This window comes from Actinacidiphila bryophytorum (assembly GCF_016916835.1).
GTDB lineage: Bacteria > Actinomycetota > Actinomycetes > Streptomycetales > Streptomycetaceae > Actinacidiphila > Actinacidiphila bryophytorum.
Genome location: NZ_JAFFIX010000005.1, coordinates 228,606 through 286,276, shown reverse-complemented (window position 1 = coordinate 286,276; position 57,671 = coordinate 228,606). Strand labels below are relative to the sequence as shown.

Sequence of the window (57,671 nt, the reverse complement as noted above, 5' to 3'; positions counted from 1 at the left end):
CGGTGCCCCGGTAGGGCGTCGGCTCGAAACGGGTCCAGCCGATGCCCTCGAAGTACAGCTCGGGCCAGGCGTGGGCGTCCTTGAGGCCGACCGACATGGTGCCGCTTGTGGTCAGCGAGCCGGGGGTGAAGCCGACCGCGACCCGGGCGGGGATGTGCAGGGTGCGGGCCATCGTCGCCATGGTGAAGGCGAAGTGCACGCAGAAGCCCCGCTTGGTCTGCAGGAAGCGGGCGATGGCGTCCACGCCCGTACCGGACTTGGCCTGGGTGTCGTAGACGAACTGGCCCGAGGTGAAGTACTGCTGGAGGTCCAGGGCGCGCTGGTAGTCGTTGGTCGCGGACTGGGTGACCTGGTGGGCGGTGGCGGCAACGACGGCGGGCAGCGAGTCGGGCACCTTCTCGTACCGGTCGGCGATCTCCCCGGTGGCGGGCGGTGCCGCCGCGAGCTGGGCGGCGGTCGGCTCCAGCTGCATGCTGGTGACCTGGTAGTGCATGTCCGAGGTGGTCTGCCCGTGGTCGCCGATGATCATCCGGCCCTCGGGCTCGTAGCGCCAGTCGCCGTCGGCCTGCACCCGGATCGCCGGGTACGGCATGGGGAGCCAGCCCTGCACGTAGTTGCGGTCGACCGCGACGGAGGTGTCGACCTCGGTGTACTTGACCTCTCCCGACTGGCCCTGCGGCTGCGGCAGCACTTCGGGGATGTCCAGCTTGTCGTCCTTGGAGGCCGACCACTGGGTCCCGTCGAACTGGTCGAGCGACACGATCCGCATGTACATCCCGCTGGCGTCGGGGGAGTCGGTCTTGTAGGTCATCACCTCGCGGTTGTCGGGCTGGTTCAGGTAGTCCTGCAGGGCGACCTCGGGGCGTACCGACGTGGCATTGCCGACACCGCCGCCCAGGCCGTCGCCGCCGCCGCTGCCCGTGGAGTCCAGCAGGCCGCCGCTCAGCGACGGCAGGACCGCGGGCAGCACCAGGGCGATGCCCAGGGCCATCGCGCCGATCCGCCGCCCGGTGCGCACCGGGGCCATCGGCGCCCCGCCGCCCGCGGTTCCCGCCGGTCCTGCCCAGCTGCCCTGCCGCGGTGCGCCGCCGAAGACCCGTCCCCAGCGGGAGAGCCGGTCGCGGCCCTCGGCGAGCAGCAGCAGCAGGTAGCCGGCGGCGGCGATCAGGAAGTACAGCCACTGGCTGCCGCCGTCCTCAAGACCGGCGGCGACCGCGTAGAGCGCGAGCAGCGGGAGCCCGGCGGGGGCCGCGCTGTTGTACGTCACGGCTATCGCGTCGACCGCGAGCGCGATCACCAGCACCCCGCCGACCAGCAGGAACCTGATGCCCGGGCTGACGGGCGCCGGGATCGCGAAGTTGGTGACGTCGGTCATGCCGTCCTGGACGAGCTGCCCGAGCTGCCGCATCGCCTCGGGTCCCGGCAGCACACCGGCGACGGCCTGGTGCGGGGCGAACATCGCGGTCACCACCAGCAGCGAGACCAGCAGCTGGGCGAGGACCGTCAGCGGCCTGGGCAGCGGCACCCGGCGGGCGGCGGCGCCCACCCCGGACTGCAGGACCACGCACAGCAGCGCCTTCACGTACCAGCCGCGCGGGCTGGCCAGCGGCAGCAGGGCGGCCGCGGCCATCAGGGAGGCCAGCGCCGCGAACACCGTCAGCCGCGCACGTCCGCTCATGTCGTCGCCCCCGCATCGTGCCGTCCCTGGGCCGCGTCCTGGGACTCCTCCCTGGTCCGGTAACGGTCCGCCTGCTGCCACAGTTCCGGCAGCGTGTCGCCCGCGGCGACCTCGACGACCGTCCAGCCCGCCTCGCGCAGCATCTGCACGGCGTGCCGTGTGCCGTCGGCGTCCTCCTCGGCGGGCACCGCGTCCGCGTCGCCCGCCGGGACCAGTCGGCCGCCGGCGTCCTTGGCGACCCAGTCGTCGCTGTCCAGCACGAACGCGACGGCACCGCCGGCGCGCTGCCTGATCCTGGCGACGCTCGCCGCCTGCTCCTCGTCCAGGTCGCCGAGGAAGGCGACGATCAGCCCCTCGGTCGCCGACCGCAGCGCCTCGTACGCGGGCGCCAGCGTCTCGCCGTCGGAGTGCGCGACCACCGCGAGGGTGTCCAGCAGGACACCGGCCATGTCGGAGGAATCCCCGCCGAAGCCCGCGGTGCCCTCGGGTCCCGGCACACTGCTGCCGGTGTCGGTCAGCAGCCGGACCGCGTAGCCGCGCTCCAGCATGTGGGTGGACACCGAGGCGGCGCCGGAGACCGCCCATTCGAAGGCCGAGTCGGGTCCCGAGCCGAAGTAGGCCCAGGCGCGCGTGTCGAGCAGCACCGTGCAGCGCGCCCGGTGCGGCTGCTCCTCGCGGCGCACCATCAGCTCGCCGTACTTGGCGGTGGAGCGCCAGTGCACCCGGCGCAGGTCGTCGCCGTGCCGGTAGCCGCGCGGGATGACGTCGTCCTCGCCGGCGAAGGCGAGCGCCCTGGTGCGGCTCTCGCCGTAGCCGTTGGCCTCGCCCGCCAGGCGCACCGGCGGCAGCGGCTCGACCTTGGGGACGACGGTGAGGGTGTCGAAGGTGCTGAAGGAGCGGGTCAGCTCGCACATCCCGAACGGGTCGGTGAGCCGCAGCTGCAGCGGTCCGAGCGGGTAGCGGCCGCGCAGGTCGGAGCGCACCCGGTAGGACACCTCGCGGTGCCCGCCGGGCTCGACCCGGTCCAGCACGAAGCGCGGGCGCGGACCGAGGACGTACGGCACCCGGTCCTGCAGCATCAGCAGGCCGGTGGGGATGCGCGAGACGTTGTCGACCCGCAGATGCACGCGGGCCTCCGACATCGCGGGCACCCGGGAGGGGGAGAGACGGCGGCTGCCCGCGACGCGGTAGCGGGTGCGGTAGAGCACCGCGACGCACACCAGCGGCAGGATCGCCAGCAGCAGTCCGACCCGCAGCAGGTCGGACTGCCCGAGGACGTACGCGCATATCGCCGCGGCGACGCCGGCCGCCACGAAGGAGCGGCCGCGGGTGGTGAGCCCGCCGAGCGCGGTGCGGAAGCCGCCGGCGCTCTGGCGCGGGTCGCCGCCCTCGCCGGGGCCGGGCGGCTGCGGCTGGTGGCCCGCGGGCTGCGGGTGCTGCCGCGGCGGGTGGGGTGGCGGGGGCGGAGGGGGCGGTCCGCCGGCGGCGGGGGTCGCCATCACAGGCCCCGGGCGCCCGGCATGCCAGGACGGCGGCCGGCCGAGGGGTCGGGGACCGGGACGCGCTGCAGGATCTCGGCCACGACCTGCTCGGGGGTGCGCCGGTTGAGCTGGGCCTGTGCGGTGGGCAGCAGCCGGTGTGCCAGGACCGCGGACGCCAGCGCCTGCACGTCGTCCGGCAGGACGAAGTCCCGGCCGTCCAGTGCGGCGGAGGCCCTGGCCGCCCTGATCAGGTGCAGGGTCGCCCGCGGGGAGGCGCCGAGCCGCAGGTCCGGGTGGTCGCGGGTGGCGCCCACCAGGGTCACCGCGTAGCGCCGCACCGGGTCGGCGACATGGACCTGCCGGACCGCCTCGATGAGCTTGACGATGTCGTGGGCGTGCGCGACCGGCTGCAGGTCGTCGAGCGGCGAGACACCGCCGTGCACGTCCAGCATCTTCAACTCGGCGTCGGGGCTGGGGTAGCCGATGGAGACCCGGGCGGTGAAACGGTCCCGCTGCGCCTCCGGCAGCGGGTAGGTGCCCTCCATCTCCACCGGGTTCTGGGTGGCGATCACCATGAAGGGGCTGGGCAGTTCGTACGTGGTCCCGTCGACGGTGACCTGGCGCTCCTCCATCGACTCCAGCAGCGCCGACTGCGTCTTGGGCGAGGCGCGGTTGATCTCGTCGCCCACCACGATCTGGGCGAAGATCGCACCCGGCTTGAACTCGAAGTCCCGCTGCTGCTGGTCGAAGACGCTCACCCCGGTGATGTCGGAGGGCAGCAGGTCGGGGGTGAACTGGATGCGCCGCACCGAGCAGTCGATCGAACGTGCCAGCGCCTTGGACAGCATCGTCTTTCCGACGCCCGGCACGTCCTCGATCAGCAGGTGCCCCTCCGCCAGCAGGACGGTCAGCGCGACCCGTACGACCTCGGGCTTGCCCTCGATCACGTTCTCCACACTGCGGCGCACCCGGTCCGCGGTCGTGGTGAGATCGCTCAGGCTGGCGCGTGCATCAAAGGTCGTCACCCGGTACTCCTAGGCCATGTTCCGCGGGACTCGGTCATCCCTGGACCGGCCCTCCCCGAAAATGCGTGCCGCCCGCTGTGAGCGGGGCGGTGCCGCACTGTGCATTCTTCCCTTACGCGGCACTCCCCGTCACTCGCCTGCCGTTACTTGTTCGTGATTTCGCGCAGCAGGCCGGTGTGGACGTCGAAGACGAAGCCCCTGACGTCCTCGGTGTGGGCGAGGAAAGGCGAGGTCCTGACCCTGGCCATGGACTGCCTGACGTCCTGGTCGCTGTCGGTGAAGGACTCCACCGACCAGGTCGGCCGCTGCCCGACCTCCGCCTCCAGTTCGGTGCGGAAGTCCTCGGTGATGCTCTCCATGCCGCAGTTGGTGTGGTGGATGAGCACGATCGACCGGGTGCCCAGCGCGCGCTGGCTGATCGCGAGGGAGCGGATCGTGTCGTCGGTGACCACCCCGCCGGCGTTGCGGATGGTGTGGCAGTCGCCCAGGGCGAGGCCGAGTGCCTTGTGCAGGTCGAGGCGGGCGTCCATGCATGCCACGACGGCGACCTGGAGCACCGGCCTGGCGTCCATGCCCGGGTCGTGGAATTCGGCGGCGTACCGCGCGTTGGCCTCGACCAGCCGGTCGGTGACCGATGCGGTGGCTGTGGGGGCCGAGTGCTCGGCGGAGCCGTCTGCTGGAGATATCGACATGACACCGACGGTAAGGCCCGGACAGGCCGGTCACCTGTTGTGAGTTCCGACGAAACAGCAAAATAACCGGTCAATACCCATGGGTGTGACGTAACCCACAGGGGTCTTGGCGGCCGGTGCGGGGTCCCCCGGCAGGGTGACGCGCCCGTACCGGCCAACGTTGACCGTGGGGCATGGTGGAGTAAAGTGGCGCGAAGTGGTGCGTGGAAAGCGGCGTCTGCGGGAGGTGCGATGTTCCTCGGGACATACACTCCGCGGCTGGACGACAAGCACCGCCTGGTGCTGCCCGCCCGCTTCCGCGAGCCGCTGGCCGACGGCCTGGTGATCACCCGCGGGCAGGAGCGATGCCTGTGCGTGTGGCCGGTCGAGGGGTTCAGGACGGCCACCCAGCAGCTGTCCGCAGCCCCGCTGACCTCGAAGTCCGCCCGCGACTACCTGCGGGTGCTGTTCGCCGGGGCGCACGACGAGATCCCCGACAAGCAGGGCCGGGTCACCGTGCCGCAGCCGCTGCGGGACTACGCGGGACTGGAGCGCGACTGCGCCGTGATCGGTGCCAACACCCGGGTGGAGATCTGGTCGGCGACCGCGTGGGCCGATTATCTGGCGGCGCAGGAGGACACCTTTTCGGCCCTGTCACAGGAGGTTCCGCCCGGATTACTGTGAGCGCGGCCCCGCACCCGCGCGCATCCCCCCAGCGATCCACCCGCGCGGACGTACGGCTCGGCCTCCTCCCGCTCCACGTTCGGCTGGCACCACTTCCCCGGTGCCAGGGGAACGTTTCTGCCGAGCGGGCGGGGACCAGGTTCTACGTCCATCCGCAGGGCGCGCCCCCAGGGCCGGCCCTCGCCAGCACCGTCCGAGAAGGGCCGGCCCCATGAGCGACACCTCAGCGCAGCCACCGGAGCCGCGGCATGTCCCGGTGATGCTGAGGCGCTGCCTCGACATGCTGGCGCCCGCGCTCGCCCAGCCGGGAGCCGTCGTCGTGGACGCCACCCTGGGCCTGGGCGGGCACAGCGAGGCCCTGTTGAGCACCTTCCCCGCCGTCCGGCTCGTCGCGCTCGACCGCGACCCCGAGGCGCTGCGGCTCTCCGGCCGCCGCCTCGCCCCCTTCGGCGACCGCGCCACCCTCGTGCACGCGGTGTACGACGAACTGCCCGACGTCCTCGACAAGCTGTCCGTGCCGCGCGTCCAGGGTGTGCTGTTCGACCTCGGCGTCTCCTCCATGCAGCTGGACGAGGCCGACCGCGGCTTCGCCTACGCGCAGGACGCCCCGCTGGACATGCGGATGGACCAGACCACCGGGATCAGCGCGGCCGAGGTGCTCAACACCTACCCGCCCGGCGAACTCGTCCGCATCCTGCGCACCTACGGCGAGGAGAAGTTCGCCCGCAAGATCGTCGACGCGGTCGTACGGGAACGCGACGCGGAACCCTTCCGCAACAGCGCCCGGCTGGTCGAACTCATCAGGAACGCCCTTCCGCAGGCCGCCAAGCGCACCGGCGGCAACCCCGCCAAACGCACCTTCCAGGCACTGCGGATCGAGGTCAACGGCGAGCTGTCGGTCCTGGAGCGGGCGATCCCCGCGGCGGTCGCCGCACTCGCCGTCGGCGGCAGGATCGCGGTCCTCGCCTACCACTCGCTGGAGGACCGGCTGGTCAAGCAGGTCCTCGCGGCCGGCGCCGCCACCACCGCGCCGCCGGGGCTGCCCGTCGTGCCCGAGCAGTACCAGCCGCGGCTGCGGCTGCTGACCCGCGGCGCGGAACTGCCCACCGAGGAAGAGGTCGCCGAGAACCGGCGGGCCGCACCCGCGCGGCTGCGCGGCGCCGAGCGGATCCGCGAGGACGCCAGGTGAGCCCGGTCCGCGGCCGGACCGCAACCGCGGCCCGTGCGCCCTTCGTCATCCTCGTCGTGACCCTGCTCGCCGGCGGCCTGATCTCGCTCCTGCTGCTCAATGCCGCGGTCAACCAGGACTCCTTCCAGCTGAACAAGCTGGAGAAGGAGACCACGGGGTACACGGACGAGCAGCAGCAGCTGCAGCAGGAGGTCGACCAGTACGGGGCGCCGGGGACGCTGGAGCGCAAGGCCCGAGACCTCGGGATGGTCCCGGGCGGCAACCCGGCCTTCCTCGGACCTGACGGGTCGGTCCTCGGTACGCCCGAGCGGGCCACCGCGCCGCCCCCGCCACCACGGCCGACGGCGCCTTCGCCCTCGCCGGGCAAGCCGACGGGGACGACGGCGCCTCCGTCGTCCCCGCCCGCCTCCACCCCGCCGCCCACGCCGACGCCCCCGACGTCCACCCCTGGCAGGTGACCCGCGATGCCACGCCGCTTCCCCGCGCCCCCAGGTGACTGCCCCTTGCGGTGCCGTGGCGCCTTTCCCCCGGTGGGGACTGGGCGCGCAGTTCCCCGCGCCCCTTATGGCTTGCCCTCTCTCGCAGACGTGAGCGCTTCCGGGCGTCGCCGTCTGCCGGCGAGGGTGAGCGTTTTGAGGGGCGCGGGGAACTGCGCGCCCAATCACCCACGCACCGAAAGGTGCAAGCTCACAGCAAGTGGCACCCACCCAGGAGGCGCTGGGGGTACCCCCGGGCGAAGCTCCGGGGGCGGAACTGCGCGACGAGCCCCCGCCGGGCCTCAGGCGTTGGCACCGCGGCAGGGGGCGAGGTGAGCGCGCCGCGGGTGCCGCAGCGGCGCCCCCGGCAGGGTGCGGTGCGGCCGGTGGTGGGACGGCCGCGGCCGGGGGAGCGGCGAGCCCAGCCGGGGGGAAGGCGGCCCCCGGCCGCCGGCCGGGTGCGCACCGTGCGGCTGGGTGCGCCGCGGCCGAGGCTGCGCCTCGTCGCGCTCGCCCTGACCGTGGTCATGGGCGTGTTCGTGGTGCGCCTGCTGCAGGTGCAGGCGGTGGACGCCTCGGCGTACGCCTCGAAGGCCGCGGTGAACCGCTGGGTCACCCATGACGTGACGGCGGACCGCGGCACGATCACGGACCGCTCGGGCGTGGCCCTGGCCACGACGGTGGACGCGTACGACATCACCGCTGACCCGTATCTGTTCACACCGGCGCAGGCCAAGGTCAAGGACGCCCCGCTGCAGGCGGCGGAACTGCTCGCGCCGATCGTCGGCGGTGACGCGACGACGATCGCCCGGCAGCTGGCCACGCCCGGCTCGCGCTACCAGATCCTGGCCCGCCAGCAGTCGCCGCAGGCATGGAACCAGATCTCCGACCTGAAGAAGGCGCTGGCCGCGAAGGCCGTCAAGCAGCCGGGCGCGGACGTGCTGGCCGGGGTGTTCAGCGAGCCGCACACCAAGCGGGTCTACCCCGGCGGCGACCTCGCCGCCGGGGTGCTCGGCTTCGTCAACAGCAAGGGTGCGGGCGGCGGCGGCCTGGAGTCGATGCTGGACAAGCAGCTGGCCGGCAAGAACGGCAAGATCCGCTACGCCCAGTCCAACGGGCGCCAGGTCCCCACCGCCGGCGTCCAGGAGCACCCGGCGGTGCCCGGCTCCGACGTGGAGCTGACCTTGGACCGGGACATCCAGTGGGCCGCGCAGAGCGCGATCAGCGCCCAGGTGAAGAAGTCGCGGGCCGACCGGGGCTACGTCACCGTGATGGACAACAGGACCGGCGAGGTGCTGGCGATGGCCGACGCCCCCGGCTTCGACCCGGGGGACCTCGCGCACGCCGACTCCGCCGCGCTCGGCAATGCGGCGATGCAGGACGCGTACGAGCCGGGCAGCGTCAGCAAGCTGATGTCGATGGCGGCGATCATCGACACCGGCACCGCGACGCCCACGACCCGGGTGACCGTGCCCGGCACGCTGCCGCGCGCCGACCGGGTCTTCCACGACGACGTGGACCACGGCACCTGGTACCTGACGCTGAACGGCGTACTGGCCAAGTCCAGCAACATCGGCACCATCGAGGCCACCGGCCAGCTCGGCAAGACCCAGGCCCAGGCCAACCAGGTGCTCTACTCGTACCTGAAGAAGTTCGGCATCGGCGACCCGACCGGCATCGGCTTCCCCGGCGAGACCCCCGGCATCCTGGCCAAGCCGCAGGACTGGAACGCCTCGCAGCAGTACACGATCCCCTTCGGCCAGGGCCTGTCGCTGAACGCGCTGCAGGCCACCTCGGTGTACGCGACGATCGCCAACGGCGGCGTCAGGGTCGCCCCCAGCCTGATCCGCGGCGTCACGGGGCCCGACGGGCGCTTCGTGCCCGCGGCGCCGCCCAAGCGGACCCGGGTGGTCAGCGCGCAGACCGCCAAGACGCTGTCGCAGATGCTGGAGTCGGTGGTCGGCAGCGAGCAGGGCACCGGCATCAACGCCCGGATCGACGGCTACCGGGTCGCGGGCAAGACCGGTACGGCCAACCGGGTGGACCCGAAAACGGGCACCTACCGGGGCTACACGGCGTCCTTCATGGGCTTCGCGCCGGCCGACAACCCGCGGGTCACCGTCTCCTGCGTCATCCAGAACCCGACCAAGGGCAGCTACTACGGCGGGTCGATCTGCGGTCCGGTCTTCAAGCAGGTCATGGAGTTCGCCCTCAAGACGCTCCAGGTGCCGCCGTCCGGCGCGCCGGCGCCGAAGCTGCCGATCGAGTTCGACCCGTCGCAGCCCGCCGTGCCCGCGACCCCGCCGACCGGCACCAAGGCCCGGTGACCATGCCGGGAACCGACCGTGACCAGCACGGCGTCTCCAGGGACAGCGGCCGCGACCCGCGGCTGCCGCACCGGGCCTGTTTTGGCCCGGAGCCCGGCCAGCCCGGTAACCTCACCGCCGTGTCCAACCCTGATCAAGCCACCCTCACCCAGCCTGGCCTGCCGCGCCCGACGCGGGTCCGGCCCACACCGCTGGCGGACCTCGCCCGGCGGCTCGGCGTGCCGGACCCCGGCGGTGACACCGCTGTCACCGGCATCACCCACGACTCGCGCGCGGTCCGCCCCGGCGACCTCTACACCGCACTGCCCGGCGCCCGCTTCCACGGCGCCGACTTCACCGCCCAGGCGGCCGCGGCGGGCGCCGCCGCCGTCCTGACCGACCCTGCGGGCGCCGACCGGGCCGCCGCGACCGGCCTGCCGGTGCTGACCGTCGCCGACCCCAGGTCGCAGATGGGCGCGCTGGCCGCGGCCGTCTACGACGAACCCGGCGAGGCGCTGCTGCAGATCGGCATCACCGGCACCTCGGGCAAGACCACCACCGCCTATCTGGTCGAGGGCGGCCTGCGGGCCGCCACCGGCAGCGGTACGGGCCTGGTCGGCACCGTCGAGACCCGCATCGGCGAGGAGCGCATCAAGAGCGAGCGCACCACGCCGGAGGCGACCGACCTGCAGGCGCTGTTCGCGGTGATGCGCGAACGCGGTGTCGGCTCGGTCGTCATGGAGGTCTCCAGCCACGCCCTGGTGCTCGGCCGGGTCGACGGCGCCGTCTTCGACGTGGCCGTCTTCACCAACCTCAGCCCCGAGCACATGGAGTTCCACACCGGCATGGAGGACTACTTCCAGGCCAAGGCGCAGCTGTTCACCCCGCGGCGCAGCCGGCTCGGCGTGGTCAACCTCGACGACGAGTACGGCCGCCGGCTGGTCGCGGAGGCCTCCGTGCCGCTGGTGACGTTCTCGGCGCAGGGCAGGCTCGACGCGGACTGGCGGGCCGAGGACGTCGAGGCGGACCTGATGGGCAGCACCTTCACGGTGATCGGCCCCAAGGGCGAGCGGCTGCGGGCCACCGCCCCGCTGCCCGGCCCGTTCAACATCGCCAACACCCTCGCCGCGATCACCGCGCTGGCCGCCGCGGGCCTGGACCCGCAGAGCGCCGCTGAGGGCGTCGCGGCCGTCCCCGGGGTGCCGGGGCGGCTGGAGCGGGTCGACGCGGGGCAGCCGTACCTGGCGGTGGTGGACTACGCGCACAAGACCGACGCCGTGGAGTCCGTCCTGCGGGCGCTGCGCACCACGACCCGCGGCCGTATCCACGCCGTGCTGGGCTGCGGCGGCGACCGCGACACCACCAAGCGCGGCCCGATGGGCGCGGCTCTGGCGCGGCTCGCCGACACCGCGGTGCTGACCTCGGACAACCCGCGCTCCGAGGACCCGCTGGCGATCCTCAGCGCGATGCTGGCCGGGGCCGCCGAGGTGCCGGCCGGGCAGCGCGCCCATGTCGTCGTGGAACCCGACAGGGCCGCAGCGGTGGCCGCCGCGGTCGCCGCCGCGGAGCCGGGCGACATCGTGCTGGTGGCGGGCAAGGGCCATGAGCAGGGCCAGGACATCGCCGGAGAGGTGCGCCCCTTCGACGACCGAGAGGTGCTGCGCGCCGCGATCGAGAAGGACCGGAAAGCATCGTGATCCCCCTTTCCCTCGCCGAGGTCGCACGCGCGGTCGGCGGGAGCACGCACGACATACCGGACGACACCCTGCTGGTGACCGGCCCGGTGATCATCGACTCCCGCGAGGTGGTGCCCGGCGCGCTCTTCGTGGCCTTCGCGGGCGAGCGGGTCGACGGCCACGACTTCGCCGGCCAGGCGGTACGCGACGGCGCCACCGCGGTGCTGGCGTCCCGTCCCGTCGGCGTGCCCGCGATCGTGGTGGACGACGTGCAGTCCGCGCTGGGCGCGCTGGCCCGGCACGTCATCGAGCGGCTCGGCGCCACTGTGGTGGCGCTGACCGGGTCCGCGGGCAAGACCAGCACCAAGGACCTGATGGCGCAGCTGCTGGAGAGGATCGCGCCGACCGTCTACACCCCGGGGTCGCTCAACAACGAGATCGGCCTCCCGCTGACCGCCCTGAAGGCCGACGAGCACACCCGGCACCTGGTGCTGGAGATGGGTGCCCGCGGCATCGGGCACATCGCGTACCTGACGGGTCTGACGCCGCCGCGGATCGGCGTGGTGCTCAACGTGGGCAGCGCCCACATCGGCGAGTTCGGCGGCCGGGAGCAGATCGCGCAGGCCAAGGGCGAGATGGTCGAGTCGCTGCCGGACGAGCACGCGGGAGGAGTCGCGGTGCTCAACGCCGACGACCCGCTGGTGCTGGCCATGGCGGACCGCACGAAGGCCAGGGTGCTGCTCTTCGGGGAGAGCGAGCAGGCCGCGGTCAGGGCCACCGACGTGCGGCTCAACGACCGGGGTCAGGCGGTCTTCGCCCTGCGAACACCCACCGGGTGCGCCGACGTGACCTTGCGCCTGTACGGTGAGCACCACGTGTCGAACGCGCTCGCCGCAGCCGCCGTCGCCAGTGAACTCGGCATGCCCGCCGGGGAGATCGCCACCGCGCTCTCCGAGGCAGGTCCCCTCTCGCACTGGCGGATGGAGGTCACCGAGCGCCCCGACGGCGTGACGGTCGTCAACGACGCCTACAACGCGAACCCCGAGTCCATGAGGGCAGCCCTGCGCGCACTCGCCGCTATGGGCAGGTCCGCACAGGCCGCGGGGGGACGGACGTGGGCGGTGCTGGGAAAGATGGCCGAACTGGGCGGGGAAGCACTCGCCGAGCACGACGCTGTGGGGCGGCTGGCCGTCCGGCTCAACGTCAGCAAGCTCGTTGCGGTCGGCGGCACGGAAGCCGCCTGGCTGCAGATGGGCGCCTATAACGAGGGTTCGTGGGGTGAGGAGTCGGTGCACGTGTCCGACGCGGAGGCGGCGATCGACCTGTTGCGCGCAGAGGTGCGCCCGGGCGACGTCGTGCTGGTGAAGGCATCACGGTCGGTCGGCCTGGAGGCCGTCGCCCTGGCGCTGACCGAAGGCGGTCCCGGCGGTACGGCGGCCCGTGAGGGTGCCGCGCGATGAAGCAGATCCTCGTCTCCGGGGTGATCGGGCTGTTCCTGTCGCTGATCGGCACTCCGCTGCTGATCCGCCTGCTGGCCCGCAAGGGCTACGGCCAGATGATCCGCGACGACGGGCCGCAGGCCCACCACAGCAAGCGCGGTACGCCCACCATGGGCGGTATCGCCTTCATCCTGGCCACCCTGATCGCCTACGCGTCGACGAAGCTGATCACCGGCGACAAGCCGAGCATGTCGGGTGTGCTGGTGCTGTTCCTGACGGCGGGCCTCGGCCTCGTCGGCTTCCTCGACGACTACATCAAGATCGTCAAGCAGCGCAGCCTGGGCCTGCGGGCCAAGGCGAAGATGGCCGGGCAGCTCATCGTGGGCATCACCTTCGCGGTGCTCGCGCTGAACTTCCACGACTCGCGCAACCAGACGCCCGCCTCGACCAAACTGTCCTTCACCACGGACTTCGGCTGGTCGATCGGCCCGGTCATCTTCGTGATCTGGGCGCTGTTCATGATCCTGGCGATGTCCAACGGCGTGAACCTCACCGACGGCCTCGACGGCCTGGCCACCGGCGCCTCGGTGATGGTCTTCGCCGCCTACACCGTCATCGGCGTGTGGCAGTACGGCCAGTGGTGCGGCGCCCAGGTCAGCGCAAACGGCGCCTGCTACGAGGTCCGCGACCCGCTGGACCTCGCGGTCGTCGCGGCGGCCCTGATGGGCGCCTGCTTCGGCTTCCTGTGGTGGAACACCTCGCCGGCGAAGATCTTCATGGGCGACACCGGTTCGCTCGCGCTGGGCGGCGCGCTCGCCGGCCTGGCGATCTGCTCGCGCACCGAGATGCTGCTGGCCATCCTCGGCGGCCTGTTCGTGCTCATCACCATGTCGGTGATCATCCAGGTCGGCTCCTTCCGGCTGACCGGCAAGCGGGTCTTCCGCATGGCACCGCTCCAGCACCACTTCGAGCTCAAGGGCTGGAGCGAGGTCCTGGTGGTCGTCAGGTTCTGGATCATCCAGGGCATGTGCATGGCCGTCGGACTGGGCATCTTCTACGCCGGGTGGGTGGCCGCCTCATGACCGCGGGCGGCGAGTACAAGGGGCTGCGGGTCACTGTCGCGGGGCTCGGGGTGTCGGGGGTGCCGGCCGCGAAGGCGCTGCACGGCCTCGGCGCCCACGTCACCGTCGTCAACGGCACCGCGGGGGAGCGGCAGCAGGCCGAGGCGGCGGAGCTGGAGGCGCTGGGCGTCACCGTGCGCCTGGGTGACGGCACTGCGTCCGACAGCGGCCCCGCCGCGGGTCTTCCCGAGGGCACAGAGCTGGTCGTGACCGCGCCCGGCTGGAAGCCGTCGAGCCCGCTGTTCACCGCCGCGCGGGAGGCCGGCGTCGAGGTCATCGGCGACGTCGAGCTGGCATGGCGGCTGCGCGGCCCCGGCGCGGCGCCGTGGCTCGCGGTCACCGGCACCAACGGCAAGACCACCACGACCCGGATGCTCGCCGCCATCCTCACCGCGGCCGGCCTGCGGACCGCCGCCGTCGGCAACATCGGCGTCTCGCTCTTCGACGTGGTCCTCGGCGAGCAGGAGTACGACGTCCTGGCCGTGGAGCTGTCGAGCTACCAGCTGCACTGGGCGCCCGGCATCCGCCCGCACTCGGCCGCGGTGCTCAACCTGGCGCCCGACCACCTGGACTGGCACGGCTCGATGGAGGCCTACGCGGCCGACAAGGGCCGCATCTTCCACGGCAACAAGGTCGCCTGCGTCTACAACGCGGCCGACCCCGCCACCGAGGCGCTGGTCGAGGCGGCCGACGTCGAGGAGGGCTGCCGGGCGATCGGCTTCACCCTGGACGCGCCGCGCATGTCGGAGCTGGGCGTGGTCGACGGGCTGCTGGTGGACCGGGCCTTCGTGGCGGACCGCCGCAACAGCGCCCAGGAGCTGGCCGAGACCGCGGACGTCCGCCCGCCCGCCCCGCACAACGTGGCCAACGCACTGGCCGCCGCCGCGCTGGCCCGCGCCTTCGGGGTGCCGGCCGGCGCGGTCCGCGACGGGCTGCGCGCCTTCCGCCCCGACCCGCACCGCATCGAGCAGGTCGCGGTGCTGGACGAGGTGGCCTACGTCGACGACTCCAAGGCCACCAACCCCCATGCCGCACAGGCCTCGCTGACCGCCTACGAGCACGTGGTGTGGATCGCCGGGGGCCTGGCCAAGGGCGCCGAGTTCGACGAGCTGGTGGCCGCGGCGGCCGGGCGGCTGCGCGGGGCGGTGCTGCTCGGCGCCGACCGGGCGCTGATCCGCGAAGCCCTGGCGCGACACGCCCCCCAGGTGCCGGTGGTGGACCTGGAACGGACCGACACTGGGGCGATGTCCGCGGCAGTGGCCCAGGCGCGGCAGCTGGCCGCGCCGGGCGACACGGTCCTGCTGGCACCCGCCTGCGCGTCGATGGACATGTTCAGCAACTACAACCAGCGCGGCGACCTGTTCGCGGACGCCGTGCGCGCCGCACTGCCGGACACCGCGGCACACTCCTAGCCGCCGCGGCCCCGCTCCCGCAGGCCGCGGCGCACCGCACCGACGGAGGGGACGCATGACGGCACACGGCTCCACCCCCCGCGCCGCCGCGCGGCCCGCCAGGGCGCCCAGCGCCCTGCGCGGGGCGGCTCGGCTCCCCGGGCGGCTGCGGGACGCCTGGGACCGGCCGCTGACCGCGTACTACGTGATCCTCGGCGGCAGCCTGCTGATCACGGTGCTGGGCCTGGTGATGGTCTACTCGGCGTCGATGATCCAGGCGCTGCGCTACGGGCTGCCGTCCACGTACTACTTCCGCAAGCAGCTGCTGGCCGTCGCGATCGGCTCGGTGCTGCTGTACGCCGCCGCCCGGATGCCGGTCAGGGCGCACCGGGCGCTGGCGTACCCGCTGCTGCTGGGCTCGGTGTTCCTGATGTGCCTGGTGCAGGTGCCGGGGATAGGGGAGTCGGTCAACGGCAACACCAACTGGATCTCGGTGGGCGGCCCCTTCCAGCTGCAGCCCAGCGAGTTCGGCAAGCTCGCGCTGGTGCTGTGGGGCGCCGACCTGCTGGCCCGCAAGGGCGACAAGGGCCTGCTGGTGCAGTGGAAGCACCTTCTGGTGCCGCTCATCCCGGTCACCGTGCTGCTGCTCGGACTCATCATGCTGGGCGGCGACATGGGCACCACGGTGATCCTCACCGCGATCCTGTTCGGCATGCTGTGGCTGGCCGGGGCGCCGACCCGGCTGTTCGCCGGGGTGCTGGGCGGTGCGGCGGGCCTGGCCGGGCTCGCCATCGTCACCAGCCCCAACCGGATGGACCGGCTGCACTGCATCGCCGCCTCCGACCCCGGCAACGGCTGCTGGCAGGCGGTGCACGGGATCTACGCCCTCGCCTCCGGCGGCTGGTTCGGCTCGGGACTCGGGGCGAGCGTGGAGAAATGGGGCGAACTCCCCGAACCGCACACCGACTTCATCTTCGCCGTGACCGGGGAGGAACTGGGTCTGGCGGGGACACTGTCGGTGCTCGCCCTCTTCGCGGCACTAGGCTACGCGGGTATCCGCGTGGCCGGTCGTACGGAGGACCCCTTCGTCAGGTTCGCAGCGGGTGGCGTGACCACCTGGATCACGGCACAGGCCGTGATCAACATCGGTGCGGTGCTCGGCCTGCTGCCGATCGCCGGCGTCCCGCTCCCGCTGTTCTCCTACGGAGGTTCAGCCCTCCTGCCGACCATGTTCGCGATCGGGCTGCTGATCTCCTTCGCCAAGAACGAGCCGGCGGCGCGAGCCGCGCTGGCCGTGCGGGGGCGGCGGAGCGGGCGTAACTCCCCGAGCCGGGCAATGACACGGACGATGCGACGGTACGTCACCCGACGGCCGTCCGGAGAGCGGTGAATTTCGGTGCATGTCGTACTCGCCGGCGGGGGGACCGCCGGTCACATCGAGCCTGCGCTCGCGCTCGCCGATGCCCTGCGCAGGCAGGACCCGACCGTGGGCATCACCGCCCTCGGCACCGAGAAGGGCCTGGAGACCAGGCTGGTGCCGGAACGCGGCTACGAACTGGCATTGATCCCCGCCGTTCCGCTGCCGCGCAGGCCCACCCCCGAACTGATCACCGTCCCCGGGCGGCTGCGCGGCACCATCAAGGCCGCCGAGCAGATCCTGGAGCGCACCAAGGCCGACTGCGTCGTCGGCTTCGGCGGCTACGTCGCCCTGCCCGGCTACCTGGCCGCGAAGAGGCTCGGGGTGCCGATCGTGGTGCACGAGGCCAACGCCCGCCCCGGCCTTGCCAACAAGATCGGCTCGCGGTACGCCCACGCGGTCGCGGTCTCCACCCCCGACAGCAAGCTGCGCGACGCCCGCTACATCGGCATCCCGCTGCGCCGGTCCATCGCCACCCTCGACCGGGCCGCGGCCCGCCCCGAGGCCAGGCACGCCTTCGGCCTCGACCAGAACCTGCCCACCCTGCTGGTCTCCGGCGGCTCGCAGGGCGCCCGCAGGCTCAACGAGGTGGTCGCCGCGGTCGCCCCCAGGCTCCAGCAGTCCGGGGTGCAGATCCTGCATGCGGTCGGCCCGAAGAACGAACTGCCCAGGGCCGACAACATGCCCGGCATGCCCCCCTACCGCCCGGTGCCCTACGTCGACCGGATGGATCTCGCCTACGCCGCCGCCGACATGATGCTCTGCCGGGCCGGCGCCATGACCGTGGCCGAACTGTCGGCCGTCGGCCTGCCCGCCGCCTATGTGCCGCTGCCGATCGGCAACGGCGAACAGCGGCTCAATGCGCAGCCGGTGGTCAAGGCCGGCGGCGGCCTGCTGGTCGACGACGCGGAACTGACCCCCGACTGGGTGCTCGGCAACGTGCTGCCGGTCCTCACCGACCCGCACCGCCTCTACGACATGTCCCGCGCCGCCGCCGAGTTCGGCCGCCGCGACGCGGACGACCTGCTCGTCGGCATGGTGTACGAGGCGGTGGCCGCGCGCCGGGCACGATAGACCCCGCCGGGCGTCAACACACGGGAGGCCGACGTGACAGGACCGGGAGCCGGTGCCGGAGCCAGACCCGCGGAGCGCGGCGGCCAGGACCGCACACGGGTGCCGCAGCCGGCGGCCCGCCCGCCCGAGCAGGGCAGGCGCCGCCCGCGGCTGACCGTGCCGGCCCGGCGCACCGTGCTGGTCGCGCTGGTGGTGCTCACCGTCCTGATCGGCGGCGGCACCTGGGCGGTGTACGGCTCGTCGTGGCTGCGGGCCGAGCGGGTCGCGGTCAGCGGCGGGCAGGTGCTGACCCCGCAGGAGATCCAGCGGGCCGCGGCCGTGCCGCTCGGCGGCCCGCTGGTCTCGGTCGACACCGGCGCGGTCAGGAAGCGGCTGCTCAAGGCGCTGCCCCGGCTGCGCGACGCCAGCGTGCACCGGTCGTGGCCGCACACGATCCGGGTCGAGGTGACCGAGCGCACGCCGTCGGCGATCCTGAAAAGCGGCGGGAAGTTCGTCGAAGTCGACAAGGAAGGCGTCAGGTTCGCCACGGTCGATCAGCAGCCGCGCGGAGTGCCGGTCGTGCAATTGACGCCGGATCAGACGGCGAGCTTTCGGCATTTCGGAACAAAGAGACTTCTGCAGGCCGCGATTAGCGTCGCGGGCCGGCTGCCGGAATCGCTGACCGGCCGGGCGACCGCGATCCGGGTGCGTTCCTACGACGCGATCACCGTCGAACTCACCGGCGGGCGGGACGTGATGTGGGGCAGCCAGGAGGACGGCGACCGCAAGGCGGCGGTCCTGACCGCCCTGATGAAGGCCGAGCCGCACGCCACCCACTACGACGTGAGCGCCCCCACCGCCCCTGCGGCTTCCGGAAGTTGACGTGTGCGGGACGTCCGCTTCGGTAGTATTCGACCCCTGGTTCACGGAGCGGCCGCGTGATCACATAGGGTCAAAAGAAAAACGGGAGGTTCGGCGTGTTCGTTGAACCACCACCGCTTGTCGACTTAGTGTCTCGTCCCAGAGGAACACATGGGACAGGCATACTGGTAACCCTAAACCTCAGGGTCAGGGTTCGGAACGGCCCCGGCGAGCGTACCGACCGTCCCACACGATTCGTAAATCGAGGCGAGAGGCCTTCGACGTGGCAGCACCGCAGAACTACCTCGCAGTCATCAAGGTCGTCGGCATCGGCGGCGGTGGCGTCAACGCCATCAACCGGATGATCGAGGTCGGTCTCAAGGGCGTCGAGTTCATCGCGATCAACACCGATGCGCAGGCCCTGCTGATGAGCGACGCCGACGTCAAGCTCGACGTCGGCCGGGAGCTGACCCGGGGTCTGGGCGCCGGCGCGAACCCCGACGTCGGCCGCAAGGCCGCCGAGGACCACCGCGAGGAGATCGAAGAGGTGCTCAAGGGCGCCGACATGGTCTTCGTCACCGCGGGCGAGGGCGGCGGCACCGGCACCGGCGGCGCCCCCGTGGTCGCCAACATCGCCCGCTCGCTGGGCGCACTGACCATCGGGGTGGTCACCCGCCCCTTCACCTTCGAGGGCCGCCGCCGCGCCAACCAGGCCGAGGACGGCATCGCGGGGCTGCGCGAGAACGTCGACACCCTGATCGTGATCCCCAACGACCGGCTGCTGTCCATCTCGGACCGCCAGGTCAGCGTGCTCGACGCCTTCCGCTCCGCGGACCAGGTGCTGCTGTCGGGCGTGCAGGGCATCACCGACCTGATCACCACCCCCGGCCTGATCAACCTGGACTTCGCCGACGTGAAGTCGGTGATGTCCGAGGCGGGTTCCGCGCTCATGGGCATCGGCTCCGCCCGCGGCGACGACCGGGCCGTGGCAGCGGCCGAGATGGCGATCTCCTCGCCGCTGCTGGAGGCGTCGATCGACGGCGCCCGCGGGGTGCTGCTGTCCATCTCCGGCGGCTCCGACCTCGGCCTGTTCGAGATCAACGAGGCGGCCCAGCTGGTCAGCGAGGCCGCCCACCCCGAGGCCAACATCATCTTCGGCGCGGTCATCGACGACGCGCTCGGCGACGAGGTCAGGGTCACCGTCATCGCGGCCGGCTTCGACGGCGGCCAGCCGCCGACCAAGGGCAGCCGCGACAAGGTGCTCAACTCGCCCTACGCGGGCCGCGACGAGGCCGCGCCCGCCGGCGGCGCCAGGACCGGTTCCGCCTCCGGCGACCTCCAGCGCCCGGCGCCGTCCTTCGGCGGGCTCGGCAGTGTCCCGGCCGCGGCCCCCGGCGAGCGGGAGCCCGAGCCGGTCGCCGAGGCGCCGGCCGCACCCGCCGCCTCGCCCGTGGTGCCGCCGGCCCGGCCGTACCAGGACAGCGCGGCCGAGGAACTCGACGTCCCCGACTTCCTGAAGTGATCTCCAGGACGTGATAGGGCACCGCACTTCAGCGAACGGCGCGCACTTCGCCTTCACCGACAGGTGGGGCGGGGTGAGCGCCGTTCCGTACGACAGCCTCAACCTCGGCGGGGCGGTGGGCGACGACCCGGCCGCCGTGCAGGCCAACCGCGGCCTCGCCGCCCGCGCGCTCGGCCGCGACCCGGCCCGCGTGGTCTGGATGAACCAGGTGCACGGCCGCGAGGTCGCCGTCGTGCACGAGCCGTGGGGCGACGCCGAGCCGCCCGCGGTCGACGCGGTCGTCACCACCAGGACCGACCTCACCCTCGGGGTGCTCACCGCGGACTGCGTCCCGGTGCTGCTCGCCGACCCGGTGGCCGGCGTCGTCGCCGCGGCGCACGCGGGGCGCCCTGGGATGGCCGCGGGGATCGCCACCGCCGCGATTGAGACGATGATCACACTCGGCGCGGATCCGGGCCGTACAACAGCCGTACTCGGACCGGCAGTCTGCGGCAAATGCTATGAAGTGCCCGATTCGCTGCGAGCGGAGGTCGCCGCGATCGAACCGGCGGCGTACGCCGAGACGAGCTGGGGCACGCCGGCGGTCGACGTGGCCGCCGGGGTGCGCGCGCAACTGCTGCGCGCCGGGGTGCGCGCGGTCGAAGGGCCCGTCGCCTGCACCCTGGAGTCCGCCGACCACTTCTCCTACCGTCGCGACAAGGTCACCGGCCGGCTCGCGGGCTACGCATGGCTGGACGGCGCAAGGTGACGGCGGACGGCGGCGCGCGGGCCGGGCAGCTCGCGGAGAACCTGGCCAGGGTCGAGCAGCGGATCGCCGGCGCCTGCCGGGCCGCGGGCCGGGACCGCAAGGAGGTGACCCTGATCGTGGTCACCAAGACCTACCCGGCCTCCGACGTACGGCTGCTGGCCGGGCTCGGCGTGCGCGAGGTCGCCGAGAACCGCGACCAGGAGGCGGCGGCCAAGGCGGCCGACACCGCCGATCTCCCGCTCAGCTGGCACTTCGTGGGCCAGCTGCAGACCAACAAGGCCCGCTCCGTGGTCCGTTACGCTGATCATGTGCACTCGGTCGACCGGCTCAGGCTGGTCGCCGCACTGTCGTCGGCGGCCACCGCCGCCGGGCGGCAGGTCGGTTGCCTCGTCCAGGTCGCCCTGGACGCGGAGGCGGGGGACCGCGGGGAGCGCGGCGGGGTGGCACCCGACGCGGTGCCCGCGCTGGCCGACGCCCTCGCGGCGGCTCCCGGGCTGCGGCTCGACGGGCTGATGACCGTCGCACCGCTCGCCGGGGCGTACGCGGGCCAACCCCGCGCGGCCTTCGACCGGTTGACGGAAATCTCATCCCGCCTGCGCGAGACGCATCCGGCTGCCACCATGGTCTCGGCAGGGATGAGCCAGGACCTCGACGAAGCGGTGGCGGCCGGAGCGACACATGTACGCGTCGGAACGGCGGTACTCGGAGTCCGTCCCGGGCTCCGGTAACGTCACCAAACAAGTCGGACCACAGCATAAATATGGTGTGGCGGCCGTCCCCGAGGCGGCCGAGGACCGCAACCCCGCTGAGAGGACGCAGAGCATGGCCGGCGCGATGCGCAAGATGGCGGTCTACCTCGGCCTCGTGGAGGACGACGGATACGACGGCCCGGGCTTCGACCCGGATGACGAGTTCGAGCCGGAGATGGCGGCGCCCCCCGCGCGTGCCGCCGCCGAGCAGGAGCGCGCCCCCCGCCGCCCGCACAGCCAGCACGTGCCACCGAGCCAGCACCAGCCTCCGCAGGACGAGCCGCCGCGGCTCGTACACGCCCCGGCACCCCGCGAACCGCGGATCGCCCCCGTGGCGTCCATCACACCCGAACGTCACAGCCTGGAGAAGAACGCAGCGGTGATCATGCCCAAGGTCGTGTCAGAACGCGAGCCGTACCGGATCACGACACTTCACCCCCGGACCTACAACGAAGCCCGTACCATCGGGGAACACTTCCGCGAAGGCACCCCGGTGATCATGAACTTGACGGAGATGGACGACACCGACGCGAAGCGACTTGTCGACTTCGCGGCCGGTCTGGTCTTCGGCCTCCACGGGAGCATCGAGCGGGTGACGCAGAAGGTCTTTCTGCTCTCGCCTGCTAACGTCGATGTCACGGCGGAGGACAAGGCCCGGATCGCCGAGGGCGGGTTCTTCAACCAGAGCTGAGCGAAACGCAACCGTAGGGACCGGCCAACAGGCCGACGAGCAGGGGAGAGGGAAGCGCGATGAGTGTCGCACTCCAGGTGCTGTACATCGCGTTGTACTGCTTCCTCTTTGTGCTGATTTTCCGATTGGTGATGGATTACGTCTTCCAGTTCGCCCGTTCATGGCACCCTGGGAAGGCGATGGTGGTGGTCCTGGAGGGCACCTACACTGTCACCGATCCGCCACTCAAGCTTCTGCGGCGGTTCATCCCGCCGCTGCGCCTCGGGGGCGTGGCGCTCGACCTGTCCTTCTTCGTATTGATGATCATCGTTTACATCCTGATCTACGTTGTTGGGAGCTTCATGTGAACGGTGCGAGCTCCCGATATGTCGACGATCACGTTGAGGTGAAGAGATGCCGTTGACCCCCGAGGACGTTCGGAACAAGCAGTTCACGACCGTCCGCCTCCGAGAGGGCTATGACGAGGATGAGGTCGACGCCTTCCTCGACGAGGTGGAGTCGGAGCTGACCCGACTGCTCCGCGAGAACGAGGACCTGCGGGCCAAGCTGGCCGCAGCCACTCGTGCCGCCGCCCAGAACCAGCAGGGCATGCGCAAACCGGAACAGCAGGACCGGCCGGTCCCCGCTGCCATATCCGGACCGCAGCCCGTGCAGCAGCAGATGCCGCAGCAGCAGATGCCCCAGCAGCAGGGCGGCATGCCGCAGCTGCCGCCCGGGCCGAGCGCGCAGCAGCACGGCCCCGGCCCCGGCCAGCACCCGATGCAGCAGCAGGGTCCCGGCCCGATGGGGCAGCACCCGATGCAGCAGCAGGGACCTGGTCCGATGGGCCAGCACCCGATGCAGCAGGGTCCCGGCCCGATGGGCCAGCACCCCATGCAGCAGCAGGGGCACCCGATGCAGCAGCAGGGACCCGGTGGCGACAGCGCCGCCCGTGTCCTCTCGCTCGCCCAGCAGACCGCCGACCAGGCCATCGCCGAGGCGCGGTCCGAGGCCAACAAGATCGTCGGTGAGGCCCGCAGCCGCGCCGAGGGTCTGGAGCGGGACGCCCGCGCCAAGGCCGACGCGCTGGAGCGGGACGCCCAGGAGAAGCACCGCGTCGCGATGGGCTCGCTGGAGTCCGCCCGCGCCACGCTGGAGCGCAAGGTCGAGGACCTGCGCGGCTTCGAGCGGGAGTACCGCACGCGGCTGAAGTCCTACCTGGAGTCGCAGCTGCGCCAGCTGGAGAACCAGGCGGACGACTCGCTCGCCCCGCCGCGCACCACGCCGTCCGCCCCGTCCCTGCCGTCCCCCTCCCCGATGGGCGGGACCATGGGTGGCAGCTCGATGGGCAACGGCTCGATGAGCAACGGCATGAGCGGGATGGCTCCCGCCGGGGCCGGCGCCATGGGGCACAGCGCCTCCGCGCCCTCCTACGGCGGCGGCCAGGGCATGGGCGGCCACACCCCCGGCCCGACGTACGGCGGCCAGCAGCAGATGTCGCCGGCAATGACCCAGCCGATGGCGCCCGTCCGCCCGCAGGGCGGCCCCTCGCCGCTCCAGCAGGCGCCCACGCCGATGAGGGGTTTCCTCATCGACGAGGACGACAACTAGCCGCTCCGCGGCACGTTTTCAGGGCCGGGCCTCCCGGGGAACTCTCCCCGGCGAGGCCCGGCCCTTTCCGCGGCCCGCGCCGGCCGTACGGCGCCCTGCGCAAGGGAACCGCACAAGCCACCGCGGCCCGCGGAAAGGCGCGCCGCCTAGGCGGACTTGCGGAGGTGGAAGGCCAGGGACAGCGGCTCGTCCCGGAAGGCCGGGCCGAAGCCCTCGGCGGGCGCGCCCTCGGAGAAGTCCACGGCGAGGACCTCCTCGGAGATGAGCGGCGCGTGCGTGCGCAGCGCCTCCGCGAGGTCGGCCCGTTCCGTGGTCCAGCGGACCGCGATCCGGTCGGCCACGTCGAGGCCGGAGTTCTTGCGGGCCTCCTGGACGAGCCGGATCACGTCGCGGGCCAGGCCGGCGAGCCGCAGGTCCGGGGTGATCTCCAGGTCGAGGGCGACCGTGGCGCCCGAGTCGGAGGCCACCGACCAGCCCTCGCGCGGGGTCTCGGTGACGATGACCTCGTCCGGGCCGAGGACGACCTCGGAGCCGTCCACCAGCACCGAGGTGGTCCCGCGCTCGCGCAGGTCGGCGGACAGCGCCGCCGCGTCGGCCGCGGCCACCGCGGCGGCCACCGCCTGGACGCCCTTGCCGAAGCGCTTGCCCAGCACCCGGAAGTTGGCCTTCGCACTGGCGTCCACCAGGGAGCCGCCGACCTCGGAGAGCGAGGCGAGCGAGGAGACGTTCAGCTCCTCGGCGATCTGCCCGCGCAGCTCCGCCGACAGGTCCTCGAAGCCCGCTGCGGCCACCAGCGCGCGCGACAGCGGCTGCCGGGTCTTGACGCCGGACTCCGCCCGGGTCGCCCGGCCCAGTTCCACCAGCCGCCGCACCAGCTGCATGCGGGCCGACAGCTCGGGGTCGACCAGGGAGGCGTCGACGGCCGGCCAGGACGCCAGGTGCACCGAGTCCGGCGCGTCCGGCACCACCGGCACCACCAGGTCCTGCCACACGCGTTCGGTGATGAAGGGCACCAGCGGCGCCATCAGCCGGGTGACCGTCTCGACCACGTCGTGCAGGGTGCGCAGCGCCGCCGCGTCGCCCTGCCAGAAGCGCCGCCGGGAGCGGCGCACGTACCAGTTGGACAGGTCGTCCACGAAGGCCGACAGCAGCTTGCCCGCGCGCTGGGTGTCGTAGGACTCCAGCGCCTCGGTGACGTCGCGCACCAGGACGTTCAGCTCGCCGACGAGCCAGCGGTCGAGCAGCGGGCGCTCGGTGACGGCGGGGTCGGCCGCGGAGGGCGCCCAGCCGGAGGTGCGGGCGTACAGCGCCTGGAAGGCGACGGTGTTCCAGTAGGTGAGCAGCGTCTTGCGCACCACCTCCTGGATCGTGCCGTGCCCGACCCTGCGGGCCGCCCACGGGGAGCCGCCGGCCGCCATGAACCAGCGCACCGCGTCGGCGCCGTGCTGGTCCATCAGCGGGATGGGCTGCAGGATGTTGCCCAGGTGCTTGGACATCTTGCGGCCGTCCTCGGCGAGGATGTGGCCCAGGCACACCACGTTCTCGTACGCGGACCGGTCGAAGACCAGCGTGCCGACCGCCATCAGCGTGTAGAACCAGCCGCGGGTCTGGTCGATCGCCTCGGAGATGAACTGCGCCGGGTAGGTCCGCTCGAAGACGTCCTTGTTGTGGTACGGGTAGCCCCACTGCGCGAAGGGCATCGACCCCGAGTCGTACCAGGCGTCGATCACCTCGGGCACCCGGGTCGCCGTCCCGCCGCAGGTGCCGCAGGCGAAGGTCACCGCGTCGATGTACGGCCGGTGCGGGTCGAGGCCCGACTGGTCGGTGCCGGTCAGCTCGCCCAGCTCGGCCAGCGAGCCGACGCAGGTCAGGTGGTCCTGCTCGCAGCGCCAGATCGGCAGCGGGGTGCCCCAGTAACGGCTGCGGGACAGCGCCCAGTCCACGTTGTTGTCCAGCCAGTCGCCGAAGCGGCCGTGCTTGACGGACTCCGGGTACCAGTTGGTGCGCTCGTTCTCGCGCAGCAGCGCGTCCTTGACCGCGGTGGTCCTGATGTACCAGGACGGCTGTGCGTAGTAGAGCAGCGCGGTGTGGCAGCGCCAGCAGTGCGGGTAGCTGTGCTCGTACGGCACGTGCCGGAAGAGCCGCCCGCTCGATTGCAGCTCGGCGACCAGCGCCTCGTCGGCCTTCTTGAAGAACACCCCGCCGACAAGCGGCACCTCGGGTTCGAAGGTGCCGTCCCTGCGTACCGGGTTGACCACCGGCAGCCCGTAGGCGCGGCAGGCCTTCAGGTCGTCCTCGCCGAAGGCGGGGGACTGGTGGACCAGGCCCGTGCCGTCCTCGGTGGTCACGTAGTCGGCGTTGAGCACGAAGTGCGCGTCGGGGATGTCGACCAGGTCGAAGGGCCGCTGGTACGTCCAGCGCTCCATCTCCCGGCCGGTGTACGTCTCGCCGGTCGCACTCCACCCTTCGCCCAGCGCCTTGCCCAGCAGCGGTTCCGCGACGACCAGCTGCTCGGTGCCGTCGGTGGCGACGACGTAGGTCACGTCAGGGTGCGCGGCGACCGCGGTGTTGGACACCAGCGTCCACGGGGTCGTCGTCCACACCAGCAGGGCGGCGCGGCCGGCCAGCGGGCCGCCGGTGAGCGGGAAGCGGACGTAGACCGAGGGGTCGACGACCGTCTCGTACCCTTGCGCCAGCTCGTGGTCGGACAGGCCCGTCTGGTCGCGCGGGCACCAGGGGGCGACCCGGTAGTCCTGGACCAGCAGGCCCTTGTCGAAGATCTGCTTGAGCGACCACCACACCGACTCGACGTACTCCGGGTCCATGGTGCGGTACGCGTTGTCCAGGTCCACCCAGTAGCCCATCCGGGTGGTCAGCTCGGTGAAGGCGTCGGTGTGCCGGGTCACCGACTCGCGGCACTTCGCGTTGAACTCCGCGATGCCGTACTCCTCGATGTCCTGCTTGCCGGTGAAGCCCAGCTCCTTCTCCACCGCCAGCTCCACCGGCAGCCCGTGGCAGTCCCAGCCGGCCTTCCGCGTCACATGGTGGCCCTGCATCGTCTTGAAGCGCGGGAAGACGTCCTTGAAGACCCGGGCCTCGATGTGGTGGGCGCCCGGCATGCCGTTGGCGGTCGGCGGACCCTCGTAGAACACCCAGTCGGGCAGGCCGCGGGTCTGCTCGACGGAGCGGGCGAACGTCTTGCGCTCGTCCCACAGCGCCAGCACCTCGTGTTCGAGGGCGGGCAGGTCGACCTGCGCGGGCACCTGGCGGTACTGCGGCTGGCTGTTCGGGCTCATCGGGGACTTCCTCCGGCGGACAGTGGGAGACTTCCGTCGAAGGGACGAGAACGCCGATGCGGCGCGCTCCCGCGGTACCACCCTCCTTGGCGGTGGAGGACATCCCACCGCCCCCTCATTGAGGCAGCGACGCCGGTTCTACTCGCCCTCGCGGGCTTTCTTCCGGCGGCTCCGGGCTGATCTTCACCCCGCGCACACCCCCGGGCTTCCACCGTCCCCGGGTCGCTCATGGCTGCGTGCGGCGCTACTCGTCCCATCCACGCCGTTTCGCTGCCGCTCAGTGTACGGGGGCGGCGGCCACCGCGTCGCCGGGATAAGGGCGGCCGCGCCGGGTGACCGCGCTGACCCGAATGGCCTGCTCCGCGCGCCAGCGCGGCAGCCCTCACGCATCGTTACGGCGAGGTACCGGAATACCTGGCGGTGAGCTGGGCACAACGGATCGGATGGCCTTCTCGGGTGCGATCCGCGAAGAGGATCACTGAGGTGAAGGGGTCGTGGCCATGGTCGTGAAGAAGACGGCGGCGAAGAAGGCGGCCCCGGCGAAGAAGAAGGCCGCCCCCGGGAAGGCGGCCGCGAAGAAGGCCGCGCCCGCGGCCCGCAAGGCCCCGGCCAAGAAGGCGGCCACGGCCGCCACGGCGGCGAAGAAGGCCGCTCCGGCGAAGAAGAAGGCCGCCGCCAAGAAGGCCACGGCCAAGAAGGCCGCCGCGACGAAAACCGCGGGGAAGAAGGCCGCTCCGGCCGGGAAAGCGGCCGCACAAGCGGCTACCCGGGGGAAAGGCTCGGCAAGTGCGGCGGCAACGGCTGGGGAGACCCCCGCCGTGGGTAAGAAAGCCGCAGGCAAGAAGGCGGCGGCCGGCCCGGCCGCCGCGGGGAAGCGGGCAGCGGGCAGGAAGACGGCGGGCGGCAGGCGCACCGCCGGGAACGGGTCCACGACGGGAGCTGGCACTGTGGGTGTGGAGAAGACTGCGGCCGGTACGGCCGCCAGCGGCGTGCCGGCGGCGCGCGGGGCCGCCGAGGCCGGCGTACTCGCGGTGCTGCCGGGGGAGGACCCCTGGACCCCGGCGGAGGCCGACGAGGCCAGAGCCGAGCTGGTCTCCGAGGTCGAACGCCTCAAGGCCGAGATCGCCTCCTCGGAGGCGGCCGTCGCGGGCATGCTCCGCGACTCGGCCGACAGCGGCGGCGACGAGGCCGACACCGGGGCCAAGAACATCAGCCGGGAGTCGGAACTCGCGCTCGCCGCGAACACCCGGGACATGCTGGTACAGGCCGAGCACGCGCTGCAGCGGCTCGACGAGGGCACGTACGGCCTGTGCGAGGTGTGCGGCAACCCCATCGGCAAGGCCAGGATGCAGGCCTTCCCCCGGGCGACCCTGTGCCTGGACGACAAACAGCGCCAGGAGCGCCGATGACCGGGCCGCGGGGTGTGCCGTACCCTCGTCAGCAGGCGGGCGACGGAGCACACACGGGCTGAGGGCAGAGGGACCACGTGACGGAAGCGGAGCGCATCATCATCACGCCGGACGACGACACCACGGGCGGGACCGAGGAGTCCGCGCCCGGTGCCGCCGGCGCCACGGAGGGTCCCGCTGCCGGGCGGAGGCGCCGCGTCACCGTGCTGATAGGCGTCGCGGCCTTCGCGTACCTGCTCGACCTGCTCTCCAAGATCTGGGTCGTCACCAGCCTGGAGAACCACGCGCCCATCAGTGTCTTCGGCCACTACCTGCGGTTCGACGCGATCAGGAACGCCGGTGCCGCCTTCGGCCTGGGCCAGGGCATGACGATCGTCTTCACGGTGATCGCGGCCGGCGTGATCGTGGTCATCGCCCGGCTCTCCCGCCGCCTCTACAGCGTGCCGTGGGCCATCGCCCTCGGCCTCCTGCTCGGCGGCGCCTTCGGCAACCTCACCGACAGGGTCTTCCGCGCCCCCGGCGGCTTCCAGGGCCGCGTCGTGGACTTCATCGCCCCGGCCCACTTCGCGGTCTTCAACCTCGCCGACTCGGCCATCACCTGCGGTGGCGTGCTCATCGTCCTCCTCTCCTTCCGCGGCATCGACCCCGACGGCACGCGCCACCGCGACTGAGCGCCGCGGCTCTCCCGCTCTCCCCCGCCCGGGGCGGCTCCCCTTCCGCAAGGGGGTGAGCGTTTTTCCCGGGCGCGGAGCTGCACTTGATCTGCGGCCGGCGCCGCACGAGCCGTCGTGTGCCGACGGACGGCCACCCCATCAGGGGCGCGGGGAACTGCGCGACCAGCCCTCCACCGGGGCGCGGGTCGTCTCCGTCCGAAAGGGGCTGTTCCGGTCCGTACCCGACCACCGGCCGGTGGTGGGTTGCGCGCGCAGTTCCCCGCGTCCCTGGGAGGTCGCCCCCCTGCGTAAGGGGAGCCGTCAGTCAGCGCGGCCGGCGGAAGGCATACTCTTCGGGTGAGTACCGCACCGGAAATCCGCTCTTTGCCCGTACCCGACGGCCTGGAAGGCGAAAGAGTCGACGCGGCCCTGGCCCGTATGTTCGGCTTCTCCAGGACCAAGGCCGCAGAGCTCGCGGCCGGCGGCAAGGTGTCGCTGGACGGGGCGGTCGCGGGGAAGTCGGAGCGGGTGCACGGCGGTGCGTGGCTCGAGGTCGAGATGCCCGCGCCCGCGACCCCCGTACAGATCGTCGCCGAGCCGGTCCCCGGCATGGAGATCGTCCACGACGACGACGACATCGTGGTGATCATGAAGCCGGTGGGCGTCGCCGCCCACCCCAGCCCCGGCTGGACCGGCACCACGGTGATCGGCGGCCTGGCCGCGGCGGGCTACCGCATCTCGACCTCGGGCGCGGCCGAGCGCCAGGGCATCGTGCACCGCCTCGACGTGGGCACGTCGGGCCTGATGGTGGTGGCCAAGTCGGAGCGCGCCTACACCCGGCTCAAGCAGCAGTTCCGCGACCGGGTGGTGGACAAGCGCTACCACGCCCTGGTCCAGGGGCACCCGGACCCGATGAGCGGGACGATCGACGCCCCGATCGGCCGGCACCCCACGCACGACTACAAGTGGGCGATCACCGCCGACGGCAAGCCCTCGGTGACGCACTACGACCTGATCGAGGCCTTCCGCTCGGCGAGCCTGCTGGACATCAAGCTGGAGACCGGCCGCACCCACCAGATCCGGGTGCACATGTCCGCGCACCGCCACCCCTGCGTCGGCGACCTCACCTACGGCGCCGACCCGGTGATGGCCAAGCGGCTGGGCCTGACCCGGCAGTGGCTGCACGCCAAGCAGCTGGGCTTCGAGCACCCGGCGGACGGCGAGTGGGTGCAGTTCGAAAGCGGCTACCCCGACGACCTGCAGCACGCGCTGGACACCGTACGGGCGGACAGCCGGTGACCGCCGTCCGGCCGGGCATACGGGTGGTCGCCGCGGACGACGCGGCGGCGATGGCGGCGGTGCACGCGATCCGGCACGAGGTCTTCGTGGTGGAGCAGAACGTGCCGGCCGAGCTGGAGTGGGACGGCAAGGACGGCAGGGCGGTGCACGTCCTGGCCCCGGACGCCGGTACGGGCCGGCTGCTGCTGGGCGCCGACGCGGCCGCCAAGAACGGCGGCGACCAGGACCTCGCGGTGCTGGGCAGGCTCGCGGTGCTCAAGGCGGCCCGCGGCACCGGCCTGGGCGCGCTGCTGGTGCGCGCCCTGGAAGAGGAAGCCGAACGGCTCGGCCTTGCGGGCGTCTACCTGGAGGCGCAGGTCCACGCGATCGGCTTCTACCGCAAGCTCGGCTATGCCGAGTTCGGCCCGGAGTTCCAGGACGCCGGCATCGCCCACCGCGCCATGCGCAGGACCTGGCGGCCGTAGCCGCCGATCGCGCGCCGCCCGGTGCGGCGCGGCCCGGCGGCCGCGGGGGCGCTGCGTGGCACCCTGACGGGCGTGGATCAGCTCGCCCTGTTCTTCTCGCTCATGCTCGCGGCCGTGGTGGTGGTGCCGCTCGGGGACCGTACGGGCCTGCCGTCGCCGGTGCTGATGACACTGCTCGGCGGGGTGCTCGCGCTGATCCCGCAGGTCCCGAACGTGCGGATCGACCCGGACCTGATCTTGCCGCTGGTGCTGCCGCCGCTGCTGTACGCGGCGGTGCAGCGCACCTCCTGGCGGCAGTTCGCGGCGAACCGGCGGGCGATCTTCCTGCTCGCGGTGGCGCTGGTCTTCGTGACCACCGCGGCTGTCGCCGCGGTGGTGGACGCCGTGGTGCCCGGCATCACGCTGGCGGCGGCCTTCACGCTGGGTGCCCTGGTGGCGCCGCCCGACCCGGTGGCGGCGACCGCGGTGGCCGGTGCGCTGGGACTGCCGCGCCGCATGATCTCCATCCTGGAGGGCGAGGGGCTCTTCAACGACGTCACCGCGATCGTGCTTTACCACGTGGCCGTGGCCGCTGCCGTCTCCGGGCACTTCTCGGCCGGGCACGCGGTGCTGGAGCTGGTGCTGTCCGCGGTGGTCGCGGTCGTCGTCGGCCTGGTGCTCGGCTGGGGCGCCAACAAGCTGATGGGGGTGGTCGGCGACCCGACCCTCCAGGTCGGGCTCTCGCTGCTGGTGCCCTTCGCGTCCTACGCCCTGGCCGAGGAGTTCTCGGGCTCCGGTGTGCTCGCGGTGCTGACCAGCGCGCTCTTCCTGGCCGAGCATGCCTTCGCCGCCGACGACGTGACCGCGCGGCTGGCGGGCACCACCTTCTGGGAGATCGTCGACACCCTGGTCACCGGGATCGCCTTCGGGCTGATCGGCCTGGAACTGCACCACGTCTTCAGCGTCGGCTCCGGCAACTGGGGGCCGATGACCCGGCACGCGGCCCTGGTGGTGGTCGTCGTGGTCGGCGTACGGCTGCTGTACCTGCTGCCCGCGGCCTGGATCGCCAGGAAGATGCACAAGCTGCGGGACATGGACGAGGACATCCCGATGACCTGGCGGGAGACCGTCATCATGTGGTGGTCGGGGATGCGCGGGGTGGCCTCGGTCGCCCTGGCGCTGGCCATCCCGCTGGACACCGACCACGACGGCCCCTTCCCGGCCCGCGCCGAGCTGCTCTTCATCGCCTTCGCCGTGGTGCTCGCCACCCTGGTCGTGCAGGGCCTCACCCTGCCGTGGCTGGTCAGGCGGCTCGGGGTGAGCAGCGACATCGACGCGGAGCACGCCCTGGAGCACGACCTCGCGGTGCGCGCGATGGCCGCGGCCCGCTCCCGGCTCAAGGAGATCGAGCGCAGCGAGCCGATCGACGAGGACCTGTCGGAGCTGCTGCACCGCACGGCCTTCGACATGGGCGCGCGCATCTCGCCCGACATCGTGGACGAGGAGCGCCGCGAGTCGCACGCCCGCCGGGTCAAGCGCGTCAAGGCGCTGCGCCGCATCCAGGACGACATGCTCTCCGCGGCCCGCCACGAGGTGCTGGCGGCCCGCAGCGAGCCGGGCAACGATCCGGAGGTCGTCGACCGCGTCCTGCGCCACCTGGACCTGCGCTCGATGCGCGCCTGAGCCCGCAGGCCGCGGTTCTCACAGGGCGCGGCTCTCACAGGGCGCCGGGGGCGCTGGCGGTGCTGACCCGCGGCAGCGCGTACGGGTGCTCCTCGCGCAGCCAGTCGAGCAGCTGCTCGCGCACTATGCAGCGCAGGTTGAAGACGTCGTCGGCGTCCTTGGCGGTGACCAGCGCCCGCAGCTGGATGGTGGTCGGGGTGGTGTCGATCACGACCAGGCCCCACGCCCTGCGGTCCCACTCCTGCGCCTGTTCCAGGATCTCGTGCAGCCGCTTGCGCATGGCGCCGACGGGGGCCGCGTGGTCCAGGTGGAAGAAGACGGTGCCGGTCATCCGGGGGTCGCCGCGCGACCAGTTCTCGAACGGCTTGCTGGTGAAGTACGACACCGGCATCGTGATCCGCCGCTCGTCCCAGGTGCGCACGCTCAGGAAGGTCAGGGTGATCTCCTCCACCGTCCCCCACTCGCCGTCCACCACCACGGTGTCGCCGATCCGCACCATGTCGCCGAAGGCGATCTGCAGCCCGGCGAAGAGGTTGCCCAGCGTGGACTGGGCGGCGATGCCCGCGACGATGCCGATGACGCCCGCGGAGGCCAGCATCGAGGCACCGAAGGTGCGCATCTCGGGGAAGCTGAAGAGCATCGAGGCGACCGCCATCACCCCCACGATCGCGGTGAACACCCGCTGGATCAGCGTGGACTGGGTGCGCAGCCGGCGGATCTTGGCCACGTCGCGGGAGACCGCGGCATAGCGCGCGTAGGAGGAGTCGGTGCCGGCGGCCGCGACCCGCACGGTGAGCCAGGCGGTCGCGCCGATCAGCACCAGGGTCAGGCACTGCCCCAGGGCGGCGCCGTGCCCCGAGGCGACGTGGGCGGCCTTGTAGCCGCCGCGCAGCATCGCCGTGCACAGGACCACCTGCAAGGGCAGCCGGCAGCGGCGCAGCAGGTGCCACAGCGGCGTCTCGGGGTGCCGCGCGTCTGCGGCGCGCAACGCCCTGTCGACGGCGTAGCCCACCGCGAGGGTCACAACGAGCGCCGTTCCCACCACGAGTACCGGCCGCAGCGCGCCTTCCATGGCCACCTCTTCCGTCCGTCGTCCCAATGGCACCATGGACGCGTACCCGACCAGTCGGAGGAAACCCTGTGACGATCGTCCTGTTCCACTCCATGTACGGGCTGCGCCCGGCCGTGCACGACGCCGCCGACCGGCTGCGGGCCGAGGGGCACGAGGTGCATGTGCCCGACCTCTACGGCGGGCGCACCACCGACGACGCGGAGGAGGGGATGCGGATCAAGGACGAGATCGGCAAGGACGAGCTGCTGCGCCGGGCGGTCGCCGCGGCGGCGCCGCTGTCGGAGCAGGGGCTGGTCTACGCGGGGTTCTCGCTGGGCGGCTCGGTCGCGCAGAACCTGGCGCTGGGGGACGAGCGGTGCCGGGGGCTGCTGCTCCTGCACGGCACCTCGGACATCGCCGACGACGCGGCCACCGATATCCCGGTGCAGCTGCACGTGGCGGACCCCGACCCCTTCGAGTCCGACGACTGGCTGAACGCCTGGTACCTGCGGATGCGCAAGGCGGGCGCCGACGTGGAGGTCCACCGCTACCGCGGCGCCGGGCACCTCTACACCGACCCCGGGCTGCCGGACCACGACGCCGAGGCCTCGAAGCGCACCTGGGCGGTCGCGCTGGACTTCCTCCGGGAGCTGTAGCCCGCCGGAGGAAGCCGCGCGCTGCGGGCTACTTCTTCAGCTGGGCCGCGATGCCGGCGACGACCTGGTCCTGGGCCACGCCGTTGACCTCGACGGCGGTGCCGTTGACCAGGACGTACGGGGTGCCCTTGGCCGCGGCGGGGTCCTTGTTGTAGGCGGCGGTCATCACCAGCGCCCACTTGTCGAAGGTGCCCTTCTTGACCGCGTCGGAGAACTTGGCATTGCCCTTGAGCGCCGGGACGCTCTGCGCGATGGAGATGAGTTTGTCGGCGCTCTTGTAGGAGTCCGACGTCTCGTCCGGGTGGTTGGCCTTCGAGTACAGGGCCTTGTGGTACTCCTCGAAGGCCTCCACCGACACGTTCAGGGCCGCGCCCATGGCGCTGAGGGCCTTCTTGGAGCCCTGGCCGTTGTCCTTGTCGTCGATGAAGGTGCCGAAGGTGTAGTTGATCTGGTACTTGCCGTCCTTGGCGCCCTGCAGCACCGCGTCGCCCGCGGCCTGCTCGTAGGCGGCGCAGTACGGGCAGCGCGGGTCCTCGTACTCGTGGACGACGTTCTTGTTGCTCGCGTCGCCGATGACGATCGTGGTGCCGTCGGTGCCCGAGGTGTTGGCCGGCTTGACCAGGGTGTCCTTGGCGGCCTCCGACCAGTAGCTGGGCTTGTTCATCTCGTTGACGGCGAAGGCCACGCCGCCGGCTATCGCCAGCAGGGCCACGACGCCGCCGCCGACCAGCAGCTGCCGGCGGACCTTGGCCTTCTTGGCCTCCTTCTCGCGCTGGATGCGCAGCCGCTCACGGGCGGCTTCCTTGCTGGCCTTGCTGTTGCGGTTGCTCATGACGGATCTCCGTGAATACGCGTGTGGGTGTGGGGGATGGTGCCGGTCCTGCGGTCAGACGGTGACCGGGACGGGCGGACCACGGCGTACGACGGCATGGTGCAGCCAGCGGGCGGCGGGGCCGCCGGGGGCGGTGCGGGCGGTCCGCCGCACGGGGTGCGGCGCCGCTGCGAGCACGCTGCGGATGGCGGCAGCGGCGGTCAGCAGCGGGCGGAAGGCGGCCAGTGCCACAGCCCGCACGACCTGGTGCAGGGCGGCCTCGCCGCGGCGCAGCCACCAGGCGGCCAGCAGGCCCACGGACACGTGCACGGCGAGCAGCAGCCAGGGCAGGGCGCTGGACTGCATCTGGGCGGCGGCCTGCGCCCCGCCGGGCACCGCGGCGAGCGGGGTTTCGGGGGTCGGGCCCACATGGCCGTTGTTGCACAGGATGGCCTCGTTGAAGGACCGCCACGGCCCTGTCACCGGACCGCCGAAAGCGCCGTAGCAGGCCTGCTGCCCGGTGGTCAGCAGGGTGTCGACGGCCAGTTCGAGCGGCACCATCAGGCCGGCCAATGTGCGGAAGCCGCACTCGGGGCGGCCCGCCGCCAGGTAGGCGAGGGCGAAGACCGCGGCGAAGGACCCGCCCACGGCGGGCAGCGGCAGCGGGGCCTTGGCCATCAGCACGTGCGAGGTGCAGGAGAGCGTGACGCACAGCGCGGCGAAAAGGGCAGCACGCAGTGCCCTCAGCCGCGGTCGTATCGCCTCCATGGCGACAGAGTGTGCCACGCGTACCTGTATGTGTGACCTAAGAGCGGATAACAGATGGGGTACGCGGGGCGGCGGGCTCGCCCGCCGCCCCTGGGGGCGCCCCTGAGGGGCAGGTCACAGCCCCGGTATGCGCCCGTTGCGGAAGAGGTCCACGAAGATCCGGTGGTCGGCGCGGACCCGGTCGCCGTAGGAGTGGGCGAAGTCCACCAGCATCGGTGCGAAGCCGTCCTCGTCGGCGCCGATCGCCTCGTCGATGGCGTCCTCGGTGGAGAAGGGCACCAGCGAGTGCCCGCTCTCGTCGTCGGCCGCGGCATGCATCGTCGCGGTGGCCCGGCCCAGGTCCGCGACGACCGCCTCGATCTGCGCGGGGTCGTCCAGGTCCGACCAGTCCAGGTCGACCGCGTAGGGCGACACCTCGGCGACCAGCTGCCCCGCTCCCGCCAGTTCCGTCCAGCCCAGCCACGGGTCGGCGTGCGCCTGCAGCGCCCGCTGGGAGACGACGGTGCGCTGCCCCTCGTGCAGGAAGTAGCCGCGCACCGCGGGGTCGGTGATGTGCCGGGAGACCGCCGGGGTCTGCCCCTGCTTCATGTAGATGACGACGTCGTTCTCCAGCGCGTCGGTCGTGCCTTCGAGCAGCAGGTTGTACGAGGGCAGGCCCGCGCTGCCGATGCCGATCCCGCGGCGCCCCACCACGTCCTTGACCCGCAGGCTGTCGGGCCGGACCCGGCTGGCCGCGGGCAGCGTCTCCAGGTACGCCCCGAAGGCCGTGAGCACCGCCCCGCGGGTGGCCGCGTCCAGCGGTATCGCGCCGCCGCCCTCGGTGAAGCGCCGGTCGTGGTCGCGCACGGCCGTCATCGAGTCGAGCAGCCCCACCCGGGTGCGGGTGCGGGCGCTGCGCAGGGCGTCGAGCAGCGGCCCCTGGGCGGTGTCCAGGGTCAGCTGCGGCACCGCCTCGCCCTTGGCCAGCAGCCGGATGCGCTCGCGGTAGGCGGCCGCGTAGACCGTCACCAGGCGGCTGATCATGTCGTCGCCGAGCGCCTTGACATAGCCCAGCAGGGCCACGGAGGCGGCGAAGCGCTTGAGGTCCCAGGTGAAGGGGCCGACGAAGGCCTCGTCGAAGTCGTTGACGTTGAAGACCAGCCGGCCGTTGGACGCCAGGTAGGTGCCGAAGTTCTCGGCGTGCAGGTCGCCGTGGATCCACACCCGGCCGGTGCGGGGGGTCACATAGGCGCCGTCGTGCTGCTCGCCGTCCAGGTCGGCGTAGAACAGGCACGCGGTGCCCCGGTAGAAGGCGAAGGCCGACGCGGCCATCTTGCGGAACTTCACCCGGAACGCTGCCGGGTCGGCGGCCAGCAGCTCGCCGAAGGCGCTGTCGAAGACGGAGAGGATGTGCTCCCCGCGCGGGCTGTCGCCCGCCGTGATGTCTGCCACGACAGGGGGGACGACACGGGCCTGCGGATGGTTGCCTGCCGCCGGGTTGGCACCCGCGCTGTCGTACCCGGGTCGTAGACTTCCCGACGCCGCCAGACAACCCGTTCCGATGGCCCGTTCTCGCCGGAGGTGTCGCCGCCTTGACCGATCAGCCCTTCACTCACCTGCACGTCCACACCCAGTATTCGCTGCTGGACGGGGCGGCGAGACTGAAGGACATGTTCAAGGCGTGCAACGAGATGGGGATGAGCCATGTGGCCATCACCGATCACGGCAACCTGCACGGCGCCTACGACTTCTTCCACCAGGCCCAGGCGGCCGGGGTGACCCCGGTGATGGGCATCGAGGCGTATCTGGCGCCCGAGTCGCGGCGGTACAACAAGCCGGTCAAGTGGGGCGCTCCGCACCAGAAGGGCGACGACGTCTCCGGTGCGGGCGCGTACACGCACATGACGATCTGGGCGCGCAACCGGGTCGGGCTGCACAACCTCTTCCGCGCCCAGTCCCGCGCGTCCTTCGAGGGCTACTTCCGCAAGCCCCGGATGGACCGCGAGCTGCTCAGCGAGTACGCCGAGGGCCTGATGGGCACCACCGGCTGCCCCTCGGGCGAGGTCTCCACCCGGATCAGGCTCGGGCAGATGGACGAGGCGCTCAAGGCCGCCTCCGAGTACCAGGACATCTTCGGCAAGGAGAACTTCTTCGTCGAGATCATGGACCACGGCATCGACATCGACCGCAGGGCCAGGGACGGCCTGATGGAGATCTCGAAGAAGCTCAACGCGCCGTTCGTGGTCACCAACGACTCGCACTACACCTATGCCGAGGAGTCGTCCGCGCACGACACCCTGCTGTGCATCCAGACCGGGTCCAACATGTCGGACCCCGACCGCTTCAAGTTCGACGGCTCCGGCTACTACCTGAAGTCCGCCGCCGAGATGTACGCGATCGACTCCTCCGACGCCTGGCAGGAGGGCTGCCGCAACAGCCAGCTGCTGATCGCCGACCGGGTCGACACCGAGGGCATGTTCCAGTTCAGGAACCTGATGCCCAAGTTCGACGTGCCCGACGGCTACACCGAGGTCACCTGGTTCCGCGAGGAGGTCGCCCGCGGCATGGCCAGGCGCTTCCCCGGCGGCATCCCCGAGGACCGGCAGAAGCTCGCCGACTACGAGATGGACACCATCGTCCAGATGGGCTTCCCCGGGTACTTCCTGGTGGTCGCCGACTTCATCATGTGGGCGAAGAACAACGGCATCGCGGTCGGCCCGGGCCGCGGCTCCGCGGCCGGCTCGATCGTCGCGTACGCGATGGGCATCACCGACCTCGACCCGGTCCCGCACGGGCTGATCTTCGAGCGGTTCCTCAACCCCGAGCGCATCTCCATGCCCGACGTCGACATCGACTTCGACGAGCGCAGGCGCGGCGAGGTCATCCGCTACGTGACGGAGAAGTACGGCTCCGACAAGGTCGCCCAGATCGCCACCTACGGCACCATCAAGGCCAAGGCCGCGATCAAGGACTCGGCCCGGGTGCTGGGCTACCCGTTCTCGATGGGCGACCGGATCACCAAGGCGATGCCCGCCGACGTCCTCGGCAAGGGCATCCCGCTGTCCGGCATCACCGACAAGGACCACCCCCGCTACAGCGAGGCGGGCGAGGTCCGGGCCATGTACGAGAACGAGCCGGACGTCACCAAGGTGATCAACTCGGCCAAGGGCATCGAGGGCCTGGTCCGGCAGATGGGCGTGCACGCGGCCGGTGTGATCATGTCCGCCGAGCCGCTGATCGACCACGTGCCGATCTTCTCGCCGAAGAACGACGGCGCCGTCGTGACCCAGTGGGACTACCCCAGCTGCGAGTCGCTCGGCCTGCTCAAGATGGACTTCCTGGGCCTGCGCAACCTGACGATCATGGATGACGCGGTCAAGTCGATCAAGGCCAACAAGGGCATCGACATCGACCTGCTCGCGCTGCCGCTGGACGACCCCAACACCTACGCCCTGCTGGGCCGCGGCGACACCCTGGGCGTCTTCCAGTTCGACGGCGGCCCCATGCGCGCCCTGCTGCGGATGATGAAACCGGACAACTTCGAGGACATCTCCGCCGTCTCGGCCCTCTACCGGCCCGGCCCCATGGGCATGAACTCGCACATCAACTACGCGCTGCGCAAGAACAAGCAGCAGGAGATCACCCCGATCCACAAGGAGCTGGAGGAGCCGCTCCGCGAGGTCCTGGAGGTCACCTACGGCCTGATCGTCTACCAGGAGCAGGTGCAGAAGGCCGCCCAGGTGCTGGCCGGCTACTCGCTGGGCCAGGCCGACCTGCTGCGCCGGGCGATGGGCAAGAAGAAGAAGGAGGTCCTGGACAAGGAGTTCATCCCCTTCCAGGCCGGCATGCGCGAGCGCGGCTACTCCGACCAGGCCATCCAGGCGGTCTGGGACGTGCTGGTGCCCTTCGCCGGATACGCCTTCAACAAGGCGCACTCGGCCGCCTACGGCCTGGTGTCGTACTGGACCGCCTACCTCAAGGCGAACTACCCGGCCGAGTACATGGCGGGCCTGCTGACGTCCGTGAAGGACGACAAGGACAAGATGGCGCTCTACCTCAACGAGTGCCGCCGGATGGGCATCAAGGTGCTGCCGCCGGACGTGAACGAGTCCAACGCCAACTTCACCCCGCGCGGCGACGACACGATCGTCTTCGGACTCACCGCCGTCCGCAACGTCGGGCAGAACGTGGTGGAGTCCGTCGTCAGGTGCCGCAAGGCCAAGGGCCGCTACGCCAGCTTCCCCGACTTCCTGGACAAGGTCGAGGTCGTGGTCTGCAACAAGCGGACGGTCGAGTCGCTGATCAAGGCCGGCGCCTTCGACACCATGAAGCACACCAGGCGCGGCCTGACCGAGCACTTCGAGTCGATGATCGACAACGTGGTGCAGGTCAAGCGCAAGGAGGCCGAGGGGCAGTTCGACCTCTTCGGCGGCATGGGCGACGACGACGCGGACGACGGCCCGGCCTTCGGCATGGACGTGGTCTTCTCCGACATCGAGTGGGACAAGACGTATCTGCTCGCGCAGGAGCGGGAGATGCTCGGCCTGTACGTGTCCGACCACCCGCTGTTCGGCATCGAGCACATCCTCGGCGACAAGACCGACGCGGCCATCGCCGCCCTTGCCGGCGACTACCAGGACGGTGCGATCGTCACCATCGGCGGCATCATCTCCGGTCTGCAGCGCAAGATGACCAAGCAGGGCAACGCCTGGGCCATCGCCACCGTCGAGGACCTGGCGGGCTCGGTGGACTGCATGTTCTTCCCCGCCACCTACCAGCTGGTGTCCACCCAACTGATGGAGGACGCGGTCGTCTTCGTCAAGGGGCGGCTCGACAAGCGCGAGGACATCCCGCGGCTGGTCGCCATGGAGCTGATGGTGCCCGACCTGACCGACGTCGGCACCAACGCGCCGGTGAGCATCTCCATCCCGACGGTCAAGGTCACCCCGCCGCTGGTGGCCAGGCTCGGCGAGGTGCTGGACAGCCACAAGGGCAACACCGAGGTGCGGGTGCGGCTGCAGGGCGTGCGGTCCACCACCGTGCTGCGGCTCGACCGGCACCGGGTGACCGCCGATCCCTCGCTCTTCGGCGACCTCAAGGCGCTGCTGGGACCCGCGTGTCTGGGCGCGGGCCAGCAGGCGGGCTGACGGTTCCCGGACAAAATGGCGCGGGGGCGCCCCCGAAGGGGCACCCCCGCTCGTACCGGCTGCCCAAGGGCAGGTCAGGTACGGTCAGTTGTGGCCGAACCGCTTCTGCTGCTTGCGCGAGACCTGGGTGGCCGTCGGCATCACGCGCTCTTCCGCCTGCTGGCTGCGCTCGTGCTCCTGCGCCTCCATGGCGGAGTTGCGCTGCTGGTCCTGGTGCTGCTCGGGCCGGCGGTTCTGGTTCTGGTTACGGTTCTTAGCCACTGTCGTGCCTTCCTGATGAGGGGATGTCGGCCGAAGGGCCTGCCACGCGGCGGGCTTGGCGCCCCCGCGGGCCTCGTGGCCGAGCGGCCGCCATCAGATTTGCACGGGAGTACGAAGCGCGCATTTCGGGCAGTTGACGGGATGGGCGTGACTGAAATGGCACGACCGCCACGCCGAAGATCGTGTTCCAGCTCATAACGCCCCGGCATTCGGGCAGACTCGGGGGAACCTGAGGGTATTCAGGACCGAGGGGGCGACCGGAAGAGGTGCGATATGGACCGCTGCGTCGTCCTGGTGGACGCCGGATACCTACTGGGCGCAGCAGCAAGCCTTCTGGCCGGTGAACCGTCGCGTTCCCGGATCGTCGTCGATCATGCCCGTATCGTGGCTGGCCTGCGGGAAAGGGCGGAACGCGAGACGGGCCAGCCGCTGCTGCGGATCTACTGGTTCGACGGCGCACCCGACCGGGTTCCGCAACCCGAGCACCGCAGGCTGCGGGTGATGCCCCGGGTGACCGTACGGCTCGGCGCGCTCACCCGCACGGACGGGCGCTGGGCGCAGAAGGGCGTCGACGCCGCCATGCACGCGGAACTGTCGGAACTCGCCCGCAACCGGGCCTGCTCCGACATCGTCCTGGTCACCGGCGACGGCGACCTGCTGCCCGGCATGATGTCCGCCAAGGAGCACGGCGTCGCCGTCCACCTGTGGGCCGTACAGGCCGCCGACGGCGACTACAACCAGTCCGAGGACCTCGTCGCCGAGGCCGACGAGCGCCGCGTGCTGGACCGCGAGTGGATCACCACCGCGATCATCTCCAGGGACGGCGTCTGCCCGCCCGCGAACACCGCACGGCCCGAGATCGGCCCGGAGATCGTCGCGATCCTCGCCGCGCCGCTGCCCGAGTCCTCCGCGGGGGCGCCCACCCAGGAGCCGCACACCGCCCACACCGCCCACCCCTCGCACCCCGAGCAGAACGGCACCGCGCCCGACACCGAGCCGGAGGAGCCGGCCGGCAACGGCGGCAAGGGCGTACCCACCCCCAAGGACCTGGCGGGCCTCGGCAAGCCGCACCCGTCCGCGCCCGCCGCCGGGCACCCCGCGGGCAACGCCACCCTGCGCTGGTCCTCCGACAAGAGCTGGGCCGACAAGGGCAGCGCAGGCGGCCCCGACGTGCCCGACACCAGCGGCCTGCCCACACTGGCCCAGCTGACCACCGCCGAGCAGCGCTGGGCCGACCGCGAGGCCGACATCACCGCGGTCAGCGGCGACCCCTACGAGGTCGGCCAGGTCTTCGCCCGCCGCTGGACCGCCCGCCTCACCGACCCCGGCCAGCTCCAGGTGCTCTCCACGCACTACCCGCGGGTCCCGCACCGCATCGACGGCGAGCTGCTGCGGTACGCCGCCCGCTTCGGCCTGCTCGCCCACAAGGACGACCAGATCGACGAACACGACCGGTACGCGATCAGGGCCGGGTTCTGGCGCGAGGTCGACGCCCGCACCGGCATGGACCACACGCAGAACGGCGACTGATCACAACCCCCCGTTGCGGCACGAGCCGCCCGCGCCGCGTAGTCTCGATCCTCGTGAACACGGGCACGGAGGACCAGGCGCCCCCGGCGGGCGCCGCGGTCCGCGACACGGTGTGCACCGTCCGCGGACTGATCAGGACGTACCCGGCCGGCTCAGGCACGCGCCGCCCCGGGCTGCGCCGCCGCGGCCCCGCCGCAGTGCCCGCGGCCGGTCCCGCCGCCGTCAGGGCCAGCGACGGCATCGACCTCGACGTCGCGCGCGGCGAGCTGTTCGGCATCCTCGGCCCCAACGGTGCGGGCAAGACCACGCTCGTACGCCAGCTCACCGGCCTGCTGCGGCCCGACGCGGGCAGCATCGACGTGCTCGGCCACGACCTCGTGCGCCACCCCGACCGGGCCGCCCGGCTCATCGGCTACCTCGGCCAGGAGTCCACCGCGCTGGACGAGCTGACCGTCTCGCTCGCCGCCGAGACCACCGGCCGGCTGCGCGGCCTGGACGCCGCGGCCGCCCGCGCCGCCAGGGACGCCGTCCTGGACGAACTCGAACTCGCCCCGATCGCCTCCCGCCCCATCAAGCGGCTCTCCGGCGGCCAGCGCCGCCTGGCCTGCTTCGCCGCCACCCTCGTGGGCGAGCGGCCCGTCCTGGTCCTCGACGAGCCCACCACCGGTATGGACCCCGTCGCCCGCAGGGCCGTATGGGCCGCACTCGGCCGCCGCAGGGCCGAGAACGGCACCACCGTGCTGCTGGTCACCCACAACGTCATCGAGGCCGAGACCGTGCTCGACCGGGTCGCCGTCCTCGACCAGGGCCGGGTCATCGCCTGCGACACCCCCGCAGGGCTGCGCGCCCTGGTCGCCGACGAGGTGCGCCTGGACCTCGTGTGGCGCGCGGATCCGCCGCTCGACCTGCCGGAGATCGCCGCGCTCAAGCCGCTCGCCGACATCTCGGGGCGCCGCTGGACCCTGCGCCTGCCGCACGACCGCGCCCGCAGCACCGTCGCGGCCCTCACCTCGGGACCCGGCTACGCGGCCCTGGACGACTTCACCCTCGCCACCCCCAGCCTCGAAGACGTCTACCTGGCCCTCGGCGGCCGTGCGAAGGGCCTGGTGAAGGCATGACCACGCAGATCCGGGTGCCCGGCCGCGAGTCCCGCCCCGCCGCGCCCCCTCCCGCGCCCGCACCGCTCGCGCCCCGCGCCCGGATGGGCTCCGCCTTCGCCGCCGTCTACCGGGCGCAGCTCTCCCGCGCCCGGGTCGCCCGCATCCCGCTGCTGTTCGTCGCGACCTTCCAGTCCGTCGGGATCATGGTCATGATGCGCGGGGTCGTCGAAGCGGGCGACGGAGAGGCCGCACGGGCCGTCGTCGCCGGCTCCAGCGTCCTCGTGGTCGCCTTCGTCGCCCTCAACCTGCTCGCCCAGTACTTCGGGCAGCTACGGGCCTCCGGCGGCCTCGACCACTACGCCACCCTGCCCGTGCCGCCCGCCGCCGTCGTACTCGGCGCGGCCGGCGCCTACGCGTCCTTCACCGTGCCCGGCACACTGCTCACCGCGCTCGTCGGGTGCGTGCTCTTCCACCTCACGCTCACCACGCTGTGGGTGCTCGCCGTGGTCATCCCGCTCGCCGGCGCCGCCCTGTCCGGGCTCGGCGCCGCACTCGGGCTGCTCGCACCCCGGCAGGAGATCGCCACGCTCTTCGGGCAGCTCGGCATGTCCGCGGCCCTGCTCCTCGGCGTGCTGCCCGCCTCGCACCTGCCCGCGCCCGTCGGCTGGGTACGCGACCTGCTGCCCTCCACCTACGGCGTCGAGGCCTTCGCCCGCACGCTGGGCGGCAGCGCGGGAACCGACTGGGCCGCCGTCGCCGGCGACCTGTCCGTGTGCGCCGCCGTCGGCGTCGCCTCGCTGGCCGTCGCCACCTGGGCCTACCGCAGGGCAGCCTGCCGGTGAGGCATCCCGCGCCCGCACCTGGCACGATGGGCAGGTGACCGCTCCCCTGACTCCCCACGACCACTCGTCCCACCTGCCCCCCTACCCGGGCTCAGGGGCGTCGGGACCGGACCAGGGCGAGGACCGCACCAAGGCGGTGCTCTCCGAGGTCCGCCGCGGCGCGCTCGTCGCACTCCTGGTCACCGTCTGCGGTGTCGGCCTCGGCCTGCTCTGGCTGTGGCTGTCCCCCCGGGTGCCGCTGGTCTCCGACGGCCGGGCGGTCTACCTCAAGGACACCGAGGGGGAGGAGGCGATCGGCGGCGACGGCACGTTCGCGCTCATCGCCGCGGGGCTCGGCATCCTGACCGCCGCCACGGTCTTCTGGCGCTACCGGCGCGGCGGGATCGGCGTCGTCCTCGGCCTCGCGGCCGGCGGTGTCCTCGCCTCCCTCGTCGGCTGGCGCCTCGGCGTCTGGCTCGGCCCCGACACCGACATCGTGGCCCACGCCACCGCGGTCGGCCCGAAGGTCGTCTTCGACGCCCCGCTCGAACTCCGGGCCAAGTCCGCGCTTGTCGCGTGGCCGATCGCGGCCATGGTCGTCCACCTCGTGCTGACCTCGGCCTTCGGCCCCCGGGAACCTGATGCCCCGGGTGCCAAGTCCGCCTACCCGGCATGGACCCCTCCCGCCGCGCCCCCGCCCACCCCGTCGGCGCCCCCGCCGCCACCCCACGACGAATAGCCCCTCCGGGGGCGGGTTCGCTCCCGCCCTGGGCCGGCCTTCCGCCGGGCGGCAAGCGTTTTCAGGGGCGCGGGCCTGCATCCGGTCTGCGGCTGCCGCCGCGCGGGCGCGCAACCCACCGCCGGCCGGTGGTCCGGCACGGACCGAAGAGCCCCTTCGGGCCGGTGACGACCCGCGCGCCCGGTGGGGGCTTGTCGCGCCGTTCCCCGCGCCCCTGAGGGGTGCCCTCTGTGACGGAGGGCGAGCGTTTTTCAGGGGCGCGGGGAACTGCGCGCTCAGCCCTCCACCGGCCGGGGGGCCGGGGGGCCGGGGCGGGGAGTCCCCTTGGGGCGGCGGCGACCCGCGCCCCGGGTGTCCCGGCCCTGTCGCAGAGGGCAAGCGAAGAGGGGCGCGGGGAACTGTGGGAGCAGCTGCTCACCGGGCGGCGAGGGGGCTAGGCCGTGTTTTGGAAGTAGCGCCGTCCGCCCACAGGGCGGGCCCCGCGGCGTCCGGTGCGTGCGATCGCAAGGCGGAGGGTCGTCCTCGTAGTGGGCCTGCTCGGACGACTCCGACAACGCAGCGAGCGTGCGTGCCAGGCGTCGCGGGGCAGGCGGGACTTCCACAACACGGCCTAAGGGCGGGCAATGCCCGCCACGGTGGCGGAGGTCAGGGATTGGAGGGCGAGCGGGGGCAGCTCGACCTCCAGGCCGCGTTTGCCGGCGGAGACGAAGACCGTCGGGAAGGCCGCCGCCGAGGCGTCGAGGACGGTGGGGAGGGCGCGCCGCTGGCCCAGCGGCGAGATGCCGCCGCGTACGTACCCGGTGGCCCGTTCCGCGTCGGCCGGGTCGGCCATGACCGCCCGCTTGCCGCCGACCGCCGCGGCCAGCGCCTTGAGGTCGAGCGACCCGGCGACGGGGACGACCGCGACGGTGAGGGCGCCGTCGACCTCGGCGACCAAGGTCTTGAAGACGCGCTCGGGACCCGTCCCGAGCGCGGCCGCGGCCTCGTCGCCGTACGACAGCCCCGACGCGGGGTCGTGCACGTACGCGTGCACGGTGAAGGGGACGCCCGCCTTCTCCAGGGCGACGGTCGCCGGAGTCCCCCCGGCGGAGCCGTTCTTCTTCTTCGCCACGTCAGTCAGTTCGCACTGATCGGCTGGCTGGTCAGGTCGACCGCCGGCAGCGACGGCAGCTTCTCGATGACCGCCGTCTCGCGGCGCAGCAGCCGCAGTTCCGCGGTGAGCCGGGCCGCGCTGTCGGGCTCTTCGAGCAGCGCCTGCTTGACCGGGGTCTCGGCGATGAGCGCGGCGGCGACCAGGTAGGACAGCACGGTGGGGTCGTCGGGGAACTCCTGGCCGGGCGCCAGTGTGCGCTCCCGCGCGCCCGCCAGCCGCTTCTGATAGGTGCCGAAGACCCGCGTCACCTCGGAGGCCAGCGCGCCGGCGCCGCCGCCGGGGTCCTCCTGGACCTCCTCGACCTCCGCGGTCAGATACGGCCCTTCCGTGTCGATCGAGAGCAGCTTGAAGCGGAGCAGCCCGGTGGCGACGAGTTCGTAGCTGCCGTCGTCGCGGGCGGCGATGCCCGTGGCGTCGGCGATGCAGCCGACGCCGTACAGGGCGCCGAGCGGGTCGTCGCCCAGGCCCGCGGCGGCTCCTTCCGCCCGGCCTTCCTGGCCGGTCGGTGCGACCTCCTGGCCGTTCTTGATCGCGACCACGCCGAACCGCCGCGGGGCGTCTTCCGGGAGGGCGAGCAGATCCGCGACCAGGGCGCGGTAGCGCTCTTCGAAGACGTTCAGCGGGAGCACGAGGCCGGGGAAGAGGGTGGCACCCAGGGGGAAGAGCGGAATCCGATCGGTCACAGTCAGCCAGCGTAAGGCCTCCCGCCTCGGGGGTCTCCGACTTCCCCCGCCCCTGCGTGATTGCCACGTGCAGTGGCGTCGCGGCTTTCCCGCCGTCCGGGCCGGGCGGGCAGTTCCCCGCGTCCCTGAAGAAGCTCACCCTCTGCCGGGAGGACACCCCCAGGGGGAAGGTACCGGGACGGGCGGACGGGGCAGCTCGGGGAGGTCAGGAGCCCCTGCGCAGCAGGCGTGTGGCGCCGGCCGCGGCCGTGGTGGCGAGCATCCAGCCGAGGAGGGTGAGGAGCGAGGCGACCCACTGGGCCAGGCCCGTCTCGCGCCACGCGTTGTCCTGGCCCAGGTCGATGACCGGGAGCAGCAGGTCGAGGGCGTAGAGGGCCGGGCTCCAGTGCGGCCGGTAACCGCCCGCGTCCGCCGCGGGAGGCGTGTGGTGCAGGGCGAAGTAGACCGCGCCGAGCGCCCAGAGCACCGCCATCCAGACCGCGGCCCGCCCGGGCCGGTAGCCGTAGCCGACGGTGATGTCCTGGAGCCAGCCCCACACCCGCCCCGCGGCGGTGAGCGACTCGCGGCGCCGCCGCTGCCGGGCGAGCAGCACCTCGCGGGCGGCGGCGTCCTCGCCCGCGGCCCGCAGCGCCGCCGCGAGCCGCTCGTACGGCTCCGGGCGGAACTCGGGGGTGGCCGCCTGGAGCCAGGCCAGCCGGTCACGCAGCGGGAACTCGGCGAGCGGTGTGAGGGTGTCGTAGCTGAAACCGGTCATCCGCAGCCGCCCGGCCGACGGCCACGCCCCGGCCGCGTCGGTGAGTTTGCCGATGCGCGCCCCGGACAGCACGACCATGCCCTCGGGCGCCCGCGGCACGGTGAAGCACAGTTCCGGCGCCTGGACGCGCCGCAGTGAGACCTGCTGCTCGTCCTGGAGCAGGAAGCGCGCCCTGCTGATGATGACCGCGTTGCCGAACCGCCCGTCGTCGAGCCGCAGCCCGCCGTGGCAGGTGAAGTCCCGTACGGTGACGCCCTCGGGGGGCGGCGCTGAGCTGCTGCCCGCGGCCATCGCGTTCCACCCGCCGGACAGGTACAGGGTGTGCTCGACGGTGATGCGGGCCGCATTGAGCGCCTGCCGTCCGCCGGGGTTGCGCAGGGTGGCGCCGCGGAGGCTGAGCCGCCCGCCGACCCGTGCGCTGCGCAGGCTGAACTCCCCGGTGACGTCGATGAGCTCGGCGTCCACGTCCTGTCCGACGGTGAGCCCGTCGGCGGCGAAGGCCTGGGCGGCGCGACCGCGCCGCACGGTGATCTGGTTGAGCAGGAGGTCGGTGCCTATCTGCGCGTCGGCCATCCGTATCCCGCCGGTGACCAGGCACTGCGGCAGGTGCAGGTCGCCGCCGACCTGGAGCCTGGCCGCGTCGATCCTGGGCATGCGGCAGCGCACCATGCGCATGCTGCCGACCCGGCACTCCTGCAGCATCAGCGGCTCGTCGAAGCAGCAGTCGTCGAGCTGCACGTAGGGGGCCACGGTGCCGCCGGAGAGCATCAGGCGCCCGGTGATGCGCACCCCGGCGAGTTTGAGCGCGGTGACCCGGCCGGGCACCGGGGGCGGCCCGTCGAGCAGCAGTTCCGCGACGGCCTGGGCGCGTACCGTGCGCTCGGCGCCCCACTCGGGACCTGTCGGGGGTGCCCCCGTGCGCAGCCACGGGGGAGGGTCGTCCCGGTCGGCGTGCCCGGTGCGCAGATCGCAGGTGCGGCCCTCCCTGAAGGCCCGCCACATGCGCTGTTCCACCGGCGTCCAGTCCTGCGGCGGTGCCCCGTCCGGCGCCTCGGCCACGTGATTCCCCTCCCCGTCGTCGCGCGGCACACCGTAGCGGGTCGCGGCGACAGCGGCGTATCGGTGCGGCTCCGGGCCGCGTATCACGGACTGGAACCTTGGAACGCCGGACAAACCCGGGTCTCTACACTTGGCAGGGTGATCTCCCGAATCGATCTGCGTGGCGCCGCCTTCCCCGAGGGCGGTATCGACCGCGACCTGCTGCCCCGTGCCGACTTCGACGTGGAGGCCGCCCTGGAGGCGGTGCGGCCGATCTGCGAGGACGTGCGCCATCGGGGCTCGGTGGCGGTGCTCGACCACGGGGAGCGCTTCGACGGGGTGCGCCCGGCCTCGTTGCGGGTGCCGCAGGAGGCGCTGACCACGGCGCTGGCCGAGCTGGACCCCGCGGTCAGGGCGGCGCTGGAGGAGTCGGTGCGCCGGGCCAGGATCGTGCACCGCGAGCAGCGGCGTACGGACGTCACCACGCAGGTGGTGCCGGGCGGCACGGTCACCGAGCGCTGGGTGCCGGTCGAGCGGGTCGGGCTGTACGTGCCCGGCGGGCTCGCCGCCTACGCGTCCTCCGTTGTGATGAACGTGGTGCCCGCGCAGGAGGCGGGCGTCGAGGGCATCGCGGTGGCCTCGCCCGCGCAGAAGGAGACCGGCGGCCTGCCCGCCCCGGCGATCCTCGCCGCGTGTGCCCTGCTGGGCGTGACCGAGGTGTACGCGGCCGGCGGCGCCCAGGCGGTCGCGATGTTCGCCTACGGCACCGAGGACTGCCGCCCGGTGAACCTGGTCACAGGCCCCGGCAACATCTACGTCGCCGCCGCCAAGCGGCTGCTCAAGGGCCGGGTCGGCATCGACGCCGAGGCCGGGCCGACCGAGATCGCGATCCTCGCCGACGACAGCGCGGACCCCGCCTTCGTCGCCGCCGACCTGATCAGCCAGGCCGAGCACGACACGCTCGCCGCGGCGGTCCTGGTCACCACCTCGCCGGAGCTGGCCGACGCGGTCGACAAGGAGCTGGACGTCCAGGTCGCCGCCGCCAAGCACCGCGAGCGCATCACCGCGGCCCTGTCCGGCCGCCAGTCCGCGACCGTGCTGGTCGACACCCTCGACCAGGGCCTGGCCGTGGTCGACGCCTACGCGGCCGAGCACCTGGAGATCCAGACCGAGGACGCCGCCGCGGTCGCCGCCCGGGTGCGCAATGCCGGCGCCGTCTTCGTCGGCCCGCACGCCCCGGTCTCGCTCGGCGACTACTGCGCCGGCTCCAACCACGTGCTGCCCACCGGCGGCTGCGCCTGCCACTCCTCGGGCCTTTCCGTGCAGTCCTTCCTGCGCGGCATCCACGTCGTGGACTACTCCCGCGACGCGCTCGCGGAGGTCGCCCCGCACGTGGTGACGCTGGCGAACGCCGAGGACCTGCCCGCGCACGGCGAGGCGGTACGCGTAAGGTTCGGTGGCGCCCGGTGACCCGCATCGACGACCTGCCCATCCGGGACGAGCTGCGCGGCCACTCGCCTTACGGCGCCCCGCAGCTGGACGTGCCGGTGCGGCTGAACACCAACGAGAACCCCTACCCGCTGCCGGAGGCCCTGGTCGCCAGGATCGCCGAGCGGGTCGCCGAGGCCGCCCGCGGCCTGAACCGCTACCCCGACCGGGACGCGGTCGAGCTGCGCACCGCGCTCGCGGCGTACCTGACCAGGACCGCGGGCCACCCGGTGGGCCTGGCGCAGGTGTGGGCGGCGAACGGCTCCAACGAGATCATCCAGCAGCTGCTGCAGACCTTCGGCGGCCCCGGCCGCAGCGCGATCGGCTTCGAGCCGTCGTACTCGATGCACGCGCTGATCTCCCGCGGCACCGGCACCGGCTGGATCTCCGGGCCGCGCAATCCCGACTTCACCATCGACGTGTCGGCGGCCGTACGGGAGATCGCCGAGCGGCGCCCCGAGGTGGTCTTCGTCTGCTCGCCCAACAACCCGACCGGCACCGCGGTCGCCGCCGAGACGGTCCTCGCGCTGTACGAGGCCGCGCAGGCCGCGCGCCCCTCGCTGGTCGTGGTGGACGAGGCCTACGGCGAGTTCTCCCACCAGCCGTCGCTGCTGCCGCTCGTCGAGGGCCGCCCCCACCTGGTGCTGACCCGCACCATGTCCAAGGCCTTCGGCGCGGCCGGGCTGCGGCTGGGCTACCTGGCCGCCGACCCCGCCGTGGTCGACGCGGTGCAGCTGGTCCGGCTGCCCTACCACCTGTCGGCGGTCACCCAGGCGACCGCGCTGGCCGCGCTGGAGTACACCGACACGCTGCTCGGCTACGTCGACCAGCTCAAGGCCGAGCGGGACCGGGTGGTCGACGGGCTGCGCGCCACCGGCTACGACGTGGTCGACTCCGACGGCAACTTCGTGCAGTTCGGCCGGTTCGCCGACAGCCACGCCGCCTGGGAGGCGGTGCTCGCCCACGGCGTGCTGGTACGGGACAACGGTGTGCCCGGCTGGCTGCGGGTCTCGGTCGGCACCCCCGCGGAGAACGACGCGTTCCTGGACGCGGCGCGAGCCGTCTTCAAGGACCACAGCACAACCGAGGAGCAGGTATGACCCGCGTGGGCCGCGTCGAGCGCACCACCAAGGAGACGTCCGTCGTGGTCGAGATCGACCTCGACGGCACCGGGCAGGTGTCGGTGTCCACCGGCGTCGGCTTCTACGACCACATGCTCGACCAGCTCGGCAGGCACGGGCTCTTCGACCTGTCGGTGAAGACCGAGGGCGACCTGCACATCGACACCCACCACACCATCGAGGACACCGCGCTCGCCCTGGGCGCGGCGTTCAAGCAGGCGCTCGGCGACAAGGTCGGCATCTACCGCTTCGGCAACTGCACGGTCCCGCTGGACGAGTCGCTGGCCCAGGTCACCGTGGACCTCTCGGGCCGCCCCTACCTGGTGCACACCGAGCCCGAGCACATGGCGCCGATGATCGGCAGCTACGACACCACGATGACCCGGCACATCCTGGAGTCCTTCGTGGCCCAGGCCCAGATCGCCCTGCACGTGCACGTGCCGTACGGCCGCAACGCGCACCACATCGTGGAGTGCCAGTTCAAGGCGCTGGCCAGGGCACTGCGCTACGCCAGCGAGCGCGACCCGCGCGCCGCCGGGATCTTGCCGTCGACGAAGGGCGCATTGTGAGCGACGCACGCAAGGCCACTCGGCCGCAGACAGAACGCGGCGCCAGCTGTCGCCGCGCGGGCGGAGAACGGGGCACCGCCCATGCGGTAGCTCTGGGGGAGAACGGAAAGATGCTGTGAACAAGGGATCGACCCTCTTCATCCTGCTGGGGCTGTTCCTGGCGGGTGGGGTGTACTCGTTCTGGCAGCAGAAGCAGTCCAGGTCGCTGATCGCACTGCTGGCCATCGGATCGGCGATGTCGCTGGTCGCCGGCCTGCTCAACCTGTAGGGGGCCGGGATGGGCAAGAGCGTCGTCGTCCTCGACTACGGATTCGGCAACGTCAGGTCGGCCGAGCGCGCCCTCGCGCACGTCGGCGCCGACGTCGAGATCACCGCCGACTTCGACCGGGCGATGCAGGCCGACGGCCTGCTCGTGCCCGGCGTCGGCGCCTTCGCCGCGTGCATGGCCGGGCTCACGGCGGTGCGCGGCGACTGGATCGTCGGGCGCCGGCTGGCCGGCGGGCGGCCGGTCATGGGGATCTGCGTCGGCATGCAGATCCTCTTCGCGCGCGGCATCGAACACGGTGTGCAGACCGACGGCCTGGACGAGTGGCCCGGCACGGTGGAGCCGCTCCAGGCGCCCGTCGTCCCGCACATGGGCTGGAACACGGTCAAGGCGGCCGAGGGCTCCGCGCTCTTCGCCGGCACCGCCGAGGACGCCCGCTTCTACTTCGTGCACTCCTACGCCGTCCGCAGCTGGGACCTGGAGACGCAGAGCGACCGCATCGCCGGTCCCAAGGTCAGCTGGACCACCCACGGCGAGCCCTTCGTGGCCGCGGTGGAGAACGGCCCGCTGTGGGCCACCCAGTTCCACCCCGAGAAGTCGGGCGAGGCCGGCGCCCTGCTGCTCGCCAACTGGCTCGGCACCCTGTGACCTGCCGGCCACCGACGACCCACACCACCCGCGAGGACGCACCCCGATGACCAAGCTCGAACTGCTCCCCGCCGTCGACGTCCGCGACGGCCAGGCCGTACGCCTCGTGCACGGCGAGTCCGGCTCCGAGACGTCGTACGGCGACCCGCTCGCCGCGGCCCTCGCCTGGCAGGGCGCGGGCGCCGAGTGGCTGCACCTGGTGGACCTCGACGCGGCCTTCGGCACCGGCGACAACCGGGCGCGTATCGCCGAGGTGGCCCGCACCATGGACATCAAGGTCGAGCTGTCCGGCGGCATCCGCGACGACGACACGCTCGCCGCGGCCCTGGCCACCGGCTGCACCCGCGTCAACCTGGGCACGGCCGCGCTGGAGACCCCCGAGTGGGTCGCCAAGGTCATCGCCGAGCACGGCGACCGGATCGCGGTCGGCCTGGACGTGCGCGGCACCACGCTGCGCGGCCGCGGCTGGACCCGCGACGGCGGCGACCTCTACGAGACGCTGGCCCGCCTGGACTCCGAGGGCTGCGCGCGCTACGTCGTCACCGACATCGCCAAGGACGGCACCCTGCAGGGGCCCAACCTGGAGCTGCTGGCGAACGTGTGCGCCGCGACCGACCGCCCGGTCGTCGCGTCCGGCGGTGTGTCCAGCCTTGACGACCTGCGTGCCATCGCGTCTCTTGTTCCGCAGGGCGTGGAGGGCGCGATCGTGGGCAAGGCCCTCTACGCGAAGGCGTTCACGCTCGAAGAGGCCTTGGAGGCAGTGTCACGATGACCGCAGACCCCGCAGTACGGCGTGAGCAGTCCGACAGTCCGCTGGAGGAGACCATCGGCTTCGCCCGGGCCGTCGCCGCGGGGGACAGGGTGCTGGTGTCCGGCACCATGCCGCTGGTCGACGGCGCGGTGCGGGGCGAGGGCAGCCCGTACGAGCAGACGCTGCTGGCCTTCGGCAACGCGCTGGCCGCGCTCGAACCGTTCGGGCTGGGGCCTGACAGCGTCATCCGCACCCGGATGTACCTGAGCCATGCACGCGACGCCGACGACGTGGGCCGCGCCCACCGCGAGCTGTTCGACGCGGTCAGGCCCGCCGCGACGATGGTCGTGGTGGCCGGCTTCACCGACTCCCGGGTGCTGGTCGAAGTCGAGATCGAAGCTTTCCGCGCTGATGGAGGAGTTACCGAATGACCCTGGCGGTGCGCGTCATCCCCTGCCTGGACGTGGACGGCGGGCGGGTCGTCAAGGGCGTCAACTTCCAGAACCTGCGCGACGCGGGCGACCCGGTCGAGATGGCCAGGCTCTACGACGCCGAGGGCGCCGACGAGTTGACCTTCCTGGACATCACCGCCTCCTCCGGCGACCGCGAGACCACCTACGACGTGGTGCGCCGCACCGCCGAGCAGGTCTTCATCCCGCTCACCGTCGGCGGCGGGGTGCGCAGCGCCGACGACGTCGACAAGCTGCTGCGGGCCGGCGCCGACAAGGTCGGCGTCAACACCGCGGCCATCGCCCGCCCCGAGCTGATCCGGGAGATCGCCGAGCGCTTCGGGCGGCAGGTGCTCGTGCTGTCGGTGGACGCGCGGCGGGCCGCCTCGGGCGAGGGCTTCGAGGTCACCACGCACGGCGGCCGGCGCGGCACCGGCATGGACGCCGTCGAGTGGGCCGAGCGGGCCGCGGAGCTGGGCGCCGGCGAGATCCTGCTCAACTCGATGGACGCGGACGGCACCAAGGACGGCTACGACACCGAGATGATCGCCGCGGTGCGCGCCCGGGTGTCGGTGCCGGTGATCGCCTCCGGCGGCGCCGGGCGGCTCGCCGACTTCGCCCCGGCCGTCGCCGCGGGCGCGGACGCGGTGCTCGCGGCGTCCGTCTTCCACTTCGGCGACCTGCGCATCCCCGAGGTCAAGTCAGCGCTGCGCTCGGCGGGGCACCCGGTCCGCTGAGGGCCTGAGGGCGGACAGGCCCTAGACCACCCGCGTACAGAGCAGCACCGCCAGGTCGGGGGCCAGCGGGACCTCGACCGTGCGCAGCGCCGGGTGGTCGAGCCAGTGCAGCCGGGCCGTGTCGGGGGCGCCCGCGTGGACGGGCGGCGCACCCCTGGCCGGGGTGAAGTCGTCGATGACCAGGACGCCGCCGGGGCGCAGCAGGGCGACCGGGTCCGCGGCCGGGCCGTCCCCCTTGCCCTGGCCGCCGCCGTCGAGGACCAGCAGGTCGAAGGGGCCGTCGTCGGCTATCGCCGTCCAGTCCGCGTGCCGCACGGTCACCCAGCGGGACAGCCCGGTGAAGAGGCCGGCCGCCGCCTCGGCCCTGGCGGCGTCCCGCTCGACGCTCACCGCAGTCGCACCGTCCCGCATGCCGGACACCAGCCAGGCCAGGCCCACCCCGCAGCCGGTGCCGGTCTCGCCGATGCGCTCGGCGCCCGCGGCCAGCGCGTGCAGCAGGCGGCCCTGCTCCGGGCGGCAGGAGTAGGGGAAGTCCAGCAGGGTCGCGGTGCGGGCGGCGAGCTCCACCAGGGGCGGCAGGTCACCGGGGCCGCTCAGATGTGCACGGGTGCCGTCGACAGACATGCCGGCCATCCTGCCGGGACGGCAGGGGTGGACGGGGGCGATCAGGTGAGAAAGAAAATTTGTGCAACAGATGTTGTGCAAATTTCTTTGTGTACCTAGCCTGGGTGCTGTGACCGACCACGACCGCTCCCAGCGCATCACCGACCTCGACGCCCTGAAGGTCTTCACCCACCCCTTGCGCATCCGCCTCTACCGCGCCCTGTTCACCGCACGCACCGCCACCGCCTCCCACCTGGCCGACCAGGTGGACGAAGCGGTCTCGCTGGTCAGCTACCACCTGCGGAAGATGGCCGCGCACGGCTTCATCGTCGAGGCGCCCGAGCACAGCACCGACGGCAGGGAGCGCTGGTGGAAGATCTCCGCCGAGCGCGGGTTCACCTTCCGCAACGCCGACTTCGACGAGGAGCCCGAGGGCGCCGCCGTCATCGCCCGCGTCACCCGGCAGCTGCTCGCCACCCGGGCCGAGCGCTACCAGCAGTATCTGGACGAGCAGTCCGCCTGGCCCCGCGAGTGGACCAACGCCGCCTTCTCCTCCGAGTACATGCCGCTGCTCAACGCGGCGGAACTGCAGCAGATGGCCGAGGAGATCGGCGAGCTGATGCAGCGCTGGACCGACCGCGGCCGGGCCGCGGAGGACGCCGGCGACACCGCGGGCCGCGAGCACGTGGCCGTGCAGATGTACGGATTCCCCTTCCGCCCCTGACCCGAGGAGGCCGGCCCATGTCGGCGACCGCTGCCACCGGGGCCGCCGCAGGCCGGCCCGCCTACCGCGACAGCAACGTCCTGCGCTGGCTCACCGCCTACATCGCCTCGATGCTCGGCGACTCCGTCTACTTCGTCGCCCTCGGGTTCGCCGCCGCCAAGGTCGCGCCGCCCGCGCAGGTCGGCCTGGTCATGGCGGCGGGCGCGGTGCCGCGCGCCGTCCTCATGCTCGGCGGGGGAGTGGTCGCCGACCGCTTCGGCCCGCGGCTGGTCGTCATCGGCAGCGACACCGTGCGCTGCGGGCTGATCCTCGCCGCCGCGGCCGCGCTCGCCCTCGCGTCGCCCGGGCTGTGGCTGCTCGTCGCCCTCGCCCTGGTGTTCGGCGTCGTGGACGCGCTGTTCATGCCCGCGGTCGGCGCGCTGCCGCCCCGTATCACCACCCCCGACCAGCTCGTACGTCTGCAGGGCCTGCGCGCCATGGCGATCCGCGTCGGCACGGTGGTGGGGCCGCCCGCCGGCGGCCTGGCCATGGGCATCGGCGGGGCCGCAGCCGCCTTCGCCGTGGCCGGGCTGCTCTTCGCGACCTCCGTGCCGCTGCTGGTCGGCACCCGGATCACCCCGCAGCCCCCCGCCGAACGCGCCCCCGCCGCACAGGAACTGCGCGACGGGCTGCGCTACATCCGGCGGCACCGGATCGTCGGACCGCTGGTCCTGTCCGGCGCCATGTGCGAACTCGGCCTCGTCGGGCCGCTCAACGTCGGCATGGTCCTGCTCTGCGACCAGCGCGGGTGGGGCGCCGCCGGATACGGGTGGGTCATCGCCGCGTTCGGTGCCGGCTCGGGAGCCAGCGCCGTACTGCTCGCCGTACGCGGCGGCATACCGCGGGCCGGGGCGGTGCAGATCACCACGCTGCTCCTCGGCTCCGCCGCGGTCGGCTTCATCGGGGTCGCGCCCGTGCTGGGCGCCGCCGTCGCGGTGGCCTTCCTGGCCGGGCTCATCTGCGGCATCTGCGGCGGGCTCGCGACGTCACTCATCCAGAGCGCCACCGATCCGGCCTACCTCGGCCGGGTCACCTCCGTCATGAGCCTCACGGGCTTCGGCCTCGCCCCGCTGGCCTACCCCCTCGTCGCCTCCTGCGTCGGTGCGTACGGCGCTTCCCCTGTTTTCCTGGTGAGCGCCGCCTTCTCCGCCCTGGGCGGTGCCCTCACCGCCTTCCGCCCATCCATCCGCCACGCCGAACTCCCCTGACCCGGGGGGCGAAGGTGATTGCCACTT

The 57,671-nt window shown here is 72.4% G+C and carries 53 protein-coding genes (1 of these 53 only partly in view); 38 read left to right on the top strand and 15 right to left on the bottom strand.

Annotation, left to right across the window (positions count from 1 at the left end; all coding sequences use genetic code 11):
- From JT723_RS10495 to JT723_RS10480, 4 genes are all read right to left on the bottom strand, one after another.
- A protein-coding gene (locus JT723_RS10495; RefSeq protein WP_206248460.1) for a transglutaminase TgpA family protein crosses the window boundary here: on the bottom strand, nt 1-1,678 show its 5' portion. 728 nt of this gene lie to the left of the window's left edge; 1,678 of the gene's 2,406 nt are visible here — the first part of the coding sequence; the start codon lies at nt 1,676-1,678; the stop codon falls past the left edge of the window.
- Nucleotides 1,675-3,177 carry a DUF58 domain-containing protein gene (locus JT723_RS10490; protein WP_205044249.1) on the bottom strand — a complete coding sequence of 501 codons (1,503 nt, stop codon included), beginning with the start codon at nt 3,175-3,177 and terminating at the stop codon, nt 1,675-1,677. Before JT723_RS10490 ends, JT723_RS10495 begins: the two co-directional genes overlap by 4 nt.
- On the bottom strand, nt 3,177-4,184 hold the full coding sequence (locus JT723_RS10485) for an AAA family ATPase (RefSeq protein WP_205044248.1): 1,008 nt from the start codon (nt 4,182-4,184) through the stop codon (nt 3,177-3,179). The genes JT723_RS10490 and JT723_RS10485 overlap by 1 nt, the downstream gene beginning before the upstream one ends.
- 143 nt (nt 4,185-4,327) lie before the next feature.
- Entirely contained in the window at nt 4,328-4,876 is a 549-nt protein-coding gene (locus JT723_RS10480; protein WP_205044247.1) for a beta-class carbonic anhydrase, read from the bottom strand.
- A gap of 231 nt (nt 4,877-5,107) precedes the next feature.
- On the opposite strand from JT723_RS10480, the gene mraZ reads away from it, so the two are divergent.
- The 17 genes from mraZ (at nt 5,108) to JT723_RS10395 (ending at nt 23,768) form a co-directional block, all read left to right on the top strand.
- The gene (mraZ, locus tag JT723_RS10475) at nt 5,108-5,539 is read left to right on the top strand and encodes a division/cell wall cluster transcriptional repressor MraZ (RefSeq protein WP_205044246.1); all 432 of its coding nucleotides are present in this window, start codon (nt 5,108-5,110) and stop codon (nt 5,537-5,539) included.
- Nucleotides 5,540-5,750: 211 nt separating this feature from the next.
- Nucleotides 5,751-6,728, top strand: coding sequence for a 16S rRNA (cytosine(1402)-N(4))-methyltransferase RsmH (gene rsmH, locus JT723_RS10470; RefSeq protein WP_205044245.1), 978 nt, complete (start codon nt 5,751-5,753; stop codon nt 6,726-6,728).
- Entirely contained in the window at nt 6,725-7,186 is a 462-nt protein-coding gene (gene ftsL / locus JT723_RS10465; RefSeq protein WP_205044244.1) for a cell division protein FtsL, read from the top strand. The genes rsmH and ftsL overlap by 4 nt, the downstream gene beginning before the upstream one ends.
- Before the next feature lie 485 nt (nt 7,187-7,671).
- On the top strand, nt 7,672-9,531 hold the full coding sequence (locus JT723_RS10460) for a peptidoglycan D,D-transpeptidase FtsI family protein (protein WP_372441265.1): 1,860 nt from the start codon (nt 7,672-7,674) through the stop codon (nt 9,529-9,531).
- A gap of 2 nt (nt 9,532-9,533) precedes the next feature.
- Nucleotides 9,534-11,207, top strand: coding sequence for a UDP-N-acetylmuramoyl-L-alanyl-D-glutamate--2,6-diaminopimelate ligase (locus tag JT723_RS10455; protein ID WP_205044358.1), 1,674 nt, complete (start codon nt 9,534-9,536; stop codon nt 11,205-11,207).
- Nucleotides 11,204-12,646 carry a UDP-N-acetylmuramoyl-tripeptide--D-alanyl-D-alanine ligase gene (locus JT723_RS10450; RefSeq protein ID WP_205044242.1) on the top strand — a complete coding sequence of 481 codons (1,443 nt, stop codon included), beginning with the start codon at nt 11,204-11,206 and terminating at the stop codon, nt 12,644-12,646. Before JT723_RS10455 ends, JT723_RS10450 begins: the two co-directional genes overlap by 4 nt.
- On the top strand, nt 12,643-13,707 hold the full coding sequence (gene mraY / locus JT723_RS10445) for a phospho-N-acetylmuramoyl-pentapeptide-transferase (protein WP_033172402.1): 1,065 nt from the start codon (nt 12,643-12,645) through the stop codon (nt 13,705-13,707). Before JT723_RS10450 ends, mraY begins: the two co-directional genes overlap by 4 nt.
- Nucleotides 13,704-15,158 carry a UDP-N-acetylmuramoyl-L-alanine--D-glutamate ligase gene (gene murD / locus JT723_RS10440; protein ID WP_205044241.1) on the top strand — a complete coding sequence of 485 codons (1,455 nt, stop codon included), beginning with the start codon at nt 13,704-13,706 and terminating at the stop codon, nt 15,156-15,158. The genes mraY and murD overlap by 4 nt, the downstream gene beginning before the upstream one ends.
- A 55-nt stretch (nt 15,159-15,213) precedes the next feature.
- The gene (gene ftsW / locus JT723_RS10435) at nt 15,214-16,527 is read left to right on the top strand and encodes a putative lipid II flippase FtsW (RefSeq protein WP_205044240.1); all 1,314 of its coding nucleotides are present in this window, start codon (nt 15,214-15,216) and stop codon (nt 16,525-16,527) included.
- A 6-nt stretch (nt 16,528-16,533) separates the two neighbouring features.
- Nucleotides 16,534-17,628 carry an undecaprenyldiphospho-muramoylpentapeptide beta-N-acetylglucosaminyltransferase gene (gene murG, locus JT723_RS10430; RefSeq protein ID WP_205044239.1) on the top strand — a complete coding sequence of 365 codons (1,095 nt, stop codon included), beginning with the start codon at nt 16,534-16,536 and terminating at the stop codon, nt 17,626-17,628.
- 33 nt (nt 17,629-17,661) lie between these two features.
- Complete coding sequence (locus JT723_RS10425; RefSeq protein WP_205044238.1) at nt 17,662-18,489, top strand: cell division protein FtsQ/DivIB; 828 nt, start codon at nt 17,662-17,664, stop codon at nt 18,487-18,489.
- Between the two features lie 262 nt (nt 18,490-18,751).
- Nucleotides 18,752-19,990 carry a cell division protein FtsZ gene (ftsZ, locus tag JT723_RS10420; protein WP_205044237.1) on the top strand — a complete coding sequence of 413 codons (1,239 nt, stop codon included), beginning with the start codon at nt 18,752-18,754 and terminating at the stop codon, nt 19,988-19,990.
- 10 nt (nt 19,991-20,000) lie between these two features.
- Complete coding sequence (pgeF, locus tag JT723_RS10415) at nt 20,001-20,738, top strand: peptidoglycan editing factor PgeF (RefSeq protein ID WP_205044236.1); 738 nt, start codon at nt 20,001-20,003, stop codon at nt 20,736-20,738.
- A complete protein-coding gene (locus JT723_RS10410; RefSeq protein WP_205044235.1) occupies nt 20,717-21,466 on the top strand; it encodes a YggS family pyridoxal phosphate-dependent enzyme in 750 nt (249 codons plus the stop codon). Before pgeF ends, JT723_RS10410 begins: the two co-directional genes overlap by 22 nt.
- Nucleotides 21,467-21,560: 94 nt before the next feature.
- Entirely contained in the window at nt 21,561-22,178 is a 618-nt protein-coding gene (locus tag JT723_RS10405) for a cell division protein SepF (RefSeq protein WP_205044234.1), read from the top strand.
- A gap of 59 nt (nt 22,179-22,237) precedes the next feature.
- The gene (locus JT723_RS10400) at nt 22,238-22,525 is read left to right on the top strand and encodes a YggT family protein (protein ID WP_033172393.1); all 288 of its coding nucleotides are present in this window, start codon (nt 22,238-22,240) and stop codon (nt 22,523-22,525) included.
- Between the two features lie 46 nt (nt 22,526-22,571).
- Nucleotides 22,572-23,768 (top strand): DivIVA domain-containing protein, encoded by a 1,197-nt coding sequence (locus JT723_RS10395; RefSeq protein ID WP_205044233.1) that lies wholly within the window; start codon nt 22,572-22,574, stop codon nt 23,766-23,768.
- A gap of 146 nt (nt 23,769-23,914) precedes the next feature.
- On the opposite strand, the gene ileS is transcribed toward JT723_RS10395, so the two are convergent.
- Nucleotides 23,915-27,064, bottom strand: coding sequence for an isoleucine--tRNA ligase (gene ileS / locus JT723_RS10390; RefSeq protein WP_205044232.1), 3,150 nt, complete (start codon nt 27,062-27,064; stop codon nt 23,915-23,917).
- A 475-nt stretch (nt 27,065-27,539) separates the two neighbouring features.
- Nucleotides 27,540-27,752 (bottom strand): hypothetical protein, encoded by a 213-nt coding sequence (locus JT723_RS35005; protein ID WP_240165366.1) that lies wholly within the window; start codon nt 27,750-27,752, stop codon nt 27,540-27,542.
- 265 nt (nt 27,753-28,017) lie between these two features.
- Here JT723_RS35005 and JT723_RS36095 point away from each other — a divergent pair, with 265 nt between their 5' ends.
- From JT723_RS36095 to JT723_RS10365, 5 genes are all read left to right on the top strand, one after another.
- Nucleotides 28,018-28,473, top strand: a complete 456-nt coding sequence (locus JT723_RS36095) for a TraR/DksA family transcriptional regulator (RefSeq protein ID WP_251512844.1) — start codon at nt 28,018-28,020, stop codon at nt 28,471-28,473.
- Between the two features lie 77 nt (nt 28,474-28,550).
- The gene (gene lspA / locus JT723_RS10380) at nt 28,551-29,144 is read left to right on the top strand and encodes a signal peptidase II (protein WP_205044231.1); all 594 of its coding nucleotides are present in this window, start codon (nt 28,551-28,553) and stop codon (nt 29,142-29,144) included.
- 339 nt (nt 29,145-29,483) lie between these two features.
- The gene (locus tag JT723_RS10375) at nt 29,484-30,425 is read left to right on the top strand and encodes an RluA family pseudouridine synthase (RefSeq protein ID WP_205044230.1); all 942 of its coding nucleotides are present in this window, start codon (nt 29,484-29,486) and stop codon (nt 30,423-30,425) included.
- 50 nt (nt 30,426-30,475) lie between these two features.
- Nucleotides 30,476-30,889, top strand: coding sequence for a GNAT family N-acetyltransferase (locus tag JT723_RS10370; RefSeq protein ID WP_205044356.1), 414 nt, complete (start codon nt 30,476-30,478; stop codon nt 30,887-30,889).
- 72 nt (nt 30,890-30,961) lie between these two features.
- Nucleotides 30,962-32,551: a Na+/H+ antiporter gene (locus JT723_RS10365; RefSeq protein ID WP_205044229.1), complete on the top strand. Its 1,590-nt coding sequence runs from the start codon at nt 30,962-30,964 to the stop codon at nt 32,549-32,551.
- A gap of 34 nt (nt 32,552-32,585) precedes the next feature.
- On the opposite strand, the gene JT723_RS10360 is transcribed toward JT723_RS10365, so the two are convergent.
- Nucleotides 32,586-33,623, bottom strand: coding sequence for a mechanosensitive ion channel family protein (locus JT723_RS10360; RefSeq protein ID WP_205044355.1), 1,038 nt, complete (start codon nt 33,621-33,623; stop codon nt 32,586-32,588).
- A gap of 26 nt (nt 33,624-33,649) precedes the next feature.
- Here JT723_RS10360 and JT723_RS10355 point away from each other — a divergent pair, with 26 nt between their 5' ends.
- Nucleotides 33,650-34,258: a dienelactone hydrolase family protein gene (locus tag JT723_RS10355; protein WP_205044228.1), complete on the top strand. Its 609-nt coding sequence runs from the start codon at nt 33,650-33,652 to the stop codon at nt 34,256-34,258.
- A 28-nt stretch (nt 34,259-34,286) separates the two neighbouring features.
- Here JT723_RS10355 and JT723_RS10350 read toward each other — a convergent pair whose 3' ends face one another.
- The 3 genes from JT723_RS10350 to JT723_RS10340 all read right to left on the bottom strand — a co-directional run bounded on the left by JT723_RS10350 (nt 34,287) and on the right by JT723_RS10340 (nt 37,268).
- Nucleotides 34,287-35,090: a thioredoxin domain-containing protein gene (locus tag JT723_RS10350; protein WP_205044227.1), complete on the bottom strand. Its 804-nt coding sequence runs from the start codon at nt 35,088-35,090 to the stop codon at nt 34,287-34,289.
- A 54-nt stretch (nt 35,091-35,144) separates the two neighbouring features.
- On the bottom strand, nt 35,145-35,855 hold the full coding sequence (locus JT723_RS10345) for a hypothetical protein (protein ID WP_307794039.1): 711 nt from the start codon (nt 35,853-35,855) through the stop codon (nt 35,145-35,147).
- 96 nt (nt 35,856-35,951) lie between these two features.
- Nucleotides 35,952-37,268 (bottom strand): DUF2252 domain-containing protein, encoded by a 1,317-nt coding sequence (locus JT723_RS10340; protein ID WP_205044226.1) that lies wholly within the window; start codon nt 37,266-37,268, stop codon nt 35,952-35,954.
- A gap of 140 nt (nt 37,269-37,408) precedes the next feature.
- Between JT723_RS10340 and dnaE the strand changes: the two genes are divergently transcribed.
- Complete coding sequence (gene dnaE / locus JT723_RS10335) at nt 37,409-40,963, top strand: DNA polymerase III subunit alpha (protein WP_205044225.1); 3,555 nt, start codon at nt 37,409-37,411, stop codon at nt 40,961-40,963.
- A gap of 84 nt (nt 40,964-41,047) precedes the next feature.
- Here the strand turns inward: dnaE and JT723_RS10330 are convergent, their stop codons facing one another.
- Nucleotides 41,048-41,224 (bottom strand): hypothetical protein, encoded by a 177-nt coding sequence (locus tag JT723_RS10330; protein ID WP_205044224.1) that lies wholly within the window; start codon nt 41,222-41,224, stop codon nt 41,048-41,050.
- A 273-nt stretch (nt 41,225-41,497) separates the two neighbouring features.
- Here JT723_RS10330 and JT723_RS10325 point away from each other — a divergent pair, with 273 nt between their 5' ends.
- Genes JT723_RS10325 through JT723_RS10310 form a run of 4 tightly spaced genes read left to right on the top strand, consistent with a single transcriptional unit; the run spans nt 41,498 to nt 45,414 of the window.
- Nucleotides 41,498-42,754 (top strand): NYN domain-containing protein, encoded by a 1,257-nt coding sequence (locus JT723_RS10325; RefSeq protein ID WP_205044223.1) that lies wholly within the window; start codon nt 41,498-41,500, stop codon nt 42,752-42,754.
- 53 nt (nt 42,755-42,807) lie between these two features.
- Entirely contained in the window at nt 42,808-43,872 is a 1,065-nt protein-coding gene (locus tag JT723_RS10320; RefSeq protein WP_205044222.1) for an ABC transporter ATP-binding protein, read from the top strand.
- Nucleotides 43,869-44,696: an ABC transporter permease gene (locus JT723_RS10315; protein WP_205044221.1), complete on the top strand. Its 828-nt coding sequence runs from the start codon at nt 43,869-43,871 to the stop codon at nt 44,694-44,696. The genes JT723_RS10320 and JT723_RS10315 overlap by 4 nt, the downstream gene beginning before the upstream one ends.
- 34 nt (nt 44,697-44,730) lie before the next feature.
- Entirely contained in the window at nt 44,731-45,414 is a 684-nt protein-coding gene (locus tag JT723_RS10310) for an ABC transporter permease (RefSeq protein WP_205044220.1), read from the top strand.
- A gap of 610 nt (nt 45,415-46,024) precedes the next feature.
- Here the strand turns inward: JT723_RS10310 and ybaK are convergent.
- From ybaK to JT723_RS10295, 3 genes are all read right to left on the bottom strand, one after another.
- A complete protein-coding gene (ybaK, locus tag JT723_RS10305) occupies nt 46,025-46,525 on the bottom strand; it encodes a Cys-tRNA(Pro) deacylase (RefSeq protein ID WP_205044219.1) in 501 nt (166 codons plus the stop codon).
- A gap of 5 nt (nt 46,526-46,530) precedes the next feature.
- On the bottom strand, nt 46,531-47,250 hold the full coding sequence (locus tag JT723_RS10300) for an LON peptidase substrate-binding domain-containing protein (RefSeq protein ID WP_205044218.1): 720 nt from the start codon (nt 47,248-47,250) through the stop codon (nt 46,531-46,533).
- A gap of 205 nt (nt 47,251-47,455) precedes the next feature.
- Entirely contained in the window at nt 47,456-49,063 is a 1,608-nt protein-coding gene (locus JT723_RS10295) for an oxidoreductase (RefSeq protein WP_372441269.1), read from the bottom strand.
- 138 nt (nt 49,064-49,201) lie between these two features.
- On the opposite strand from JT723_RS10295, the gene hisD reads away from it, so the two are divergent.
- From hisD to hisF, 8 genes are all read left to right on the top strand, one after another.
- Nucleotides 49,202-50,512: a histidinol dehydrogenase gene (gene hisD / locus JT723_RS10290; protein WP_205044217.1), complete on the top strand. Its 1,311-nt coding sequence runs from the start codon at nt 49,202-49,204 to the stop codon at nt 50,510-50,512.
- Nucleotides 50,509-51,630 carry a histidinol-phosphate transaminase gene (locus JT723_RS10285; protein ID WP_205044216.1) on the top strand — a complete coding sequence of 374 codons (1,122 nt, stop codon included), beginning with the start codon at nt 50,509-50,511 and terminating at the stop codon, nt 51,628-51,630. Before hisD ends, JT723_RS10285 begins: the two co-directional genes overlap by 4 nt.
- Nucleotides 51,627-52,220, top strand: coding sequence for an imidazoleglycerol-phosphate dehydratase HisB (gene hisB / locus JT723_RS10280; RefSeq protein ID WP_205044215.1), 594 nt, complete (start codon nt 51,627-51,629; stop codon nt 52,218-52,220). Before JT723_RS10285 ends, hisB begins: the two co-directional genes overlap by 4 nt.
- Before the next feature lie 115 nt (nt 52,221-52,335).
- Entirely contained in the window at nt 52,336-52,488 is a 153-nt protein-coding gene (locus tag JT723_RS10275; RefSeq protein ID WP_205044214.1) for a CG2302 family histidine operon protein, read from the top strand.
- Nucleotides 52,489-52,497: 9 nt separating this feature from the next.
- Nucleotides 52,498-53,133 carry an imidazole glycerol phosphate synthase subunit HisH gene (gene hisH / locus JT723_RS10270; protein WP_205044213.1) on the top strand — a complete coding sequence of 212 codons (636 nt, stop codon included), beginning with the start codon at nt 52,498-52,500 and terminating at the stop codon, nt 53,131-53,133.
- A 46-nt stretch (nt 53,134-53,179) separates the two neighbouring features.
- Entirely contained in the window at nt 53,180-53,905 is a 726-nt protein-coding gene (gene priA / locus JT723_RS10265; RefSeq protein WP_205044212.1) for a bifunctional 1-(5-phosphoribosyl)-5-((5-phosphoribosylamino)methylideneamino)imidazole-4-carboxamide isomerase/phosphoribosylanthranilate isomerase PriA, read from the top strand.
- The gene (locus JT723_RS10260; RefSeq protein ID WP_205044211.1) at nt 53,902-54,315 is read left to right on the top strand and encodes a Rid family hydrolase; all 414 of its coding nucleotides are present in this window, start codon (nt 53,902-53,904) and stop codon (nt 54,313-54,315) included. The genes priA and JT723_RS10260 overlap by 4 nt, the downstream gene beginning before the upstream one ends.
- Nucleotides 54,312-55,070, top strand: a complete 759-nt coding sequence (hisF, locus tag JT723_RS10255) for an imidazole glycerol phosphate synthase subunit HisF (RefSeq protein WP_205044210.1) — start codon at nt 54,312-54,314, stop codon at nt 55,068-55,070. The genes JT723_RS10260 and hisF overlap by 4 nt, the downstream gene beginning before the upstream one ends.
- Before the next feature lie 21 nt (nt 55,071-55,091).
- Here hisF and JT723_RS10250 read toward each other — a convergent pair whose 3' ends face one another.
- A complete protein-coding gene (locus JT723_RS10250) occupies nt 55,092-55,694 on the bottom strand; it encodes an O-methyltransferase (RefSeq protein WP_205044209.1) in 603 nt (200 codons plus the stop codon).
- 109 nt (nt 55,695-55,803) lie between these two features.
- On the opposite strand from JT723_RS10250, the gene JT723_RS10245 reads away from it, so the two are divergent.
- The gene (locus JT723_RS10245) at nt 55,804-56,397 is read left to right on the top strand and encodes a winged helix-turn-helix domain-containing protein (protein ID WP_251512845.1); all 594 of its coding nucleotides are present in this window, start codon (nt 55,804-55,806) and stop codon (nt 56,395-56,397) included.
- A 17-nt stretch (nt 56,398-56,414) separates the two neighbouring features.
- Nucleotides 56,415-57,644 carry an MFS transporter gene (locus JT723_RS10240; RefSeq protein WP_205044208.1) on the top strand — a complete coding sequence of 410 codons (1,230 nt, stop codon included), beginning with the start codon at nt 56,415-56,417 and terminating at the stop codon, nt 57,642-57,644.
- The last annotated feature ends 27 nt before the right edge of the window (nt 57,645-57,671 follow it).

Coding starts and splice junctions, on each gene's coding strand:
- JT723_RS10490 (WP_205044249.1), bottom strand. CDS start 3,177: ATGGCGACCCCCGCCGCCGGCGGACCGCCCCCTCCGCCCCCGCCACCC.
- JT723_RS10480 (WP_205044247.1), bottom strand. CDS start 4,876: ATGTCGATATCTCCAGCAGACGGCTCCGCCGAGCACTCGGCCCCCACA.
- mraZ (WP_205044246.1), top strand. CDS start 5,108: ATGTTCCTCGGGACATACACTCCGCGGCTGGACGACAAGCACCGCCTG.
- rsmH (WP_205044245.1), top strand. CDS start 5,751: ATGAGCGACACCTCAGCGCAGCCACCGGAGCCGCGGCATGTCCCGGTG.
- JT723_RS10455 (WP_205044358.1), top strand. CDS start 9,534: ATGCCGGGAACCGACCGTGACCAGCACGGCGTCTCCAGGGACAGCGGC.
- mraY (WP_033172402.1), top strand. CDS start 12,643: ATGAAGCAGATCCTCGTCTCCGGGGTGATCGGGCTGTTCCTGTCGCTG.
- murD (WP_205044241.1), top strand. CDS start 13,704: ATGACCGCGGGCGGCGAGTACAAGGGGCTGCGGGTCACTGTCGCGGGG.
- ftsW (WP_205044240.1), top strand. CDS start 15,214: ATGACGGCACACGGCTCCACCCCCCGCGCCGCCGCGCGGCCCGCCAGG.
- JT723_RS10410 (WP_205044235.1), top strand. CDS start 20,717: ATGGCTGGACGGCGCAAGGTGACGGCGGACGGCGGCGCGCGGGCCGGG.
- JT723_RS10405 (WP_205044234.1), top strand. CDS start 21,561: ATGGCCGGCGCGATGCGCAAGATGGCGGTCTACCTCGGCCTCGTGGAG.
- JT723_RS10400 (WP_033172393.1), top strand. CDS start 22,238: ATGAGTGTCGCACTCCAGGTGCTGTACATCGCGTTGTACTGCTTCCTC.
- JT723_RS10395 (WP_205044233.1), top strand. CDS start 22,572: ATGCCGTTGACCCCCGAGGACGTTCGGAACAAGCAGTTCACGACCGTC.
- ileS (WP_205044232.1), bottom strand. CDS start 27,064: ATGAGCCCGAACAGCCAGCCGCAGTACCGCCAGGTGCCCGCGCAGGTC.
- JT723_RS10370 (WP_205044356.1), top strand. CDS start 30,476: ATGGCGGCGGTGCACGCGATCCGGCACGAGGTCTTCGTGGTGGAGCAG.
- JT723_RS10360 (WP_205044355.1), bottom strand. CDS start 33,623: ATGGAAGGCGCGCTGCGGCCGGTACTCGTGGTGGGAACGGCGCTCGTT.
- JT723_RS10355 (WP_205044228.1), top strand. CDS start 33,650: ATGGCACCATGGACGCGTACCCGACCAGTCGGAGGAAACCCTGTGACG.
- JT723_RS10350 (WP_205044227.1), bottom strand. CDS start 35,090: ATGAGCAACCGCAACAGCAAGGCCAGCAAGGAAGCCGCCCGTGAGCGG.
- JT723_RS10325 (WP_205044223.1), top strand. CDS start 41,498: ATGGACCGCTGCGTCGTCCTGGTGGACGCCGGATACCTACTGGGCGCA.
- JT723_RS10315 (WP_205044221.1), top strand. CDS start 43,869: ATGACCACGCAGATCCGGGTGCCCGGCCGCGAGTCCCGCCCCGCCGCG.
- hisB (WP_205044215.1), top strand. CDS start 51,627: ATGACCCGCGTGGGCCGCGTCGAGCGCACCACCAAGGAGACGTCCGTC.
- hisH (WP_205044213.1), top strand. CDS start 52,498: ATGGGCAAGAGCGTCGTCGTCCTCGACTACGGATTCGGCAACGTCAGG.
- priA (WP_205044212.1), top strand. CDS start 53,180: ATGACCAAGCTCGAACTGCTCCCCGCCGTCGACGTCCGCGACGGCCAG.
- JT723_RS10260 (WP_205044211.1), top strand. CDS start 53,902: ATGACCGCAGACCCCGCAGTACGGCGTGAGCAGTCCGACAGTCCGCTG.
- hisF (WP_205044210.1), top strand. CDS start 54,312: ATGACCCTGGCGGTGCGCGTCATCCCCTGCCTGGACGTGGACGGCGGG.
- JT723_RS10250 (WP_205044209.1), bottom strand. CDS start 55,694: ATGTCTGTCGACGGCACCCGTGCACATCTGAGCGGCCCCGGTGACCTG.
- JT723_RS10240 (WP_205044208.1), top strand. CDS start 56,415: ATGTCGGCGACCGCTGCCACCGGGGCCGCCGCAGGCCGGCCCGCCTAC.